General features: G+C 66.2%; 53 protein-coding genes and 4 pseudogenes (2 of these 57 only partly in view). 34 read left to right on the forward strand and 23 right to left on the reverse strand.

The window, feature by feature from the left end; translation table 11 throughout:
* The 7 genes from mctP to ACSQ89_RS37385 form a co-directional block, all read right to left on the reverse strand.
* Positions 1-1,319, reverse strand: partial view of a monocarboxylate uptake permease MctP gene (gene mctP, locus ACSQ89_RS37355; protein ID WP_436297171.1) — the 5' portion only. It extends 214 nt beyond the left edge of the window; only the first 1,319 of its 1,533 coding nucleotides appear in the window; its start codon is at positions 1,317-1,319; the stop codon falls past the left edge of the window.
* Positions 1,319-1,498, reverse strand: coding sequence for a DUF3311 domain-containing protein (locus ACSQ89_RS37360; protein WP_436297172.1), 180 nt, complete (start codon positions 1,496-1,498; stop codon positions 1,319-1,321). Before ACSQ89_RS37360 ends, mctP begins: the two co-directional genes overlap by 1 nt.
* 108 nt (positions 1,499-1,606) lie before the next feature.
* Positions 1,607-1,978, reverse strand: coding sequence for an alpha/beta hydrolase (locus ACSQ89_RS37365; RefSeq protein ID WP_436297173.1), 372 nt, complete (start codon positions 1,976-1,978; stop codon positions 1,607-1,609).
* A gap of 160 nt (positions 1,979-2,138) precedes the next feature.
* Positions 2,139-2,708: an NADPH-dependent FMN reductase gene (locus ACSQ89_RS37370; protein ID WP_436297174.1), complete on the reverse strand. Its 570-nt coding sequence runs from the start codon at positions 2,706-2,708 to the stop codon at positions 2,139-2,141.
* 40 nt (positions 2,709-2,748) lie between these two features.
* Positions 2,749-2,961, reverse strand: a complete 213-nt coding sequence (locus tag ACSQ89_RS37375; RefSeq protein ID WP_436297175.1) for a hypothetical protein — start codon at positions 2,959-2,961, stop codon at positions 2,749-2,751.
* Positions 2,958-3,866: an NAD(P)-dependent oxidoreductase gene (locus ACSQ89_RS37380; protein ID WP_436297176.1), complete on the reverse strand. Its 909-nt coding sequence runs from the start codon at positions 3,864-3,866 to the stop codon at positions 2,958-2,960. Before ACSQ89_RS37380 ends, ACSQ89_RS37375 begins: the two co-directional genes overlap by 4 nt.
* Before the next feature lie 4 nt (positions 3,867-3,870).
* Positions 3,871-4,857, reverse strand: coding sequence for an aldo/keto reductase (locus ACSQ89_RS37385; RefSeq protein WP_436297177.1), 987 nt, complete (start codon positions 4,855-4,857; stop codon positions 3,871-3,873).
* 87 nt (positions 4,858-4,944) lie between these two features.
* Between ACSQ89_RS37385 and ACSQ89_RS37390 the strand changes: the two genes are divergently transcribed.
* The 4 genes and pseudogenes from ACSQ89_RS37390 (at position 4,945) to ACSQ89_RS37405 (ending at position 9,802) form a co-directional block, all read left to right on the forward strand.
* Positions 4,945-5,850, forward strand: coding sequence for a LysR family transcriptional regulator (locus tag ACSQ89_RS37390; RefSeq protein ID WP_436297178.1), 906 nt, complete (start codon positions 4,945-4,947; stop codon positions 5,848-5,850).
* Positions 5,851-6,059: 209 nt separating this feature from the next.
* Positions 6,060-6,662 (forward strand): annotated as a pseudogene (locus ACSQ89_RS37395) (2Fe-2S iron-sulfur cluster-binding protein).
* Entirely contained in the window at positions 6,659-7,600 is a 942-nt protein-coding gene (locus ACSQ89_RS37400; RefSeq protein ID WP_436297179.1) for an FAD binding domain-containing protein, read from the forward strand. Before ACSQ89_RS37395 ends, ACSQ89_RS37400 begins: the two are co-directional and overlap by 4 nt.
* Positions 7,597-9,802 (forward strand): annotated as a pseudogene (locus ACSQ89_RS37405) (molybdopterin cofactor-binding domain-containing protein). The gene ACSQ89_RS37400 and the pseudogene ACSQ89_RS37405 overlap by 4 nt, the downstream one beginning before the upstream one ends.
* Before the next feature lie 26 nt (positions 9,803-9,828).
* Here the strand turns inward: ACSQ89_RS37405 and ACSQ89_RS37410 are convergent.
* Complete coding sequence (locus tag ACSQ89_RS37410) at positions 9,829-10,788, reverse strand: LysR substrate-binding domain-containing protein (RefSeq protein ID WP_436297180.1); 960 nt, start codon at positions 10,786-10,788, stop codon at positions 9,829-9,831.
* Positions 10,789-10,928: 140 nt separating this feature from the next.
* Between ACSQ89_RS37410 and ACSQ89_RS37415 the strand changes: the two genes are divergently transcribed.
* The 18 genes and pseudogenes from ACSQ89_RS37415 (at position 10,929) to ACSQ89_RS37500 (ending at position 31,309) form a co-directional block, all read left to right on the forward strand.
* Positions 10,929-11,912 carry a Bug family tripartite tricarboxylate transporter substrate binding protein gene (locus ACSQ89_RS37415; protein WP_436297181.1) on the forward strand — a complete coding sequence of 328 codons (984 nt, stop codon included), beginning with the start codon at positions 10,929-10,931 and terminating at the stop codon, positions 11,910-11,912.
* Positions 11,905-12,894, forward strand: coding sequence for a glutamate cyclase domain-containing protein (locus ACSQ89_RS37420; protein WP_436297182.1), 990 nt, complete (start codon positions 11,905-11,907; stop codon positions 12,892-12,894). Before ACSQ89_RS37415 ends, ACSQ89_RS37420 begins: the two co-directional genes overlap by 8 nt.
* A 52-nt stretch (positions 12,895-12,946) precedes the next feature.
* A complete protein-coding gene (locus ACSQ89_RS37425; RefSeq protein WP_436297183.1) occupies positions 12,947-14,083 on the forward strand; it encodes a M24 family metallopeptidase in 1,137 nt (378 codons plus the stop codon).
* 14 nt (positions 14,084-14,097) lie between these two features.
* Complete coding sequence (locus ACSQ89_RS37430; protein ID WP_436297184.1) at positions 14,098-14,367, forward strand: hypothetical protein; 270 nt, start codon at positions 14,098-14,100, stop codon at positions 14,365-14,367.
* Positions 14,368-14,495: 128 nt separating this feature from the next.
* A complete protein-coding gene (locus ACSQ89_RS37435) occupies positions 14,496-15,668 on the forward strand; it encodes an IS4 family transposase (protein ID WP_436297185.1) in 1,173 nt (390 codons plus the stop codon).
* A gap of 18 nt (positions 15,669-15,686) precedes the next feature.
* Entirely contained in the window at positions 15,687-16,229 is a 543-nt protein-coding gene (locus ACSQ89_RS37440; RefSeq protein WP_436297290.1) for an aspartate dehydrogenase, read from the forward strand.
* Positions 16,229-17,368, forward strand: coding sequence for a sensor histidine kinase (locus tag ACSQ89_RS37445; RefSeq protein WP_436297186.1), 1,140 nt, complete (start codon positions 16,229-16,231; stop codon positions 17,366-17,368). Before ACSQ89_RS37440 ends, ACSQ89_RS37445 begins: the two co-directional genes overlap by 1 nt.
* A complete protein-coding gene (locus ACSQ89_RS37450) occupies positions 17,365-17,715 on the forward strand; it encodes a sensor histidine kinase (protein WP_436297187.1) in 351 nt (116 codons plus the stop codon). The genes ACSQ89_RS37445 and ACSQ89_RS37450 overlap by 4 nt, the downstream gene beginning before the upstream one ends.
* Positions 17,716-18,298: 583 nt before the next feature.
* Positions 18,299-18,520 carry a hypothetical protein gene (locus ACSQ89_RS37455; protein WP_436297188.1) on the forward strand — a complete coding sequence of 74 codons (222 nt, stop codon included), beginning with the start codon at positions 18,299-18,301 and terminating at the stop codon, positions 18,518-18,520.
* A 377-nt stretch (positions 18,521-18,897) separates the two neighbouring features.
* Positions 18,898-21,042: a hydantoinase/oxoprolinase family protein gene (locus ACSQ89_RS37460; protein ID WP_436297189.1), complete on the forward strand. Its 2,145-nt coding sequence runs from the start codon at positions 18,898-18,900 to the stop codon at positions 21,040-21,042.
* A 12-nt stretch (positions 21,043-21,054) separates the two neighbouring features.
* Positions 21,055-23,379, forward strand: a complete 2,325-nt coding sequence (locus tag ACSQ89_RS37465) for a hydantoinase B/oxoprolinase family protein (RefSeq protein ID WP_436297190.1) — start codon at positions 21,055-21,057, stop codon at positions 23,377-23,379.
* Positions 23,380-23,412: 33 nt separating this feature from the next.
* Positions 23,413-23,919 (forward strand): acetone carboxylase subunit gamma, encoded by a 507-nt coding sequence (locus ACSQ89_RS37470; protein ID WP_436297191.1) that lies wholly within the window; start codon positions 23,413-23,415, stop codon positions 23,917-23,919.
* A 208-nt stretch (positions 23,920-24,127) separates the two neighbouring features.
* Positions 24,128-26,167, forward strand: coding sequence for a sigma-54-dependent Fis family transcriptional regulator (locus ACSQ89_RS37475; RefSeq protein ID WP_436297192.1), 2,040 nt, complete (start codon positions 24,128-24,130; stop codon positions 26,165-26,167).
* Between the two features lie 109 nt (positions 26,168-26,276).
* Positions 26,277-26,927: pseudogene (tnpA, locus tag ACSQ89_RS37480) on the forward strand (IS66-like element accessory protein TnpA); the annotation flags it as partial.
* Between the two features lie 216 nt (positions 26,928-27,143).
* The gene (locus tag ACSQ89_RS37485) at positions 27,144-27,437 is read left to right on the forward strand and encodes a hypothetical protein (RefSeq protein WP_436297193.1); all 294 of its coding nucleotides are present in this window, start codon (positions 27,144-27,146) and stop codon (positions 27,435-27,437) included.
* Positions 27,438-28,000: 563 nt separating this feature from the next.
* Positions 28,001-28,945 carry a LysR substrate-binding domain-containing protein gene (locus ACSQ89_RS37490; protein WP_436297194.1) on the forward strand — a complete coding sequence of 315 codons (945 nt, stop codon included), beginning with the start codon at positions 28,001-28,003 and terminating at the stop codon, positions 28,943-28,945.
* A 75-nt stretch (positions 28,946-29,020) separates the two neighbouring features.
* The gene (locus ACSQ89_RS37495; protein ID WP_436297195.1) at positions 29,021-29,992 is read left to right on the forward strand and encodes a tripartite tricarboxylate transporter substrate binding protein; all 972 of its coding nucleotides are present in this window, start codon (positions 29,021-29,023) and stop codon (positions 29,990-29,992) included.
* Between the two features lie 30 nt (positions 29,993-30,022).
* The gene (locus tag ACSQ89_RS37500; RefSeq protein WP_436297196.1) at positions 30,023-31,309 is read left to right on the forward strand and encodes a M28 family peptidase; all 1,287 of its coding nucleotides are present in this window, start codon (positions 30,023-30,025) and stop codon (positions 31,307-31,309) included.
* 846 nt (positions 31,310-32,155) lie between these two features.
* On the opposite strand, the gene ACSQ89_RS37505 is transcribed toward ACSQ89_RS37500, so the two are convergent.
* Positions 32,156-32,416, reverse strand: a complete 261-nt coding sequence (locus ACSQ89_RS37505; RefSeq protein WP_436297197.1) for a hypothetical protein — start codon at positions 32,414-32,416, stop codon at positions 32,156-32,158.
* Positions 32,417-32,501: 85 nt separating this feature from the next.
* On the opposite strand from ACSQ89_RS37505, the gene tnpA (ACSQ89_RS37510) reads away from it, so the two are divergent.
* Together tnpA (ACSQ89_RS37510) and ACSQ89_RS37515 are read left to right on the forward strand one after the other, a co-directional pair.
* Positions 32,502-32,885 carry an IS66-like element accessory protein TnpA gene (tnpA, locus tag ACSQ89_RS37510; RefSeq protein WP_436297198.1) on the forward strand — a complete coding sequence of 128 codons (384 nt, stop codon included), beginning with the start codon at positions 32,502-32,504 and terminating at the stop codon, positions 32,883-32,885.
* Positions 32,886-32,927: 42 nt separating this feature from the next.
* Complete coding sequence (locus ACSQ89_RS37515) at positions 32,928-33,068, forward strand: hypothetical protein (protein ID WP_436297199.1); 141 nt, start codon at positions 32,928-32,930, stop codon at positions 33,066-33,068.
* Here ACSQ89_RS37515 and ACSQ89_RS37520 read toward each other — a convergent pair.
* Entirely contained in the window at positions 33,055-33,996 is a 942-nt protein-coding gene (locus tag ACSQ89_RS37520) for a LysR substrate-binding domain-containing protein (RefSeq protein WP_436297200.1), read from the reverse strand. The two genes, ACSQ89_RS37515 and ACSQ89_RS37520, sit on opposite strands and share 14 nt — an antisense overlap.
* An 84-nt stretch (positions 33,997-34,080) precedes the next feature.
* Here ACSQ89_RS37520 and ACSQ89_RS37525 point away from each other — a divergent pair, with 84 nt between their 5' ends.
* The 6 genes from ACSQ89_RS37525 to ACSQ89_RS37550 are packed head-to-tail and all read left to right on the forward strand — an operon-like array spanning position 34,081 to position 39,738.
* Entirely contained in the window at positions 34,081-34,527 is a 447-nt protein-coding gene (locus ACSQ89_RS37525) for a nuclear transport factor 2 family protein (RefSeq protein WP_436297201.1), read from the forward strand.
* Positions 34,524-35,687, forward strand: coding sequence for an iron-containing alcohol dehydrogenase family protein (locus ACSQ89_RS37530; RefSeq protein WP_436297202.1), 1,164 nt, complete (start codon positions 34,524-34,526; stop codon positions 35,685-35,687). Before ACSQ89_RS37525 ends, ACSQ89_RS37530 begins: the two co-directional genes overlap by 4 nt.
* A gap of 48 nt (positions 35,688-35,735) precedes the next feature.
* Complete coding sequence (locus ACSQ89_RS37535; protein WP_436297203.1) at positions 35,736-36,656, forward strand: TauD/TfdA dioxygenase family protein; 921 nt, start codon at positions 35,736-35,738, stop codon at positions 36,654-36,656.
* Positions 36,653-37,900: an alpha-hydroxy acid oxidase gene (locus ACSQ89_RS37540; RefSeq protein ID WP_436297204.1), complete on the forward strand. Its 1,248-nt coding sequence runs from the start codon at positions 36,653-36,655 to the stop codon at positions 37,898-37,900. The genes ACSQ89_RS37535 and ACSQ89_RS37540 overlap by 4 nt, the downstream gene beginning before the upstream one ends.
* A gap of 27 nt (positions 37,901-37,927) precedes the next feature.
* Entirely contained in the window at positions 37,928-38,923 is a 996-nt protein-coding gene (locus tag ACSQ89_RS37545; RefSeq protein WP_436297205.1) for a Bug family tripartite tricarboxylate transporter substrate binding protein, read from the forward strand.
* Positions 38,924-38,937: 14 nt separating this feature from the next.
* The gene (locus ACSQ89_RS37550; protein ID WP_436297206.1) at positions 38,938-39,738 is read left to right on the forward strand and encodes a fumarylacetoacetate hydrolase family protein; all 801 of its coding nucleotides are present in this window, start codon (positions 38,938-38,940) and stop codon (positions 39,736-39,738) included.
* Positions 39,739-40,245: 507 nt separating this feature from the next.
* Here ACSQ89_RS37550 and ACSQ89_RS37555 read toward each other — a convergent pair.
* The 12 genes and pseudogenes from ACSQ89_RS37555 to ACSQ89_RS37610 form a co-directional block, all read right to left on the reverse strand.
* Positions 40,246-40,986: an aspartate/glutamate racemase family protein gene (locus ACSQ89_RS37555; RefSeq protein WP_436297291.1), complete on the reverse strand. Its 741-nt coding sequence runs from the start codon at positions 40,984-40,986 to the stop codon at positions 40,246-40,248.
* Positions 40,987-40,991: 5 nt separating this feature from the next.
* Positions 40,992-42,410: a dihydropyrimidinase gene (gene hydA, locus ACSQ89_RS37560; protein WP_436297207.1), complete on the reverse strand. Its 1,419-nt coding sequence runs from the start codon at positions 42,408-42,410 to the stop codon at positions 40,992-40,994.
* A gap of 48 nt (positions 42,411-42,458) precedes the next feature.
* Positions 42,459-43,241, reverse strand: coding sequence for an SDR family NAD(P)-dependent oxidoreductase (locus ACSQ89_RS37565; protein ID WP_436297208.1), 783 nt, complete (start codon positions 43,239-43,241; stop codon positions 42,459-42,461).
* Complete coding sequence (locus tag ACSQ89_RS37570) at positions 43,234-44,208, reverse strand: NAD-dependent epimerase/dehydratase family protein (protein WP_436297209.1); 975 nt, start codon at positions 44,206-44,208, stop codon at positions 43,234-43,236. Before ACSQ89_RS37570 ends, ACSQ89_RS37565 begins: the two co-directional genes overlap by 8 nt.
* Position 44,209: 1 nt before the next feature.
* Positions 44,210-44,980 carry an ABC transporter ATP-binding protein gene (locus ACSQ89_RS37575; protein WP_436297210.1) on the reverse strand — a complete coding sequence of 257 codons (771 nt, stop codon included), beginning with the start codon at positions 44,978-44,980 and terminating at the stop codon, positions 44,210-44,212.
* 4 nt (positions 44,981-44,984) lie between these two features.
* Positions 44,985-45,809 (reverse strand): ABC transporter permease, encoded by an 825-nt coding sequence (locus ACSQ89_RS37580; protein ID WP_436297211.1) that lies wholly within the window; start codon positions 45,807-45,809, stop codon positions 44,985-44,987.
* A gap of 13 nt (positions 45,810-45,822) precedes the next feature.
* The gene (locus ACSQ89_RS37585) at positions 45,823-46,824 is read right to left on the reverse strand and encodes an ABC transporter substrate-binding protein (protein WP_436297212.1); all 1,002 of its coding nucleotides are present in this window, start codon (positions 46,822-46,824) and stop codon (positions 45,823-45,825) included.
* Between the two features lie 49 nt (positions 46,825-46,873).
* The gene (locus tag ACSQ89_RS37590; protein ID WP_436297213.1) at positions 46,874-47,092 is read right to left on the reverse strand and encodes a hypothetical protein; all 219 of its coding nucleotides are present in this window, start codon (positions 47,090-47,092) and stop codon (positions 46,874-46,876) included.
* A gap of 68 nt (positions 47,093-47,160) precedes the next feature.
* Positions 47,161-48,498, reverse strand: a complete 1,338-nt coding sequence (locus ACSQ89_RS37595; RefSeq protein WP_436297214.1) for an amidohydrolase family protein — start codon at positions 48,496-48,498, stop codon at positions 47,161-47,163.
* Positions 48,499-48,639: 141 nt separating this feature from the next.
* The gene (locus tag ACSQ89_RS37600) at positions 48,640-49,365 is read right to left on the reverse strand and encodes a GntR family transcriptional regulator (protein ID WP_436297215.1); all 726 of its coding nucleotides are present in this window, start codon (positions 49,363-49,365) and stop codon (positions 48,640-48,642) included.
* 21 nt (positions 49,366-49,386) lie between these two features.
* A pseudogene (locus ACSQ89_RS37605) lies at positions 49,387-50,111 on the reverse strand (maleate cis-trans isomerase family protein).
* 3 nt (positions 50,112-50,114) lie between these two features.
* Positions 50,115-51,170 carry an ABC transporter substrate-binding protein gene (locus tag ACSQ89_RS37610; protein WP_436297216.1) on the reverse strand — a complete coding sequence of 352 codons (1,056 nt, stop codon included), beginning with the start codon at positions 51,168-51,170 and terminating at the stop codon, positions 50,115-50,117.
* 314 nt (positions 51,171-51,484) lie between these two features.
* Between ACSQ89_RS37610 and ACSQ89_RS37615 the strand changes: the two genes are divergently transcribed.
* The 3 genes from ACSQ89_RS37615 to ACSQ89_RS37625 are packed head-to-tail and all read left to right on the forward strand — an operon-like array spanning position 51,485 to position 54,304.
* Positions 51,485-52,576, forward strand: coding sequence for an ABC transporter ATP-binding protein (locus ACSQ89_RS37615; protein ID WP_436297217.1), 1,092 nt, complete (start codon positions 51,485-51,487; stop codon positions 52,574-52,576).
* Positions 52,577-52,581: 5 nt separating this feature from the next.
* Complete coding sequence (locus ACSQ89_RS37620; protein WP_436297218.1) at positions 52,582-53,436, forward strand: ABC transporter permease; 855 nt, start codon at positions 52,582-52,584, stop codon at positions 53,434-53,436.
* Positions 53,429-54,304, forward strand: a complete 876-nt coding sequence (locus tag ACSQ89_RS37625) for an ABC transporter permease (protein ID WP_436297219.1) — start codon at positions 53,429-53,431, stop codon at positions 54,302-54,304. Before ACSQ89_RS37620 ends, ACSQ89_RS37625 begins: the two co-directional genes overlap by 8 nt.
* Here the strand turns inward: ACSQ89_RS37625 and ACSQ89_RS37630 are convergent.
* On the reverse strand, positions 54,292-54,774 hold the full coding sequence (locus tag ACSQ89_RS37630; protein WP_436297220.1) for a nucleoside deaminase: 483 nt from the start codon (positions 54,772-54,774) through the stop codon (positions 54,292-54,294). The genes ACSQ89_RS37625 and ACSQ89_RS37630 overlap by 13 nt on opposite strands.
* 35 nt (positions 54,775-54,809) lie before the next feature.
* On the opposite strand from ACSQ89_RS37630, the gene ACSQ89_RS37635 reads away from it, so the two are divergent.
* Positions 54,810-56,284: the 5' portion of an amidohydrolase family protein gene (locus ACSQ89_RS37635; RefSeq protein ID WP_436297221.1), read on the forward strand. Its footprint extends 34 nt past the window's final position; 1,475 of the gene's 1,509 nt are visible here — the first part of the coding sequence; the start codon lies at positions 54,810-54,812; its stop codon lies off the right edge, out of view.

A 56,284-nucleotide genomic window follows, 5' to 3' on the forward strand; every position in this document is an offset into this window, starting at 1 on the left:
CCGGCGATGCCGGTGGCCCAGCCCGCGAGCAGCGCGGGCGCGCGAAACCAGCCGGCGAAGAGGCCGAACACCACCGCTGGAAAGGTTTGCAGGATCCAGACGCCCCCGAGCAGCTGCAGGTCGAGCGCAAACTGCGTCGGCAGGAAGAGGATGAACACCAGCGCGCCGACCTTGACGACGAGCGACACGATCTTCGCGACCTTGGCTTCGCCGGCCGGCGAGATGTCGGGCCGCACATAGGCCTTCCAGAAGTTGCGCGTGAACAGGTTGGCGGCGCCGATCGACATCACCGCGGCCGGCACCAGTGCGCCGATGGCGATGGCGGCGAAGGCGAAGCCGCTGAACCACGGCGGGAACAGCGCGTTGAAGAGCGCGGGCACCACGTCGTTGTTGCTCTTGACCGTGAGATGGGCGGCATGCGCCATATAGCCCAGCAGAGCGATCAGGCCCAGTAGCACCGTGTAGGCCGGCAGGAAGACGGCGTTCTTGCGGATCGTGTTGGCGCTCTTGGCCGCGAAGATGCCCGTCAGCGTGTGCGGGTACATGAAGGCGGCCATGGCCGACCCGAGCGCCAGGCTCGCAAAGGGCAGCATCTGGCCGGGCTTCAGCGTGAGGCCGGTCGCTCCGCCCTTGGCCGTGAAGGCCTCGCCGGCGGCGCGAAACACGCTGCCGTAGCCGCCCAGCTTCATGGGTACCAGCACCACCGCCACCAGCACCACGATGTAGATCATCAGGTCCTTGACGAAGGCAATCAGCGCCGGCGCCCGCAGCCCGGCCGAATAGGTGTAGAGCGCGAGGATGGCGAAGGCGGCCGCCAGCGGCAGCTCGCCCGTCAGCCCCAGCGCCTTGATGACCACTTCCATGCCGACGAGCTGCAGCGCGATGTACGGCATGGTGGCCACGACGCCCGTCACGGCAATCGCGAGTTCGAGGGCGCGTGATCCGTAGCGGCCGTAGACCACGTCGGCCGCCGTCACATGGCCGGCGCGCTGTGCGGCGCGCCAGAGCCTGGGCATGATGATGAAGACGATGGGGTAGACAAGGATCGTGTAGGGCAAAGCGAAGAAGCCATAGGCGCCCACCGCGTAGACCAGCGCCGGAACGGCGATGACGGTGTACGCCGTGTAGAAGTCGCCGCCCACCAGGAACCAGGTGATCCAGGTGCCGAAGTTCCGGCCGCCGAGGCCCCATTCGTCGAGGTGCGCGCCCTTGGCCTCCCCACCGGTCTGCCAGCGCGAGGCGGCGAAACCCATCACCGTGACCAGCAGGAAGAAGAAGACGAAGACGGCCAGCGCGGTCCAATGAATCTGTCCTTCCATCATGCTTCTCCGCTCTCGTACTCGTGCCGATACACGATCCAGATCAGCAGTGCCGTGAGCGGTACCCACAGCAGCTGGTACCAATAGAAGAAAGGAAAGCCGACCAGCGCAGGCAATTCGCTGTTGTAGAACGGCAGCCACAAGAGCCCGATGAAGGGCAGCAAGAGCAGGACTCGCATGCGTGTTGTTCCTCTGTAGTGATTCGTTATGGGTGCGGAAGCGTTTGGGGCGAAGCGCACACCCTCCACGGCCGAAGCCATGGAGGGTGCGCGGCGGCAGTCATGCAGTCATGGGTTACCGATGCCCATCGCCGCCGCGGCACTGCGCGTTTGAGGACGATCGCCCGTGTACTGCGGCGGAATGACGCTGCCTGGGAAGGCTTCGCGGCGCAGGTTCTGATTCGGCGCATGCGCGGCGGCGACGGCTTCGGCCTGCACCTTGGCGCGGTCGGTCGAGGCGGTTACTACCGAGGGCTCGACGGCCGAAGCGCCCTCGGCATACGGGTTCGGGCTGTGTGCGGCGGCGACGGCCTCTGCCTGCACGTCGGCACGGCTGCTGGCCGTGGTCAGCGGATGCACGCCTTCATAGGTCTCGGCGCGGGCGCCGGCGGCAGCGAGAAGGAAAAAGCCGATCGTGGGGATGAGTTTCAAGGTCTTCATTGAACGTCTTTCACAAGTTGTGAGTGAATGCGGAAACGGGGGAGAAGACAGCGATCTCATCCGATGCCTCGTGCGAATGGCTTCGCTTGAGCGGACGATTCCCCGGCGGCCGCGGATGCTTGTTGTCGCACGCGCTGCGAGAGCGCCAGAACCGAGAAAGTCAGACCGCGGCGTCGCGCCGGATCACCCGCAGGAGATCGTCGATGCCGTCCTGGAGAAAGCCCAGCGTGGCCTCGTCGACGAGCCTGCCGTCCACGATCTTCTGGTGGGCCGAGCCGATGACCGTCTGCGGCCGGTGCACCAGCTTCGCCGCGATGGCGGTCAGCACCTCGGTCAACTGGGCCTGCGCGCGGACGCCGCCGGTGAACGCGGTGGACGAGGTCAGCGTCAGCACGGGTTTGCCGCTCAGTGTCGACTGACCGAAGGGGCGCGATGCCCAGTCGAGCGCGTTCTTGAGCACGCCGGAGATGCTGTGGTTGTATTCGGGCGATGCGATCACCAGCCCGTCCGCCGCGCCGATGGCGGCACGCAGGCGGGCTACCGCCTCCGGCGGGGTGGTGGTATCTGCATCCTGGTCGTAGGGCGGCAGGTCGTACAGCGGCAGAATCTGCAGGCTCGCGCGCTCTTCGACGGAGGCCCCGAGGCTCGCGAGGATGGCGGTATTGAAGGAGCCCTTTCGCAGGCTGCCGGAGATGCCGAGAAGGCGGGGCTTGAGAGAGTTGTCGCTCATGAAGCTTTGGCGTTGAGGGATGCGCATGTCGCGCTTTCATTCATTTGCTGCGGGATCGCATCGCTTGCGCGGCTAGCAGGACACCCACCGCGATCCACGGCAGCCCGCCCGCGAGCCATCCATATGAAGCCGGCAGCAGCAGCCCGATCAGGTCATCGATCCAGCAGCCGTAGCTGCACAGCTTCCGGCCGGAGGCAGTGAAGCTCAGGCCCACGAGGAAAGCAGCCGCGGCAACGACGAGTTGAGCCTTCATGGCCGGTTCACTGGCCTGTCCAGCCCCGCCTCGGCGAGTGCGCACAGTGCGATGGCCGACCAGTCGTGGCCATCGCCCGCACCGTGCGAGCGTGCCGCGAGGAAGCGGTCGCGCACCAGGCTCGCCAACGGCATTGGCACCCCGAGCGCTTCGGCGGCGGCCAGCATCAGGCGGTTGTCCTTCTGCCCGAGCGGCAGCGAGAAACCGGCGGGTTCGAAGCGCTGCGACGCGATCAGGGGGCCGTAGATCTTGTAGGGAGCCGCGTTGAAATTCGCGCTGGTCAGCAGATCGACCAGATGCATCGGATCGATGCCCGCCCTGCCCGCCACCGAGCAGGCCTCGCCCAGTGTCTCGATCACGACCGAGAGCATGAAGTTGCCGATCAGCTTCACCAGGTTGGCCTGCGACGGGTCCGCGCCCACGATGCCGACCGACTGGCCGAGCTGTTCCAGCAGGGGCACGGCGACCTTCAGGTCCTCGTCCGAGCCTGCCACCATGATGAAGAGCCTGCGCGCGGCGGCCGCGTCCGGCCTGCCGAACACGGGCGCGGAGACGAAGCCGATGCCTGCATCGCGATGCCTCGACGTGAGTTCTCGCGCGGCCGCCACGCTGATGGTGCTCATCGAAATGTGCAATGAGCCCGGCTTCAGCCCGGCGAGCAGGCCGGCCTCGCCGAAGCTGACCGCGTTCACGGCGGCATCGTCGGCCACCATCGTGAAGACGACGTCGGCCGCATGCGCGGCCTGCGCGGGGCTCACCGCGACGCCGGCGCCCGCGTCGCGCAACGGCTGCGCGGCTGCGGGACTGCGGTTGAAGACATGAAGCGCGTGGCCGGAATCGATCAGGTTGCGCGCGATGGCGGAGCCCATCGATCCGAGGCCGACAAAGCCGATCTGGGTGGCCATGCGATCAGTCCTTCCGCGTCGGCGGCGCCATGAACTCGGGTCCGACAGGGTCGGTGATGTGCCGCGCCAGCAGCGCATCGATGTCGCGCAGGTCGCCGTCGCTCAGCTTCCAGCCGAAGGCTGCATCGACGCCGGCGAGCTGGTCCGGCCGGCGCGCGCCCCAGAGCGCGATCGTCGGACCCTGATCGAGGATCCAGCGTATCGCCAGCGCCAGCACCGACTTGTCGTGGCGCTCGTGCGCGAAGCGCTCCAGCGCATCGACGGCCGCCAGGTACTGGCTGAAGCGCGGCTGCTGGAACTTGGGGTCGGTGCTGCGAAGGTCGTCGCCCGGAAAGACGGTGTCCGCACGCATGCGGCCCGACAGCAGGCCGCGGCACAAGGCGCCGTACGCGAGGACCGTCAGCCCGTGCTGCCTGGCATAAGGCAGCACGTCGTTCTCGATGCTTCGCTCGAACAGGTTGTAGGGCGGCTGTACCGTGGCCAGCAGCGTCTTGCGGCTGAAGCTCTCCATCTGCGACGGCGAATAGTTGCTCACGCCGATGGCGAGGATCTTTCCCTCGCGCCGGAGCCTCTCCAGCTGCGCGGCGGTCTCGTCGTGCGGCACGAGCGGGTCCGGCCAGTGGACCTGGTAGATATCGATGCGGTCCGTGCGCAGCCGGCGCAGCGACTGCTCGACCTCGGTGCGGATGCGTGCCGCCGTCGCGTTGCGCCGCACCGACCCGTTCGGCCAGTCCAGGCCCGCCTTGGTGGTGATCACGGTCTTGTCGCGCAGACCGCCCGCCAAGGCCTCGCCGACGATTTCTTCCGAGTGACCGAAGCCGTAGACCGGCGCGGTGTCGATGAGGTTGATGCCCGAGTCGACGGCAGCGCGGATGGTCGCGATGGACTGCGCGTCGTCCGTGCCGCCCCACATCCAGCCGCCGATCGCCCAGGTGCCGAGGCCCACGCGCGAGACAGGTTTCGCGATGCCTTCGATATGAAGTGTTTCCATGTGATCGTCATGCGTTGAAGGAACGCTTTGAATCTAGTCAAAAGGACGATGAATGGATTTCAACGGTCCATTAAACTGGGCACAACGATGCCCGCCTTTACCCGCTCCGAACTGGCCGATCTGAATGTGTTCATGGCAGTCGCGCGACGGCAAAGCTTTCGCCAGGCTGCCATCGAACTCGGCCTCACCACTTCCGCACTGAGCCACTCGATCAAGAACCTCGAGACGCGGCTGGGCGTGAAGCTGCTCAATCGCACCAGCCGCTCGGTGGTGCCGACGGTGGCCGGTAGCGCGCTCGCCGACAAGCTGGAACGCGGCTTCCAGGCGATCGGCGATGCATTGGCCGAACTGGATGTATATCGCGGCGTGCCCGCGGGGCGGCTTCGCATCAATGTGCCGCGCGACGCCTCCCGACTTCTGCTCGGGCCGATACTGCCCGAATTCTTCGCAGCCTATCCGGACGTCCAGCTCGAGATCACCGTCGAGGACCGCCTGGTCGACATCGTGGGCGACGGCTACGACGCCGGCATCCGCTACGGCGGCACCGTACCGCAGGACATGGTGGCGGTGCCACTGACGCGGCCCTTGCGCTGGGTGGTCGTCGGCTCGCCGGAGTATCTCGCGCGTCACGGCCGCCCTTCGCAGCCCATGGACCTGATGCACCATACATGCGTGCGCATGCGCATCGGCGACAACTCGATCTACAAGTGGGAACTCGGCAGCGGCGACGAAGCTTGCGAGATCGATGTTCCCGGCCCCGTGAGCGCCAACGAGACCGAGACCTCGGTGCAGGCCGCGATCGACGGCGTCGGCCTAGCCTATTGCCTGGAGCGGCGCGTGAGCGAGGAAGTCAAGGCAGGGAAACTGGAGGTCGTGCTGGCGGAGTGGACCGCCATCGGGCCACCGTTCTTCGTCTACTACCCCAGCCGCCGCCAGATGCCGCCGGGGCTGCGCCAGCTGATCGACAGCATCCGCGCAGCGAACCTGCCCTGAGGCTGCGCGAGCGAGGTCGCAGCGCTGTCCACGCGACGCGTTGCGCTCGCTTCGATGAAATTCTCTCAACGCCCCGTTGAATCGCAGCCCTTTGGCTGGAGGAGCGATGGCCGCAGAATTTCCGCTCATTCGAAGCTCGCATCGAAATCCACGGAGCACCATTGAGCGAACACAACGAATCCTTTTTCTCCGTCACCCGACGGGACCTTCTGGTCGCCGGCGCCATCACGGGCAGTGGTCGGTCCATCTTCCTCCGCGCCCCTCAACGAAGCCGCGCTGCCGTCTTCACAGGGCATGCCATCGGCCGTGCCGATCCAACTGGTCGCCAACGGCACGACGCACCAGCTCGAGCTGGACCCGAGGGTGACGCTGCTCGACGCGGTGCGCGAGCATCTGCAACTCACCGGCAGCAAGAAGGGATGCGATCACGGCCAGTGCGGCGCCTGCACCGTGATCGTCAACGGGCGGCGCATCAACAGCTGCCTCAGCCTCGCCGTGATGCACGATGGCGAGACGATCACGACGATCGAGGGCCTGGGCTCGCCCGAGCGTCTGCACCCATGCAGGCGTCCTTCGTCAAGCATGACGGCTTCCAATGCGGCTTCTGCACGCCGGGCCAGATCTGCTAGTCCGTCGCCGTACTGCGCGAAATTCGCGATGACATACCGAGCCATGTGACGCGCGACTTGCTGGAGGTCGGCTACTCCGACGAGGAGGTGCGCGAAAGAATGAGCGGCAACATCTGCCGCTGCTCCGCCTACCCCAACATCGTCGCTGCGATACGGGAAGTTCATGAGGAGGGAGCGCGATGAGACCCTTCACCTACGAACGAGCGGCAACGGCCGCCGAAGCAGCCGCCGCTGCGGCCCGCGCGCCTGGCGCGAAGTTCATCGCCGGCGGCACCAATCTGCTCGACCTCATGAAGCTGCAGATCGAGACGCCGGCGCACCTCATCGACGTGAATCGCCTCGGTCTCAATCGCATCGAGCCGACGTCGGAAGGAGGACTCCGGATCGGCGCTGCCGTTCGCAACACCGACCTCGCCGCCGACCAGCGTGTGCGGCGTGACTACGGCGTGCTTTCGCGCGCCCTGCTCGCAGGCGCAAGCGGGCAGCTCCGGAACAAAGCGACGACCGGCGGCAACCTGCTTCAGCGCACACGCTGCCCGTACTTCTATGACACCACCAAGCCCTGCAACAAGCGCACGCCTGGCGCTGGCTGCGCGGCCATAGGCGGATTCAGCCGCAATCTCGCGATCATGGGCGTGAGCGACGCCTGCATCGCCACCCATCCTTCCGACATGGCGGTTGCCTTGCGTGTCCTCGATGCGGCGGTCGAGACGGTCGACCCCCAAGGCACCACCCGCTTCATTCCGATCGCCGAACTGCACCGGCTGCCGGGCGACACACCGCACGTCGAAGCCAATCTTCGGCCAGCCGAGTTCATCACCTCCGTGGTGCTGCCCAAGCCGCTCGGCGGCACGCATCTGTACCGGAAGGTGCGGGACCGCAGCTCGTATGCCTTCGCGAATGTCTCCGTCGCCGTCGTCGTGGCCGACGGCGTCCAGCGTTTCGCATTCGGGGGCCTGGCCCACCGACCGTGGCGCGTCGAGGCGGCCGAGCGCGAGACCAGCCCGGAGGCCATTGCCGAGGCGGTGCTCGCCGGCGCTCGCCCGAGCTCTCAGAACGCCTACAAGCTGAAGCTGACCCAGCGCACGCTCGCTGCGGTGCTGCAGGAGGCGCGCTCATGACCGACTACCACTTCGACCGGCCTGCCGGCCTCAACCCGATCGATCAACAAACCGTCGTCGGAAAGCCGCTCGACAGAATCGACGGGCCACGCAAGGTCTCTGGCCAGGCGCCCTATGCGCAGGACTACCGCGAGGGCATGGCGAACACGGCCTACGGCTTCGTCGTCGGCGCCGGCATCGCGGCCGGCCGCATCGCGCGCATCGACACCCGCGATGCCGAGGCGGCCTCGGGCGTGCTGCATGTCATGACGCATCGCAATGCACCCAGGCAGGGCCCGCGCAAGGATGAGCTGGCCCCGCAGCTCGTCGGGCCGCAGGTGCACCATTACGACGAAGCCGTGGCGCTGGTCGTCGCGGCGACCTTCGAGCAGGCGCGTCATGCCGCCAAGCTGGTTCGCGTCTCGTACGTGTCCAGGAAAGGGCGCTTCGACCTCGCGCGGGAAAAGCCCCATGCGGTCAAGCCGCCGGTCACACAGGAGCCCGACAGCGCCGCGGGCGATTTTGCGCGGGGCTTCGCGGCCGCTCCCGCGCAGCTGGACGTGAGCTACACCACGCCCGACCAGAGCCACATGATGATGGAGCCCCATGCCACCATCGCCCGCTGGGAGGGGAATCGCCTGACCGTGTGGACCTCGAACCAGATGGTCCATTGGGCGATTCGTGACCTTGCAGGAACCCTGATGATCCCGAAGGACAACGTGCGCGTGGTCTCTGCCTTTGTCGGCGACGGCTTCGGGGGCAAGCTGTGGATCCAGTCGGACGCGGTGCTCGCGGCGCTGGGCGCGCGAGCCGTCGGACGGCCGGTCAAGCTGGGGCTCGCGCGGCCGCAGATCATGAACAACACCGCTCATCGGCCGGCGACGATCCAGCGTCTGCGGATCGGCACCGATCCCCAGGGGCGCATCCTGGCCATCGGTCACGAGGTCTGGTCCGGCAACCAGGCCGGCCGGAATATCAAGAACGCGGCCCAGCAGACACGGCTGCTCTATGCCGGCAAGGACCGCATGACCTCGCATCGGCTCGCCGAGATGGACTTGCCGGTGGGCCACGCGATGCGCGCGCCCGGCGAGGCGGTGGGGCTGCTCGCGCTCGAAGCCGCGATGGACGAGCTCGCCGAGAAGCTGAACAAGGATCCGGTTGAACTGCGCATCATCAATGACGTGCAGTTCGATCCCGAGAAGGGACCGAACCGGCCCTTTTCGACGCGCAAGCTCGTCGAGTGCCTGCGTCGTGGAGCGGAAGAATTCGGCTGGTCGAAGCGCAATCCCAAGCCCGGCCAGGTCCGCGAGGGCAATTGGCTGATCGGCATGGGGGTCGCCTCTGCCATCCGCAACAACCTGGTGCAGGATTCGGGCGCACGCGTAACACTGCGCCCCGATGGCAGCGTCCTGGTCGAGACGCAGATGACCGACATCGGCACCGGCAGCTACACCATCATCGCCCAGACCGCGGCCGAGATGCTCGGCCTCTCGATCGACAAGGTCGAGGTCCGCCTGGGAGACAGCCGCTTCCCTGCCTCGGCCGGTTCGGGCGGCTCCTGGGGAGCCAACAGCGCCACGGCCGGTGTCTTCGCCGCATGCGAGCAACTTCGCCGGCAGATCGCGCAGAGGGCGGGATTGACCGGCGCCGACCTTAAGCTATCGCGATGGGCAGGTTCATGCCGGCGGCCGGTCGATGTCGCTCGCGCAGGTGGCGGGTCCGGTCGGGATCAGCGCCGACGGCACGATCGTCTTCGGCGATCTGGAAAAGCGATACGCGCAGGCGGGCTTCGGTGCGCATTTCTGCGAGGTGGCCGTCGACCGGTTCACCGGCGAGACGCGGATCCGCCGGCTGCTGAGCGTCGCCGCCGCGGGCCGCATTCTCAATCCCAAGTTGGCGCGCAATCAATGCCTCGGCGGGATGACCATGGGCATCGGCGCGGCGCTGATAGAAGAGTGCGTGGTCGACACCCGCTACGGCTACTTCGTCAATCACGATCTCGCCGAATACCACGTCCCGGTCCACGCCGACATTCCCGACATGGATGTGATCTTCCTCGAGGAACTGGATGACAAGTCGTCGCCGATGAAGGCTAAGGGAGTGGGCGAACTCGGCATCTGCGGCGTTGGCGCAGCGGTTGCGAATGCGGTCTACAACGCGACCGGCGTGCGGGTCCGCAACTATCCTCTCACCATGGACAAACCGCTGGACGGATTGGCCTAGGGGTTGAAGCAGCAGCCCTATCGACCCTACTTCTTGCGCGCGCGCCCCGCGCTCGCGAGCACGAGTGCGTCGCGAAAGCGCGTCACCAGCGCATCGCTTTCGCCTGTACGGCGCCAGATGACCGAGATCGACATGCCGGTGAGGTCTACCGAGACCGGCAGCTTGTGCAGGTGACCCGAAGCCACGTGCCGCCGTACCACCGCCAGCGGCGCCACGGCGAGCAGGTCGGTGGTGGCCACCATGTCCATGTTGGAGTGAACGGACACGGATTCGACGGTAGGCAGAGGAGGCGTCAGCCCGCGCATGAGAAACAGTTCGTCGAACAGCAGGCGCGACGACGACGGCAGCGGCGGCAGGATCCATTGCTGTTCGCCAAGCGTGCGCAGACCCACCGAGCGCTGCACGGCGAGAGGATGGCCGACGCGACACACCAGGCACCTGGGCTCGTCGAACAGCTTGGTCTGCGCGAGCTGCGATCTTCCCGCCGATCGGGCCCACGCCGAGCCGATCCGGCCGACGACGCAATCGAGTTCACCGCGCATCAGCTGGTCCGTCAGCCCGTCGACAGTTCCCTCGGAGATTTCGACGCGCACATGGCCAGCCGACGCGAGGAAGCTGCGCATCGCGCTGGGAATGAGCTCGACCATCGCGATCGTCAGCGCGCCGACGCGCAGGCGCTGCCGCGCGTGCTGCTCCGCGAACAGTGCCTCGTCGCGTGCCGAGTCGACCTCGGCCAGCGCAATGGAAAAGCGGCGCAGGGCCGCTCGGGCGCCCGGCGTCAGGCTCACGCCGCGCGGGCTGCGCTGGACCATCTGGAGATCGAAGATGGACTCGAGTTCTCTCAGCATCGCGCTCACGGCGGGCTGCGTCAGGTTCAGGGCTTCGGCGGCACGCGTGATGGACCCTTCGGTCTCCAGCAAGCCCAGCAGGTGCAGATGCCTGAGCTTGAGATGCCCGTAGGCGAACTGTCGCGTTTCCTGCGTCATGACAAGCCATCAGCTTTTTCTATTGCCTCATAGGAATTATGCGCTTTGACGCGCGCATGAGTTCCCAGAGACTGGGATCCATTCAGGATGGAAGCGCTCTTCTTTTTTCCTGGCCCCTACAGATGCATTTGGGATGAACCATGAGAAAACTTATTGCCGCAGTTTCTGCCCTCGGGCTCGCCGGCCCCCTGGCCCTGGCGCTCGCGCCTGCGCAGGCGGCTGACTACCCCGACAAGCCGATCCGGCTGATCACGCCCTTCCCGCCGGGAGGCGGAACGGACGCGGTGGCGCGCATCGTCGGCGACAAGCTCGCGGAGCTGCTCGGGCAAGCCGTCGTGGTCGACAACAAGGGCGGCGCCGGCGGAAGCCTGGGCACCGAACAGGCGGCGCGCGCGGCACCCGACGGCTACACGCTGGTGCTGGGCAGCAGTGCCACCCACGCGGTCAACCCCAGCCTCTACAGCAAGCTGGGCTACGACCCCATCGCCGACTTCGCGCCCGTGTCGCCGGTGGCGTCGACCCCGCTGCTCCTGATGGTCAGCCCCTCGATGCAGGTGAAGAACGTGGCCGAGCTCATCGCGCTGGCAAAGACGAAGCCGGCCGGCGCAGGCCTGAGCTATGCGTCTGCCGGACCGGGTTCGGCCCAGCATCTGGGCGGCGAGTTGTTCAAGACGATGTCGGGCGCGAACCTGCTCCACGTTCCGTACAAGGGCGCCGGTCCGGCCATGGCCGACGTGCTGGCCGGCCATGTGGACATGATGTTCGACACCATGCCTTCCGCGTTGCCGCAACTGCGCTCGGGAAAGCTGCGGGTCCTGGGGATCAGCAGCGCGGCGCGCAATGCCGGCCTGCCCGATGTTCCGGCCATCGCCGAGGCCGTGCCCGGCTACGAACTCGTGACGTGGTACGGCCTCTTCGCGCCCAAGGGCACGCCGCCCGCCATCGTGGAGCGCCTCAATCGCGAGGTCCAACGCGTCCTTGCGTCCAAGGAGGTGCAGGAGAAGTTCAAGACCGCCGGCATCGACGTCAACTGGTCCTCCTCGGCCGACTTCTCGGCGCTCGTGAAGCGCGAAGTTCCCAAGTGGCGCAAGGTGATCCAGCAGTCCGGAGCGAAAGTTGACTGAAGCGGAGATGCACGGGGCGTCGACGGTGGACGCCATTGCCTGCGAGAACATCGACCGCCTGATGAATGTGGAGATGCGCAGCCGAGGCCTGCCGCGCGGTGCCAAGTGGGCGATGTACCTGATGGCCCGCGAGGCCGCGGGCATGCCACTGGTGCATGCGGCGGCGCGCGAGTTCGATCGACCGCCCGCTCGGGTGCTGCTGGTGAGCGGCGCGGCGGTGCCCGGCCACATGCCGGTGGGCGAGAACGACGGCCCGATCGGCACGGTGGTGCTGGCCCGCGCGCTCGTTGCCCTGGGGCATTCGGTGCGCGTGCTGACCGACCCGGTGGCGGCCGAGCCGTTTCGCGGACTGCTGAGGGCCACCCGACTCGATGTCGAGGTGCTGGAGATCGGATTGGAGAGTCTCGCGATGCAGGAACGGCTGGCCGCGGAGAGCGACATCCTGTGCGCCATCGAGCGGCTCGGCGGCAACGTCAACGGCATCATCTACGGCGCGACCGGCGTCTCGCGCGCGGCTTTTCGCGCCAACCTGGATCGCCTGTTCCACACGGCGCGCGCCATGGGCAAGCGCACCCTCGGCATCGGAGACGGCGGCAACGAGATCGGCTTCGGCAACATTCATGCGCGGCTCTCGGAAGCCTCGCCGCAATTCGCCTTCAAGGACGTCACGCCGTGCGGCGGCGGCGTGTACTCGGCCGTCAAGACCGACGTGCTGCTCGTGGCCAACAGTTCCAACATGGGCGCCAACGCCGTGACAGCCGGCCTGGCGCTGCTGCGCCGGGACCTCTCGCTGTGTCACACGGCCGAAGAAGAGTTCGCGTTGGCGCATGTGGGTGTCGGCTTGGGTTTGATCGACGGCGGCAGCGGCCAGCTGCGGCCCTGGTGCGACGGCATTCCGCCGGCGGCCAATGCGGCCGTCGTCGAAGTGATGCGCACCATCGTCGCCCAGTCGCTGGCGCCGGAAGAAATCCGAAAGTTTTGACGCGGGCAGCCCGCCGCGTCGAGTTCCCGCAACAAGACAGGAGAGATTTTTCATGATTCCCCGCCGCAAGAGCATCGCCAACGTCGACCGGCTGCACACGCTGATGGATGAAGCCGGGCTCGACGCCGTGGTTCTGCGCTCCGGTCAGAACTTCACCTACTTGTCGGGCGTCGTCTACCCCGGCACCCTGGCGCGCCACCAGGATCTCGCGGACTCCGCACGCGCGGTGATGCTGCTTTGGCCCCGTCATGGCGAGCCGGTCATCATCGCGAACAAAACCGCAGCCGGCCTGGCTCAGCGCGATGCGTGGGTCGAGCGTATCGCGCTGTACGAGGGCTATGTCGAATCGCCTTATGCCAAGCTCGCCGACGTGATGCACAAGGTTGGCCTGGCGCACGCACGCGTCGGCTTCGAGAAAGACTATGTGAGTGCCCGCGATTGGGAGTACGTGCAGCACCGGCTGCAGGACCTCGACATGGTGGACTGCACCGAGTTGATGAACCGCGTGCGATGGATCAAGACGCCCGCCGAGGTGCAGATGATCCAGCAAGCCGCGGACCTGCTCGACGAGGTCTATCTGGAGGTTTTCAGCCGGATCCGCCCCGGCGACACGGAACGCAAGATCCATGCGGACATGATCGCCACCTCCCTGGCAAAAGGCTTCGAATGGGCGCATGGCATTCTGAACTCCGACAAGAACACCATCGCCTACGCCGGCGAAAGCGACCGGGTCATTGCACTCGGCGACGTGATCCGCACCGACTACGTGGCCTATCTCGGCGGCTATCCGGGCCACCAGTCGCGCAACGTGGTCATGGGCCCGCCCAGCGCCCTGCAGCGTGAGGAATACCGCATCAACCTGGAGATCTACCGCGCCACCATCGACCGTTGCCGCGCCGGCACGAGAGTGGGCGATCTGCACCAGTTCGTGATGGATGCGTTCGACAGGCGCCAGTGGGCCTACAAGTCGCTGCTGGTAGGCCATGGCGTGGGCGCCTGGTGGCACCAGCAGGAGCCGATCCTGCGGCGCGGCTCCGACATCGTTCTGGAAGCAGGCATGGTGCTCGCACTGGAGCCGCACAAGGACCACTGGCATGTCCAGGACATGATCCTGGTGCAGGAGCATGGCGCACCCCTTCTGCTCTCGTCCAGATTCGCGACGGACGAGCCCTTCATCGTGGGCGCGTGACTGGAAGGCCGCCGATGCGATTGAGCTTGATCGGGACAGGAGCCATTGCGACGCAAGTCCTCGGCCAGTTGGCTTCCCATACGGATGTCCGGATCGAGTCGGTGGTGCGCTCGACACGCGCTCATCAAGCAGGCGAGAAAGCCGAAACCTGGAACGGCGTGCCCGTGTTCAGGGCCGTGCCCTACGAAGCTACCGATCTGGTGGTCGAGATGGCGAGCGACACGGCCGTGACGCAGCACGTCGTGCCGGCGCTGAGGCACGGCATTCCACTACTGTCCGGTTAAATGACCCGCGCCGAACCTGAGATCAAGCACTGGCGCGGGCCGCAGGCCGATTTTGTTTGGTGCCGACTTGAACGTCGATCGCGAGGAACCGCGTACTTTCCGGGGTCTGACAGCCCTGGGGAGCACGCGTGTACGTCGGCAAGACCTTGTTCGCTCAACTCATGGAGTTCGTTCCATGGACCAGCTTCGCCCGAATCGTGAATCGCTATGGTGGCAACTCGGGCGTTCGCACACTGACCTGTGGCGAGCAGTTCCGCGCCATGGCGTTCGCCCAGTTGACGTGGCGAGAGAGCCTGCGCGATATCGAGGTCAGCCTGTCCGCCAATGCCAGCAAGCTCTATGCGATGGGTTTTCGCGCGGCGGTCAAGCGATCGACCCTGGCCGATGCGAACGAGTCGCGCGATTGGCGCATCTGGTCCGACCTGGCGGCGGTGCTGATCCGTCGCGCGCGCAAGCTCTACGTGGGCGATGCGGTGCTCGGCGTGGAATTGGACAACACGGTCTACGCCCTGGACTCCAGCACCATCGACCTGTGCTTGAGCCTGTTCTCCTGGGCGCCGTTTCGCTCCACCAAAGCGGCGATCAAGCTGCACACCCTGCTGGACCTGCGCGGGGCCATCCCCGCGTTCATCCACATCAGCGACGGCAAGTTGCACGACGTGAACGTGCTGGACATGCTGGTCATCGAGGCCGGCGCGTTCTATGTGATGGATCGCGGCTACGTCGACTTCGCGAGGCTGCATGCACTGCAGCAGGCCGGCGCCTTCTTCGTCACGCGCGCCAAGTCGCCGATGGACGCCCGGCGCGTCTACTCGGCTGCCACCGATCGCAGCACCGGCATCATCAGCGATCAGCAAGTGATGCTCAATGGGCACTACTCGGCGAAGAAGTATCCGCAGCACCTGCGACGCATCCGGTTCAAGGACCCGGAGTCGGGCAAGACTCTCGTCTTCCTGACCAATCACATGGCTTTGCCGGCGCTGACGATCGCTGCGCTCTACAAGAGCCGCTGGCAGGTCGAGTTGTTCTTCAAGTGGATCAAGCAGCACCTGCGCATCAAACACTTCATGGGCAACAGCGAGAACGCGGTAAAGACGCAGGTCTGGTGCGCCGTCGCCACTTACGTGCTCATCGCCATTGTCAGGAAGGAGCTTCAACTCGATGCCTCTCTCTACACTTGTCTACAGATCTTGTCGGTCTCGGTATTCGAGAAAACCCAGCTTTCATGCGCCTTGCAGGCCGATCTGTCCCATTCGGAACCGCCTGACCTCGCTAACCAGTTGAATCTGTTCAACTTTTAACCGGACAGCAGTGACGGCATTCCATGCTTCATTTGCTCGGTCGGCGCTCTTGCCGCGCCTCAGGTGCTGGCCGAGATCCTGGCTGCAGCGAAGGCCGGCAGGACCTTCGCGCAGTTGATCACCGGTGCGGTCGGCGCCATAGATGCGTTGGCGGCCGCGGCGATCGGTGGCTTGGACAGCGTCCGCTACACCGGCCGCAAGCCGCCCTCAGCCTGGCTCGGCACACCGGCGGCTTCGGTCGGGCCTCTCGCAGACCTCAGCGCTGCAACGGTGGTATTCCAGGGCAGCGCGAGAGAGGCGTCGCTCGGCTTCCCCAAGAATGCCAACGTCGCATCGACGATCGCGCTGGCCGGCATTGGCCTCGATCGAACCGAAGTGACCCTCATCGCCGACCCAGCCGTGGACTGCAACGTTCACCACCTCGTCGCCCACGGTGCCTTCGGCAAGCTTGAGTTCACCTCGCACAACCTGCCGTCGCCCGACAACCCGAGGACCTCCGGCCTGGTGGCCCACAGCGTGGCGCGCGCGATTCTCAACCAGGTCAGCCCACTCAGATTCTGATGGGCCGACCCGCGGCGCCCGACAGCGGACCTTTGAAAACGCCCACGCCGACCCAGCATGACACCGGATGGTGGGAGGCTGTCGCGCCTCGCGCGCGGGACGCGGACGAAGAGGCCTTGTCCGCCGAGCGCGAGGCCTACGTGAAGCTTCAGCTCATGAAGAGTTTCATGGCGGAACACCGGGAGCGTCAGTTGGTTGCGGCGGGATCGACGCTCCTCCTCGCGGCAATCTCGTGGCGTTACAGTCGGCTCGCTCCCTTGCTCGCCTGGCTCGCAGCCGCCGCACTGGTTGCGCCCATGCACTTGATCGCTGCGACAAGCAATTCCAAACGCTTTTCAACCGCGCACAGGCAGGCGGCGCAAAGCGCCTTCAGCCGGCGTATTGGCCCGCTTTGGGTTGCGACCGCGGTGGTATGGGGAACATCGGTGCTGCTGTTCTTCGACCGAATGCCGATCGGCCAGGAATTCGTCTGCTGGATGATCCTTGCGGGCACGGTGACCTTTCCCATCTACCGCCTGGCGCTGCACCCGCCAGTCCTTCGGCAGTACGTGAACACGCTGTTTGTGGTGATGCTCGGCTGCGTGGCCTACCGGCTCGGCACATCCTCTGCGGACCATCGCTACTACGAACCCTGGTTCCTGACGCTGCCCATCATCCACTGGCTCCTCCTGTTCCGCATTTCCGGGCGCATTCATGCGAATGCCAGGAGGGGATTCGAGCTGGAGTTCCACAAGTATGAGCTGATCAAGACGCTTGGCGACAAGAGGCATGAGGCGGAAGCGGCGGTTGCCGTCAAGAACCGATTCATTGCCACTGCAGCGCACGACCTGCGCCAGCCGGTGCTTGCGATCTCCCTCTATGCCGATCACTTGGTGGAAATGCCCGAGGAGTACCGCACCATCGTGCCCAAGATCGCCAAGGCGGCCGCGGCCATCAACCGGCTGTTCGATTCGCTCTTCGACATGGCGAGAATGGAGAATGGCCAGACGAAGCTGCGCATCTCGACGATCGACATCTCCGAGATCCTTCATGACCTCCTAGTCCAGACGAGCCCATGGCGGCGGCAAAGTCTATCGAGCTGCGGATGCGTGCGGCGCACTTCGAGCTGCGGACCGACCCGGTGCGCATGCGACGCATGATCGGCAATCTCGTTTCCAACGCAATCAAGTACACCCCGCCCGGACGAAAGGTGCTCATGTCCGCTCGCGTCCGCTCTGCAGGCCTCGTGGTGGACATCTGCGATCAGGGCGTCGGGATTCCCGGGGAAGAGCTGGACAACGTCTTTCTCGAGTTCTACAAGGTGGAGAACGCATCGGTCAGCGCCGAAGGCTTCGGGTTGGGGCTGTCGATCGTTTCGCGACTCGCGCGTGCGCTCAACACCCGAGTGAGCCTGCGTTCGGAACTCGGCCGCGGCACCGTCTTTCGCCTTGTCATCGGACATGTGGACGATGACACCGGCAACAACAGCTCGCACTCGTTCGACTGAGGCTTGCTGCGGTTGATCCGCGGCCTCGCGCCTCAGTCCAAGCGACGTAGTGCAGTTTCTTCACCACGCGCCGTTCCCATTCGAGGCCGAGAAGATCGGCGATCGTCAGTCCGCCCAACCGGACCTGAACGGCCGCTGCTCGGAGCATTGTTCGACGCACCTGGTTGCGCCAGATCAGCGTTGGGATGCGACGATCAGCTTGCGCTGCGCCGGATCCTCGAGTGCTTCCTGAATGCAAGCGAGCTGTCCTGCATAGCAACTCCAGGAATCTGGATTCGAAAATATGGCTTCCCAGCTGCCCGGCTTGTGACAGATGTAGTTCTGGTGCGATTCTTCTGCGATGAGAATGCGGCCCGTCCGGAAACCGGACGTCCCCAGTGCCTGGAGCACTGCCAGTTACAACGGCGCATATCCATCAATAGGCAATGAAATCAATGACTTGAAGGGCCTCCCCCGGCCGGCAAAGCTTTGGCATGGTCGTTGCGCCTAGAGAGGCGAGCGACGCGAATCGCATGTCCATTGCAAAGCAAAGGTGCTTTGCTCGAACCGCGTCACTCCTCAGGACCTAAGAGAGGAGCACACCATGAATGCGTCACAACTGGCTTCACGCCCGGGCACCCACTACGAACTGCACTTCCGCCCGCTCTTTCGTGAGCGGCGCGGCTATGCGTTCCCATGCGACCCCGAGGGGCACGTCGACATGGACGCACTCAGCGACAGGGCCCGCAACAACTACCTGTATGCGCGGATGGGCGTTGGACGCGAGTTCTCGGTGCCCGCCGTGCAGCTTGCTGTCGTGGAGTGATCGCCCCAGCGCCTGCTGAATCACAAGTCCGATTTCCGTCGATGAAGCGCTGCGGGCCGAGGCCCGACAGCGCTTCATTCTTTTCGGGTCCTCCGATGCGACAGGCATCGCGCATGGCGGCCTTGAGCATGACCGCACACCGACCGATTTCCGGTCGTTCCGTCCGGCAGTCGAACGTTCCCCACATTGCAAGTTCGATCGCCGTCAGCTCCGCGTAAACCCGAACGCGCTCAACGGAATCAACGACTTAGGGCGACTCGGCCGGTATCCGCACGGTCGTGGCACGGCCGCTGCAAAGGAATGGGCGGGCGAATCGATCGCTCGGGCGGGTTGCCAACCCCAGCAACCCGAATCAATAGTCACCAGGAGACTTACACATGGAAGTGCAATCACAGGTACAGGTGATGGGCATCGATGCCGGGGGCACGATGACCGACACCTTCTTCGTGCGCGAGGACGGGCGCTTTGTCGTCGGCAAGGCACAGAGCAACCCGCAAGACGAGTCGCTCGCGATCTTCAATTCTTCGCAGGATGCGCTGGCGCACTGGAAACGCGAAGTCGATGAGGTCTACCCCGAACTGCTGACCTGCGTGTACTCGGGAACGGCGATGCTCAACCGCGTCGTGCAGCGCAAAGGACTCGACGTCGGCCTGATGGTCAACAAGGGTTTCGAGCATGTGCATTCGATGGGACGCGCGATCCAGAGCTATCTGGGCTACGCGCTGGAGGAGCGCATCCATCTCAACACCCATCGCTACGACGAACCGCTGGTACCGCTGCGGCGCACGCGCGGCGTGACCGAGCGCACCGACGTGCAGGGCGAGGTGGTGATCCCGCTGCGCGAGCACGAGGTACGCCAGGCGACGCGCGAGCTGGTCGCCGCCGGCTCGAAGGCCATCGTGATCTGCCTCCTGCAGTCGCACAAGAACGGTCGCAGCGAGCAGCGCGCCCGCGACGTCTGCCTCGATGAGCTGAAGAAGATCGGCGCGGACATTCCGGTGTTCGCATCGGTCGACTACTACCCGCAGCGCAAGGAGAGCCACCGCATGAACACCACGGTGCTCGAAGCCTACGCGGCCGAGCCCTCGCGCCAGACGCTCCAGAAGGTCAGCGACCGATTCAAGAAGCACGGCGCGAAGTTCGACTTGCGCGTGATGGCCACCCACGGCGGGACGATCAGCTGGAAGGCCAAGGAGCTGGCGCGCACGATCGTCTCGGGGCCGATCGGCGGCGTGATCGGCTCCAAGCTTCTGGGCGAGGCGCTCGGCTACGACAACGTCGCTTGTTCGGACATCGGTGGCACTTCCTTCGACATGGCGCTGATCACGAAAGGCAACTTCGCGATCGTGGCGGACCCCGACATGGCGAGGCTGGTGCTGTCGCTGCCGCTGGTGGCGATGGACTCGGTGGGCGCGGGTGCCGGCAGCTTCGTGCGGCTGGACCCGTACAGCGGTGCCATCAAGCTGGGCCCCGACAGCGCGGGTTATCGGGTGGGCACCTGCTGGCCTGAAAGCGGGCTCGACACGGTGTCGGTCTCGGACTGTCACGTCGTTCTCGGCTACCTCAACCCCGACAACTTCCTCGGTGGCGCGATCAAGCTTGACGTGGAGCGCGCGCGCCAGCACGTCAAGGCGCAGATCGCAGACCCGCTCGGCCTTTCGGTGGAGGATGCTGCGGCCGGCGTGATCGAGTTGCTGGACGTGCAGCTGCGCGAGTACCTGCGCTCCAATGTCAGCGCCAAGGGCTACAACCCGATCGACTTCGTGTGCTTCTCCTACGGCGGCGCCGGGCCGGTGCACACCTACGGCTACACCGAAGGGCTCGGTTTCAAGGATGTCGTCGTGCCGGCCTGGGCAGCGGGCTTTTCGGCCTTCGGCTGCGCCTGCGCCGACTTCGAGTACCGCTACGACAAGAGCGTTGATCTCGCGCTCCCGCAGCACGCGGCCGACGGGGAGAAGGCGCGAGCCGCGACGACCATCCAGGCGGCCTGGTCCGACCTGGCCGCCAAGGTGATCGAGGAATTCCGGATCAATGGCTTCAAGCCCGAAGAGGTGATTCTTCGTCCAGGTTACCGCATGCAGTACATGGGTCAGCTCAACGACCTGGAGATCAGCTCGCCGGTCACCAGCGCGGCGACCGCACAGGACTGGGATCGCATCGTCGACGCTTTCGAGGAGACCTACAGCCGCGTCTACGCCAGCTCGGCACGCTCGCCCGAACTCGGCTTCTCGGTCACCGGCGCGATCATGCGCGGCATGGTCATCACCCAGAAGCCGGTGCTGCCCGAGGATCCGAAAGGCGGCCCGACGCCGCCTTCGGCCGCGCGCATCGGTACCCGGTCGCTGTACCGCCACAAGGTCTGGCACGACGCGGTGCTGTGGAAGATGGAAGCGCTCAAGCCGGGCAACACCATCACCGGCCCCGCGATCGTCGAATCGGATGCCACGACCTTCGTCGTGCCGAAGGGCTTTTCGACCACGCTCGACAAGCACCGCCTGTTCCACCTCAAGGAAATGAAGTAAGGAGAGATCACCATGAACATGATGTCCAGCAAAGAACTCGGCTTCGCCGACCTGCTCAAGACCGGCCAGACCTTGAAGGAATTCCGCGACGGCATTCTCGAGCGCACCACCAAGACCGGCCACTACAACGGCCTGCAGCGCCTCGAATTGCGCGAGAAGGACCCGATCCGCTACGAGAAGATGTTCTCCAAGCTGCGTGGCGGCCTGGTGCATGCGCGCGAGACTGCCAAGAAGATCGCCGCCAGCCCGATCGTCGAGCAGGAAGGCGAGCTGTGCTTCACGCTCTACAACGCGGCCGGCGACTGTGTGCTCACCTCGACGGGGATCATCATCCACGTCGGAACGATGGGCGCGGCGATCAAGTACATGATTGAGAACGACTGGGAGGGCAATCCCGGCATCCATCCCGGGGACATGTTCACCAACAACGACTGCGCGATCGGCAACGTTCACCCCTGCGACATCGCCACCATCGTGCCGATCTTCGCGCACGGCAAGCTGATTGGCTGGGTCGGGGGCGTGACCCACGTGATCGACACCGGCGCGGTGACGCCGGGCTCGATGTCCACCGGCCAGACCCAGCGCTTCGGCGACGGCTACATGATCACCTGCCGCAAGACCGGCGTGAACGACACGCCGCTGCGCGACTGGCTGCACGAGAGCCAGCGCTCGGTGCGCACGCCGAAGTACTGGATCCTCGACGAGCGCACCCGCATCGCCGGTTGCCACATGATCCGCGACCTGATCGAGGAAGTGATCGAGGACGAAGGGCTGGAGGCCTACGAGAAGTTCGCCTACGAGGTGATCGAGGAAGGCCGGCGCGGCTTGCTGACCCGCATCAAGGCGATGACGCTGCCGGGCAAATACCGCAAGGTTGCGTTCGTCGACGTGCCCTACAAGCACGAGGACGTGCAGACCTCCAATGCCTTCGCCAAGCTCGACTCCATCATGCATGCGCCGGTGGAGATGGAGATTCGAGCCGACGGTTCGTGGCGGCTCGATTTCGAAGGCGCGAGCCGCTGGGGCTGGCACTCGTACAACGCGCATCACGTGGCGTTCACCAGTGGCATCTGGGTGATGATGACGCAGACCCTCGTGCCCACGCAGCGCATCAACGACGGCGCGTACTACGGCACCGAGTTCCATATGCCGAAGGGCACGTGGATGAACCCGGACGACCGCCGTACCGGGCACGCCTATGCCTGGCACTTCCTGGTCTCCGCATGGACAACGATGTGGCGCGGCCTGGGCCAGGCCTACTTCAGCCGCGGCTATCTGGAGGAGGTCAACGCCGGCAACGCCAACACCTCCAACTGGCTGCAGGGCGGCGGCATCAACCAGGATGGCGAGATCCACGCGGTCAACAGCTTCGAGGCCTCGTCCTGCGGGACCGGTGCCGGCGCCATCAAGGACGGCCTGAACCACGCGGCCGCGATCTGGAACCCGGAAGGCGACATGGGCGACATGGAGATCTGGGAGATGGCCGAGCCGCTGCTGTACCTGGGCCGCAACGCCAAGGCCAACTCCGGTGGCTATGGGAAGTACCGTGGCGGCTGCGGCTTCGAGACCTTGCGCATGGTGTGGAAGGCCCAGGACTGGACGATGTTCTTCATGGGCAACGGCTACATGAACAGCGACTGGGGCCTGATGGGCGGCTATCCGGCGGCCACCGGCTATCGCTTCGAAGCGCACAAGACCGGTCTGAAGGAACGCATCGCGATCGGCGACAGCCTGCCGCTGGGCGGCGACGCCAACCCGGATCTGCCGGACTACGAGAACCATCTGAATGCCGGTGCGGTGGTCAAGCGCGACCAGCAATGCATGACCACCGAGGACTGCTACGAGAACTACGACCTTTACCTGAACTACCTCCGTGGCGGCCCCGGGTTCGGCGACCCGCTGGACCGCGAGACCGACGCGATCGCCAGCGACCTGAACAACAGCCTGCTGCTGCCGGAATATGCGCAGAAGGTTTACGGTGCCGTGGCGACCCGGGACGCCCAGGGCGTGTGGACCGTTGACGCCAGACAGACCGCGCTGCAGCGCATCGAGATCCGCAGGCAACGCCTGGCCCGTTCGATCCCGACGCAGGAATGGATGAAGCTCGAGCGCGAACACGTCCTGACCAAGAACGCCTCGCCGCAGGTACAGCACATGTTCGCAACCAGCTTCGGTCTGTCCAAGAAGTTCGAGCAGCAGTTCCGCGACTTCTGGAACCTGCCGGAGTCCTGGGTGCTGACCGAGGACGAACTCGACGTGCCCACCTACGGCTCCAAGTTCCGCATGGACTTGTCCAAGATGCCCGACGTGAAGACCGTCGTGCTGGTCGAAGAATGAACGCGGTCGATGAGACCCTAAAGGAGATTTGAAATGACTACTTACACCCGCGAACAAGTCAAGGGCCTGGTCGACGGCAAGCTCGACTGGGACACCACGCTGCGCATGCTCTCGATGCCCAAGGATCCGGACCGCTTCGAAAAGTACGTCGAAGCGCTGCAGAAGAAGCTGGATTGGGATGACCGCATTGTCTTGCCGCTCGGCCCGCACCTGCACATCGTCCAGTCGGCCAAGACCAAGAAATGGGTCACCAAGTGCGATTGCGGCCACGAGTTCTGCGGCTGGCGCGAAAACTGGAAGCTGCATGCCAACCTCTACGTACGTCAGACCGAGGAGGAGATGACCGAGGTCTATCCCAAGCTGATGGCGCCGGACACCAACTGGCAGGTCTATCGCGAGTACTACTGCCCTCAGTGCGGGACGATGCACGACATCGAAGCACCCACGCCGTGGTATCCCGTGATCCACGACTTCGAGCCCGACATCGATGCCTTCTACAAGGAGTGGGTGAAGCTGCCGCTGCCGGAACGCGCGAACTGAAAAGCAATTGACCGATGCCCCGCTCGCTCACTGCGATGCGGGGCGTCTTCATTGACAACATCCATCTCGCCCACCGTGGCGGAAAGGAGATCCCATGGGGCGTTGCCCCACCATGGCCATTGTCTCTATCATTCAGAGAGCAGCGCCTGCACCCACGGACGCGCCCACAGACATGCAGGCCGCATTGCACGGCCCGGCGGAGACAAGCATGGAACCACGGGACAAACAGATGTTCTCGACCCCTGGCGACGAGCCGGCCATCATGGCGGCGTGGGAATCCTTCGTCGGTGGAGACGTGCGGCCGACAGAGGCGCTGCGCTCGCTGGTGGACATTTCCTGGCAACGCTGCCAGGAGGCGCAGGTCGATCCGAACCGTCGTGTTGGGCCGCAGCCGTTGTCCGAGCAGGATCTCTTCCTGCTGCGCGAACGCCAGCGCGAGCTTCTGGAAGCCAGCGCCCCGGCCATGGCCTGCGCGCACGACTTCCTCTCGCAAACCGGCACCATGATGGCGTTGGCCGACACCCGCGGCACGATTCTCATGACGGAGGGTGACACGCCGGCGATGGGATTGGCCGAAACCATCCACCTGATGCCAGGCGCAACCTGGAACGAGGCGCTGTGCGGCACCAATGCGATCGGAACGGCCCTCGCCATGGGCCAGCCGGTTCAGATCCACTCTGCCGAGCATTTCTGTGCCGGCATCAAGCGATGGACCTGTTCGGCCGCCGTGGTGCGGCATCCGACGGACGGCGAGATCATCGGCGTGCTGGACGTCTCGGGCCTGTCGCAGACGTACAGCCGGCAGAGCCTGGCGCTGGTGGTCACGACCGCGAACCGCATCGAAAGCCGGCTTGCCATGGTGGAGATGGAGCGCCGCTACCATTTGTTGGAGCACGGCATGGGCCGCTGGAATTCGGGTCGGCAGGAGGGTCTGGTGTTGTTCGATCGGCGAGGCAGTCCGATCAAGGCCAACGAGCATGCGCACATCGCGATCGCGGCCGCTGGCGGTGAGATCGACCTGTCCGGCGCGCACCGGCTGCCCGAACTCGCTGCAGGTCGGCTGGGGCGCGGCGGCCACCGGCGTCAGCTGCCCCTGTGGATCAAGCCCGAGTGGCTCGAGCCGCTGATCGTCAAGGGGGAGCATCTGGGTACGCTTTTGGTGGTGCCGGTGCGCGGCCGCGCGACGCTGCACCCCTCGATGGCGACGCAAGAGGCAAGCCATGGCCAACGAGACAGTGCGGCAGCCGGCGACGCCTTTGCCACCGTCATTACAGCAGACCCGACCATGCTGCAGGTCATCGGCAAGGCGCGGCAATTGGCGCGGTCCCGGACGCCGGTGCTGTTGCAAGGCGAGACCGGCGTGGGCAAGGAAGAGTTCGCGCGAGGCGTTCACGGCTCCTGCGCGGGCCCGTACATAGCGCTCAACTGCGGCGGGTTGTCGCGCGAACTGCTGGCGAGCGAACTGTTCGGGTATGCCGACGGTGCCTTCACCGGCGCACGCAAGGGCGGCATGGCCGGCAAGATCGAGGCCGCCGACGGCGGCACGCTGTTCCTCGACGAGATCGGCGAGATGCCGATGGACATGCAGCCGCATCTGCTGCGGGTGCTGGAGCAGGGAGAGATCTACCGCCTTGGAGAGAACACGCCGCGCCGGGTGAACTTCAGGCTGATCGCCGCCACGCACAGGGACCTGCGCGAGGAGATCGCGGCGGGCCGGTTCCGCATGGATCTGTTCTATCGCATCGCTGTCACCAGCCTGCGCATTCCGCCGTTGCGCGAGCGCCAGGGTGACGTCGCGCTTCTTGCGCAGCATTTCCTGGAACTTTTTCGGAGCGAGCAGGGGACGGAGCCCGAGGTTCTGGATGTGGCGGTGCTCGCGCGATTGGCGTCGTACCGCTGGCCTGGCAACGTACGCGAGTTGCGCAACGTGATTCAGGGAGCCGTGATGATGAGCGAGGCGGAACCACTGACTTGCGAGGCACTGCCCCCCGAACTGTCGGGCCTTGAAACTTCGGGCGCAGCGCACCCCGAAGCGCTGGGCGCCGAGGTGCGCAGCATCGCCGAGGGCGAGGAAGCGTTGATCCGACGCGCAATCATCGCCAGTGAAGGCAACCTCACGCTCGCGGCGCGCCAACTGCACATCGCCAAGAGCACGCTCTACGTCAAGATGCAGCGCTACGGCCTGTCGCGCGAGGTGATGCGCATCGGCGAACCGGCCCACAAGCAGTCTGGCTCTGGCTCCTCATAGCCGTCCCGCGAATGGCCAAGGCTCCCGTCAAGGCCTCCGTCGGAATCGCGCCGGCGTGAGCAGGATCGCTCACACTTGGATGTGTGCATCTAACTGGTCAAGTGCACACATGGACAAGCGAGTCACCTCGAGCAAGGACATCCGGCGCCGGCACAGCGAGTCGCTCAAGCGAGAGCTGGTCGATCTGGGCCTGGAGCCTGGCGCATCCGTCGCGGCCATTGCGCAGAAGCACGGCATCAACGCGAACCTCCGGTTCAACTGGCGCCGGTTACGCCTGCGTTCGGAGAAGTCGAGCAACGAGGCCGAACCAAGCTCGATCCTGTTGCCGGTGACCGTGCAGGCGACTTCGACGCCGGCCGTTTCAAAGTCGTTGCCCACGGACCGGGCCTCGCAAAGCGTGATCGAAATTGACATCGGTCCTGCGCGCGTTCGACTGCGAGGTGCCGTGGACGAGGCCAGCGTACGCCGCGACCTCCGCGCCATCGGCTCGACGCCGACCGCGCTCTTCGCCGAGCGCCTGGAAGGCGTCACCGAAGTGCGCGCCGGCGTGTTCGTGTTCTTCGATCTCGTGATGGCCGGCCTGAACGTCTGCCGCGTGGACGACATCGCCCTGTCGGTGCTGGCCACGGTGATCGGCCACCAGCGTGAAAAAGGCTGGACGATTCTCGACGCCGAATGGATGGCGATGTCGCACGACCGCGGCACAGCCGCGCAGCCGGTGGACCAGGGCTGCGGGCTGGTCTGCGACCTGGACGGGCGGCCGCTGGACGCCAGGCCTGAAGTTCGGTGACTGGTAGAAGATTCATCGAGATTTCGCTCCGGCCTTACCTGTCCTTCACATTTCGCCCTCAGTATCGGAGCTCCTGAATACAACTCCTCGAAGGAGCTGCAATGAAGAAGATGTTTTTCGCATTCGGCGCTGCAGCCGTAGTCGCATTGGCCGCATTGAGCGCTCCTTCTCAAGCACAGCCCCACCATGGAGACCGCGGCCATCGCCCTCGCGTGGTCGTTGTTCCGCCACCCCCGCCGCACGACGTCACACGGCATGGCTATGTACGCCATCACGACTACCGTGCCGACTATCGTCACGACCGCCGTGCCCACTACCGCCACGCACGCCGGGACAGCGACCGCGATGGCGTGCCTGATCGTTACGACCGACGCCCGCACAATCCGTATCGACGCTGAGCGCGGCAGCGCCACCTGGCACAGGCTTTCGATGCCGCATCCCTCGTCAAGGAGTACGAAATGTCCATTCGAGCCGCTGTAGCATTCATGCTGTTTTCCGCCATCGCCTCCCCGTGCGCTCTCGCAGATGACGATGACTCAAAGAAGCGCTGGCGGCGCAACGACTGGCGTAGCGACTGGCGGGAGGACCGCTGGCCTAGGCCTTTGCGAAGTCAAGCAGGAATCGAAGCGAGGGGAGTTCAAGCGAGAGGTCAAGTGCAAGGATGGCATCGGAGCAACGTGGCGCGGGGAATGGAAGGATGAGTTCCGGGGATGGGCCATGCAAGGTCAAGCTCGAGGCCAGCCGCGAGGTGTTCAAGGAAGAGGTCAAGTGCGAGGGTCGCTAACGGCGGAAGACTTCGGGGTGGGACTTCGGAGAGACGATTCGCTCGTAAGCTCGATGCCCGCTGGCGGGCCACAGGCGGACGGCGGACCCGTTTTTCTTCAGTGTTTGTCGATTCCATCACGCCTGGGGAACACTTTCCATCTTTGGCTGTCGGATGAAGGGGGTGCGGAGTTCTTGCCCAGCCAAACCTTGGACAACGCGAACTGCTTGAGCGACCTCGCTCGTGCTGACCGCTACTTTCGCTCTAGCCTCGGCAACCGATGAAGGGCTCTCGCAACTCTTTGACGTCGCTGAGAGTCTTTCTCGTCGCTGCGCGCCAGCTGAACTTCAGCCGCGCCGCAGAGGACCTTCATCTCACTCAAAGCGCTGTCAGCAAACACATTCAGTCGCTCGAAGAACGGCTCGGGTCAGCGCTGTTCAAGCGAACTCCGACCGGGTTGCGAATCACACACGCCGGCGCGGTCTATCTTGAGAAGATATCCGCGGCTTTACGGCTTATCGACGAGGCCGAGGCATTGGTGGCCCGTCCGGAAACCCGCGTCAATCTGAACATCGCGGTATCGCCCTCGTTCGCGCAGTTCTGTCTCATCCCGCGCATGAGGGAATTTTTCGACCTACACCCGGACGTTAGGTTGAACATTCGACCGCGGCTCATGACTCCGCGCGACAGGCAGGAGGGCTTCGACGCTGAAATACAGCTGCACACCGGCCACGTCAGCGGCATGACAAGTTCCTACCTCTGCGGTCGCGAGATGGGATTGGTCATCGCGCCTTCGCTGGCAAAGGCTCATCGGCTCCGGGCCCCCGAGGATCTCTCCTCAGTCACGCTGCTCAAGCGCGCCCAGCGGGGCTATGGATGGGATGAATGGCGAGCAGAGATGGCACCGGGCTGGGACGGCCCAGGCGTCCACGCTCCCGAGTACGAGGGGTTCTCCGTGCTGCTGCCGGCAGTCCTGAATGGACTGGGGGCCGCAATCGTTCCGCTCTGCCTGGTCCGCGAGCATCTCGAGACCGGGGCGCTCGTGCGTCCGTTCGATGAAACGGTATCTGGGCGGTATGGCTACTACCTCATGCTCCCAAGGCCGAACCAGAGTGGACCGTATCTGGACAGCTTCTGCGAATGGGTTGACAGCATGGCCAAGAACTTGTTGCCACCAGGCCAGGGCAAATCAACGAAGGCGAGACGGCATTCCAGAATGGAATAGCGTATGCCCATTCATCGCTTGGCGCAGTGGGCTTGGGCCAACCAGAATCGTGGAGTTCACCATTCTTGGACGACCATGCGACGCTCACTCATTTCCCTGGTGCCGGCTTTGGCACTTGCCCTCGCGGGCCTCGGCGCCGCTGCGCAGTATCCGGAGCAGCCGGTCAAAATTGTCGTGCCCTACTCTCCTGGCGGCAGCTCCGACGTGCTGGCGCGGGCCGTCAGCGACGAACTGGGCAAGGCCTTGGGTCAGGCGGTCATCATCGAGAATCGACCGGGTGCGGGCTCTCTACTCGCCACCCAGTTTGTCGCCGGCGAGCGTGCTGACGGCTACACGCTCTTGCTCGTCGATGTGCCCTTCACCATCGTGCCCGCTCTGTACCGGGACCGCGCCAAATACAACATCGAGAAGGACTTCGCTCCCATCTCGCTGATGGGTGTCGCTCCGACCTACCTGTTCGTGAACGAGACTTTTTCTGCGCGGTCTCCTGCCGACTTGGTCAGGTCGGCGAAAGCGAAGCCCTCGGCCATATCCATCGGGTCTGGAGGCAACGGCTCGCTGACCCACCTGATGGCGGAACTGTTCATGATTAACACGGGCGTCAAGATGGTCCACGTCCCGTACAAAGGCGCATCGGCAGCCGTGAACGACCTTGCCGCGGGCCAGATTGAGACGAGTTTCACCACGATGGCCAGTGCGAGCGGCCTTTATCGCGCAGGTCGCTTGCGCGCCATTGCGGTTACCAGCGCACAGCGGCAGAAAGCAACGCCCGACGTTCCCACGTTCCAGGAAAGTGGCATTCCGAACATGACCGTGGAGAGTTGGTGGGGGCTGGTTGCTCCTGCAGGCGTCAGCCAGGCGGTCCAGACTCGCCTGGGCGACGCGATGCGGCAGGTGATGAAGTTGCCGAGCGTGCGCATGCGCATGGAGTCGGCAGGCGTCGAAGTGCCAGCCGATACGAGCGCAGGAGTGTTGCGCAAGTTCATCCGCGATGACGCGGTGAGATGGCGAGATGTCGTCCAGCGGGCACAACTCAAGGTTGAGTGAGCAGCCGACAAACAGCAATTGCGCTCTACCATGAACATCTCTCTGAATCGGTGGCTGGATGAGGCCGCTATGGACCCGATGCTGATGCCTGACTTCGAACGCATCTGTAGTTTCGGCGGACGGCTCGCGGGAAGCGGACAGGATTCCGACGCATTGGATTGGACGATTGGCAGGCTGAATGAGGTACGCCGCGGTGCGCGCCGCGTCGAGGTTTCCTACGACGGCTGGGTGTGCGAGAAAGCCGAACTCTTGCTTTTGGGCCGCTCGGAGACCTTGTCTTCCCGGCCGCTCCTGCGTTCAATGGCAACGCCCCCCGAAGGACTCGAAGCGGCCGTCATTGACCTGGGGAAAGGGCGCCAGAGCGATTTCGATGCAGCCGGCGAACAGATTCGCGGACGCATCGTCCTCGTTCGCCACGAGTATCCGTTTTCGCCGACCCACCTGCACCGTCGCAAGAAGTACGACATGGCAGTCTCCCGCGGGGCTGCGGGATTCCTGATTGCGAACAATCTGCCCGAGCAGGGACTTCTATCTGGTTCTTCAGGAAGGGGCCGTGGCAAGCCGGGCATTCCGGCCGCCTACATCGACCGGGAGTCGGCGGACCGCATCGCATCAGCTGGCCCAAACGCACCAATCCGATTGACGATTGCCGGAAAGGAGTTGGAAGGCTCGACCGCGGGCGTCGGCGTACTAGACATCCCTGGGGAGTTCGAGGAACGTGTTGTCATCAGCGCCCACATCGATGGCCACGACCTCGGCGAGAGCGCGCTGGACAATGCCACGGGGGTGGCCACAGCCTTGGCCGCCGCCAGGGCGCTGGCCATGCGGGTCGGGAGAGGAACGAACAGCCTGCGCATCTGCTTCTTCTCCGCGGAAGAATGGGCCTTGTCGGGCTCTGCGGGATACCTGAAGAGTCTTGAAGCCAGTGAGCTCGCGACCTTGAAGCTGAACATCAATCTGGATACGGTCGCTGGCGATGAAAACCTGACTGCGCTGACCAGCGACTTCCCGGGACTTGAGCCCTTCGTGGAGCGGGCCAGTTCTGCTGCGGACCTGCACATCGGTTCTTATTTGCCCCTGATGGCCAATTCAGACCACGCGAACTTTGCAGCGCTGGGCGTGCCAGCAATGCGCTTGCTCGCCGGATTCGACCGGCCATCCTCCAGAGTTAACAACATTCTTTCAGCTGGAGACCGTATGCCGGCAGTGCGCGAGAGCGAACTGCGGCGGGCTCTCCGAGCCACCTCCGCGTTGGCATGGCTCGGCTTGACGGCTTCCAGTAGCGAGTTGACATCCCTTGCGGCACGGAGCTCCTGAACGGAGCACCAGGCGCCAGTCGCTGCGAAAAGACGCGGTCGTCGTCGCTCGATTCCTCAACGGTCGCGCTCGATGGAAGTCTGCAACGCGTTCGTTGTGACGACCGTGCCGCCTCCTATAACCGCCGGCCAGGTGATCATGTTTTTGTACGTTTCTATCGTCACTACCCATGAGTGAAGCTGCAGGCCCCTGTGGGCCAAATCGTTCCTCATCGGGAGCACCACCAGCGCACCATCGCAACGTCGCGCTGCCAAGAGGCATCGACCAGTCACCCTATCGACAGCGAATCCGACACGCTGACGAGCATGTTGCAGTCAGGGAACGCGGGAAGCTCGCATGGGACCTGGCCCTGCAAGTTCGTGCGCGCACGGCCGCACTTGGCTTCACCCGCGTTGGCCTCATTCGGAAGTCCCTCGGAGCTTCTGAGGAGGAAGTGCTTGATGCGCGCGCTGAGTACCGACTGGGGAGGGTACTGAAGGGGCTCGCGCTGCCCGACGAGGTTGAGCTGAAGTCAATTGCAGAAGCACTCGACACGACAGTTGGCGCCTTGCTGGGCGGGGTTTGCCCTTCCCGGTTGGAGTTGCTGCGCCTCGTGGGGCCATCAAGGCGCAAAGACTCATCGCCTGCCAGGGTACGACTAACAGCCAGCCGCCAGCCGCCAGCCGCCAGCCGCCAGTAGTCATAAAGTCATCTGGTGACGGCGCGGCCACACGACGCAGCGACCATACAAGCGCTGCGAAATGACCGGGAGCATTGGTTTCCAATGACTGCGCCCTTCCAATGAATCGCAGGCAGGGGTGCTGACCTGTCCAATCGAGCTGTCTTCGCCCCTGAGGAGCCCGGCGCTCAGCCAGGCTTGCGCGCAACGGGCATTGGGCAGAACGCGTTTTTTGGTTCCTCGCCACGCAGGTAGCCCGTTTCCTCTTCGTCCGTGGCAGGGCGCACCTCCACGAGCGTTGCCCGCTCCCCGTACAGGTCGCGCAGCTCCGCCACCATCGCCTCGTGCACGTTGACGTTAGGGCGGAACGCCCGAAACCAACGTCGCGGACGACCGTCGTAGTGGAAGTCAATCACCCACGTCACGGAAGTTCGGAGGAACTCAGCCATGGAAAATTGTAGTTCTCCGCCCGCGTGATTCGCAGTAATAGTCCGGCCAGGACCGTTGTTGTCGAAGCTGGCCTGACCTCGGAGCATGCTGACTGAAGAGTGCGTGCCCAGAGATGGTGTGCATCATCAGGAGATCGTGCACACCATGAAGAGTCAAGCAGAGGGCGGTGAACCGTCACGTCGCCATCACGACCGTGCATTCAAGGCGCGACTGATCGAGCTGAGCATGCAACCCGGCGCGTCAGTGGCGGCCATTGCAATGGCCCACGCCATCAATGCCAACTTGTTGTTCAAGTGGCGGCGCGACCGCCAACGCGAATTGACGTCGCTTCATCCGACGCCTGCCGTGCTGCTGCCCGTGCGCCTGGCATCGGCCGGCGAAGATTCGGGTGTCAATGCAAATTCGCCGCTTGCCGCCGACGCTCCGGCTTCGGCTTCGGCCACCGCACTCGTCTGGGCAGAGTTTTGAACACCATCCTTAGACCTCCCGCTCCGATGCCGGTGCGGTCACATGCGCGGCCTCGCGAGCAACGTCTCCCCGTCCAGCGGCTTCCGCTTCGGCTCCAGCGCGCAGGAGCTCGACGGTCTCGTTCGCTCCGAAATGAACCAGTGGGGTCCGCTGATCCGGCAGCTCGGGCTCAAGGCGGAGTGACTCGGGCGCGCCAGGTAGTCGCCCTGGGCAAGGCCCAGTCGGGCGGATGGCGCGACCACTCCTTGAGGAATTCCAGCAGGTGCCGCACGCGCGTCGGCATGTTGCGCCGCGTCGAGAACACGACGTTGATGTCGAGCTCTTCAGGCACGCAGTTGGGTAACAGGGCTTCGAGCGTCCCGGCCTGCAGTTCCTCCGACACCATGTAATAGGGATGCAGCGAGATGCCGGCGCCGAGCAAGGCGCCCTGCTTGATCGCGTCACCCAGGTTGGAACGCACCGTGCCGCGCACGCGCACTTCCTGCGGCGGGTTGCCGGCAAACTTCCACACGCCGGCGCCCGACTTGATGATGTGCACCAGGCAGTTGTGGCGCGCGAGATCCGCTGCGGTGGCGGGCCGGCCGTGCGCCTTCAGGTAGGCGGGCGACGCCACCACCACTTGCGGCGCCTTCAAGAGCGACTGGGCGACATAGCTCGCATCCTCGAGCGAAGGTGCGATACGGATCGAGAGATCGAGCGCCTCGGCGACCAGGTCGGAACGGCCATCGTCATGAACCACCGTCACTTCGATGTCCGGATAGCGATGGGTGAACTGCGCGATCAGCCGCATGAGGTGATAGGCGCCGAACGAGGGCGGCGTGCCGACGCGGATCGCGCCGCGCGGCAGGTGGACGACGTCGCGCACCTCGCCTTCGATCGCTTCGTAGCGCTCGAGCAGGTCGCGCGCTGCTTCTAGGACGCGCGCGCCGGCTTCGGTGAGGGCGACCTGCTTCGAGGTGCGCTTGAGCAATTGCGCGCCCATCGAGACCTCGAGCCAGGCGACGTGCTTGGTGATCGTCGCCCGGGAGAGTGAGAGCTGCATGGCAGCGCGCACGAAGCTGCCGCAGCGTGCGACTTCGGTGAATATCTGGAGGCAGCGAAGACGATCCACGATGGCAAGGTTTCCAAATCGCAAACCTTGGATTGTCAAACAGGGTGCGCCAGTGGGCAAGGCAGTTTTTAAACTGCAGATCACATGACCGCTCATCCATCTTCAATCGTCGCACCGCTGCTCGCCGGGCTGACACAGCAGCTGCACGCGTTCTTCCACGCACTCGACATGCGGCGCTACGACCGGATGCTCGAGCTGTTCACCGACGATTGCCGCTGGCTGCGCCAGGGCCAATGGCTGGAAGGCAAGAATGCCGTGCGCGCGGCGCTCAAAGCCCGCGCGGCCGATGTCGACACCCGCCACGTGCTGACCAACGCCTACGTGAGCGCATGCGAAGGCGAGTCGGCCGAGGTCGAGGCGTACATGACGGCCTATCGCTATCCGGCGGCGGCGCAGCCCGGCAGGGCACTCCCGCCCATCGCCGGCCCGCTGCGCTTCAACCTCACGACCACCGTGTTCCGGCGCGATCCTGGCCACGACTGGCGCATCGCCGAACAACGCATGGTGGCGGCCTTCGCCTTCGTCGAATGAGCACGCTCCCATCCTCCTTCACGCATCGCGGCGCGGCCATGCGGCTGGTGCTGCGCGAAGGCGCCATCGACGACCTTCGCGCCGAACTCGACGCGCTCGGCATCGCGCGGCCGCTGGTGCTGGGCGGCGCCCGCACGCAGCGCTCGGCGCTGTTCGCGCGCGGCGTCGCGGCGATGAATGGCCTGCCGCATGTGCTGGCCGAGCCAGTGCCCGCGCATTCCAGCGTCGAGCTCGTGGAGCGGCTGGCGGCGCGCGCGATCGCCGATGGCGTCGACGGCTTCATCGCCATCGGCGGCGGCAGCGCCTCCGACACCGCCAAGGCGATTGCACTCCTGATGGCCGAGGGCGGCCGCCTTGCCGACCATGCGGTGCGCTTCACGCCGCCGGCTTCGCTGGTCGCGCCGCGTCTCGCTGCGCCCAAGCTGCCGATCGTCGCCATTCCGCAAACCGCCTCCGGCGCCGAAGTCACCGTCTCGCTGGGCGTGCGCGACAGCGACGGCGCCAAGCTGCTGTTCACCGACATCCAGCTCGCGGCCCGCCTGGTGTTGATCGACCCGCTCGCCAATCTCGAGGTCCCGGCCGCGTTGATGTGCGCCACCGGCATGAACGGCCTGGCGCATTGCATCGAAGGCCTGTACGCGCTGGAGCGCTCGCCGTTGGCCGAAACCCTCGCGCTGGACGCGATGGCGCGCTTCGCGGAGGCCTTGCCCGCCGTGCATCGTGAGCCGCAGGATGCGTCGGCGCGCGCGGCACTGTTGTACGCCGCACACTTGTCGGGGCTGGTGTTGGTGAATGCCCGCACCTGCCTGCATCACGCGATCTGCCATGCGATCGGATCGGTAACCGGCGTCGGCCACGGCGATGCCAATGCCGTGATGCTGCCGCACGCCGTCGCCTTCAACGCTCAGGCCGCGGCCGGACCGCTGGCCCGCGCTGCCGCGGTGCTGGGCGCTGTTGAAGGCGCCGCCGGCCTCGTGCGTGCCGTGCGCGAACTGCAGGCCGCCATCGGCGTGCCGACCCGTCTGCGCGACATCGGCGTGCCGCGCGAGTCGTTCGACCGCATCGCCGCCAAGACGATACGCGAACGCGGTCTCTACTACAACCCCCGCCCCGTCGCCGGCGAGAGCGAGCTTCGCGCGCTGCTCGATGCCGCGTACTGACGGCGGCCAGGCTCTCGACGAACTTCACCCACACAAGGAGTCCCACCCATGACCATGCGCATCGTTCCCGGCGGCGCCACGCTCGGCGCCCGCGTTGAAGGCCTCGACCTGTCGCGGCCGGTGTCGGCCGAAGTCTTCGAGCAGTTGCTGCAGGTGCTCGGCCGCTATGGCGTGCTCAGCTATCCGAAGCAGGATCTGAGCGCGGCCCAGCTGCTCGACTTCTCGGCCAATTTCGGCCGACTCGAAGTCAACGTGGCGGGCGCCTACCAGGAGCCGGGCCTGCCCGAAGTCATGGTGCTTTCCAACATCGTCGAAAACGGCAAGCCGATCGGCCTTTCCGATGCCGGGCAGGACTGGCACACCGACATGTCCTACAACAGGATGATCGCGTTCACCAACGTGCTCTACGGTATCCAGATCCCGCATCGCGACGGCCAGCCGCTCGGCAACACCGAGTTCTGCAACATGCATGCCGCTTACGAAGGGCTGCCCGAGGCGTGGAAGACGCGGCTCGACGGCATGACAGTGCTGCACGACTTCGACAAGTTCTGGGAAATGATGCGCCGCGAGCGGGGCAGTACCCGCCCGCCGCTCACGCCGGCGCAGCGCGCCGCCCGGCCGCCCGTGTCGCACCCGCTCTTTCTGCGCCATCCCCTCACGGGCAAGCGCGTGCTGTATGCCAACCCGGGCTATGCGATCCGCATCAACGAAATGGACGAGAAGGAGAGCGACGAGGCGCTCAACTTCCTCTTCGCGCACCAGACCCGGCCCGAATTCCGCTACGCGCATCGGTGGGAGGTCGGCGACGTGCTCATGTGGGACAACATGGGCACGATCCACAACGCGATCCCCGACTACCGGCCCGACGAGCCGCGCCTCATCAAGCGCTGCCAGGTGATGGCCACGCGCTTCTTCCACGACGACGGCACGCCGCGCACGGTGGCCCACACGGAGCTCGAAGCCGCATGACGCGTGGCGTCGCCGCCTGCTACTCGATCGCCGACCTGCGCGCGCTGGCCAGGCGACGGCTGCCGCGCGCCGTGTTCGACTTCTATGACGGCGGCGCCGAGGACGAGCGCACCCTTGCGGGCAACCGCCTCGCCTTCGAGCGCTGGCACCTGGCGCCGCGCGTGCTGGTCGATGTCGCCGGCGCCTCGTCGGCCTGCACCCTGCTGGGCGCGCCCGCCGGCATGCCGGCCGCCATCGCGCCCACCGGCGCGGCCGGCTTCGGCTACCGCGGCGCCGATCTCGCGCTCGCGCGCGCAGCCGCGAAGATGAGCCTGCCATACACCCTGTCGAGCAGCGCCACCACAGCCATTGAAACCATCGCCGACAAGGCGCCCGGCCGCCTGTGGTTCCAGGCCTATGTGCTGCGCAACCGGGACTTCTTCTGGCAACTGATCGAACGCGCCCGCCGAGCCGAGTACGAAGCGCTGGTCATCACGGTCGACCTGCCGGTTGGCGGCAAGCGCGAGCGCGATTTCCGCAACCACTTCTCGATCCCGTTTCGCTTCACGCCGCGCAACATGCTCGACTTCGCCTCGCGGCCACGCTGGGCGCTCGACATGCTGTTGCGCGGCATGCCGGTGATGGAAAACCTGCGCGGCCTTGAAGCCGCTGCCACGAATGCGACCGCCATCGCGTCCTCGGTCGGCCGCAGCTACGACCCGGCCTTCGACTGGCAGCGGCTGGCCGAGGTGCGCGAGCGCTGGCCGCGCAAGCTGATCGTCAAGGGAGTGAGCCGCGGCGACGATGCGCGGCGCCTGGCCGCAATGGGCGTGGACGCCATCATCGTGTCCAACCACGGCGGCCGGCAACTTGACGGCGCCGTGCCCAGCCTGCTGGCGCTGCCCGAGGTGCTGCAAGGCGCGGCCGGCCGCTTGCCGGTGCTCGTCGACGGCGGCATTCGCCGAGGCAGCGACATCGCCAAGGCGCTGGCCCTGGGCGCGCACGGCGTGCTGCTCGGCCGCGCGACGCTGTTCGGCGCGGTGGCTGCCGGCGACGCCGGTGCACAGCGCGCGCTCGACATCCTGCACGATGAGCTGCTGCGGACGATGCGCCTGTGCGGCGCCCCGACCGTGGCGCAACTCTCGGCCGACTTGCTGCGGCCCGCCGAGCCGAACGCGTCGTGGCCCGCCTCCGCGGCCTCGCCGCCGGCCGCCCGCAACGCCGCGCCTCGCGCCAATCGAACGCCCGATCTCGTGAACCCGTGAACCCTTGAACCGTCAAAGGAAAAGACTATGAAGAGACACCACACCCTCCGCCGCCACATGCTGATCGCGACCGCCCTGTGGGGCGCTGCCGGCCTCCATATGCAGGCCCAGGCGCAGAACGACTATCCCAGCAAGCCGATCAAGCTCGTGGTCGGCTACAGCGCCGGCGGACCGACCGACGTGCTGGCGCGCGTGCTGGGGCAGGACATCGGCGCCACGCTCGGCCAGCCGCTCGTGGTCGAGAACAAGCCTGGCGTCAACGGCAACATCGCCACGGAGTTCGTGAAGCAAGCCGCGCCCGACGGCTACACCTTGATCGTCAACACCATCTCGCACAACGTCAATCCGCTGCTGCAACCCGACCGCATCAAGTACGACCCTGTGAAGGACTTCACGCCGATCAGCATGGTCGCGGTGCTGCCGCAGCTCATCGTCGTGGCGGGCGATTCGCCCTACAAGACGCTTGGCGACCTCATCAAGAAGGCACAGACCGGGCCGAGCGTCGTCAGCTATGGGACGGCCGGCGTGGGCGGCTCTGCGCATCTGGCGGCCGCCCTGCTGGAGCAGCGCAGCAAGACACAGATGAACCACATCCCCTTCAAGGGCAACGCGCCGGCCTTGACCGAGGTGATGGCCGGCCGGGTGGACTTCATGTTTTTCCCGATGATCGGCGTGTCTGAGTTCGTCACCAGCGGAAAGATCCGGATCTTGGCCGCGACCACGGCCAAGCGGCACCCCGACTATCCGCAAGTGCCCACCACCGCCGAGCTCGGCTTCCCGGGCTTCGAGGACTATGCGCAACCGATCGGCTTCGTCGGCCCCGCGGGCCTGCCTGCGCCCATCGCCGCCAAGCTCGACGCCGCCATCGTCGCGGCCCTGAACAAGCCCGCCATGCAGGCGAGACTCAAGTCGCTGGGCGCCGAGGTCAAGCATCTCGGGCCGGACCAATACCGCGAGTGGCTCGGCCAAGACCGCACGCGCTGGTCGCAGCTGATCCGCAGCGCCAACATCAAGGCCGAATAAGCCCGGAGCAGCGCATGAAGTGGATCCATTTTTCAGCCCACGGCGCGGCCAGCGCCTACGGAATTCTCGGGCCCGACGACCGCATCCGCGAAGTGCGCGGAACGCCCTTCGGCCCGCATCAACCGACAGGCGCAGTGCACCAGCTGGCCGACGTCAAGATCGAAGTGCCGCTGGTACCGCGCACCTTCTATGCGGCCGGGCTCAACTACGTCAAGCACATCCGCGAATACGCCGAGCTGACCGGCAATCCCGTCGCAGAACCCAAGCAGGCCGACATTGGCTACCGCGCGGTAAATGCGCTGGTCGCGCATGAGGAGGCGGTCGTCATTCCGTCGGACGCGAAGCAGGTCGAGTACGAGGGCGAGGTCGTCGTCGTGATCGGCAAGAAGGGCAAGCACCTGAGCGAAGCCGAAGCGCTCTCGTGCGTGCTGGGCTACACCATCGGCAACGACGTGAGCGAGCGTCTCTGGCAGGCATCGGACCGCACCTTCTGGCGCTCCAAGAACACGGACACCTTCAAGCCGATGGGGCCGTGGATCGAGACCGAGTTCGACCTCGACGCGGCCGAGACCACCGTGCGGCTCAACGGCGAGGTGTGCACTCATTTCCGGACCGCCGACATGCTGTTCGACATCCGCACCTTCATCAGCCGCATGACGCGCTACCTCACCCTCTATCCAGGCGACGTGATCTGGATGGGCACGGACGGCAAGTCGCCGCAGCTGAAGGCCGGCGACGTGGTCGAGGTCGAGATCAGCGGCCTGGGCCGCCTGCGCAACCGCTTCGTGGCGGAGGCGGACGTCCGGGCCGGGTAACCCGCGTCATTGGCGCTCGATGCCCAACGCGCGAATCAGCTCGGTCACCGCGGGCTTTGGTGCGGCGCAGCGCTCGACCGTAGGGGTAACGACAACATTCCCTTATCGATGAAAAATATTCCACGAGGGTAAGACGGTGAAACCGGAAAAGTACGAGGGTCCAAAATGGACGAGTTCCGAGAGATCCGAGCCTCCAAGAATGTCGCGTTTTGGCAAGGGTAGCAATGTCGCAAAGACTTGCGAGGCGGAATGGAGTCAGGCCCGCTCATGAACTCAGTCAAGACGGATCGCAACTCGGCGATCAGTTCGTCCGCCATCCTGTGGCCGGTGATCGTAGAGAAGCCGATGCGTTCGCACGCCTACGCAACGGCATCTGCGATGGCTTGCCTGTCGTCCAGTTATCCAATCGGAAGATATCAATGACGGGGTATCACCCTGAACTCGTGAACAAAAAAGGACGCAACATTCGCACCGCCCATGCACCAAGCAGACCGGGCCGATGGCACGTCATCGATTAAGCAGGCGGGCGATGGGTGTGGGAAGATTGCGGTACGGCTTTTTCGGCGGCGGGGCAAAACTGCCGCGCACCGCCTTGCCGGGCCGCAGCCCGACGAGCGTCTCGGCATGCCGCACCGCGCTCGAGACGCCGTCCACCACCGGCGCGGGCAACTGTCCGTGCAGCGTGCGCGCCAGACCGGCCAGCGGTGCGCCGGCGAGCACCAGCACATCGGCGCCGTCCTCGTCGACCGCCCGGTCGCACAGCGTGCGCAGCGCCTGCGCATGGTCGGCCTGCACGCTGCCGATGTCGGCAAGCGGACGCTCGAGCGCACGGATGCTTGCCAGCCTGCCGATGAGTCCGTTGGCCTCGACCATCTCCCGGTACCAGGCCTGGATGCGCTGCGAGATCGCGATGATCGAGAAGCGATGTCCCAGCAGGCAGGCGCTCGCGAGCGCCGATTCGCTGAGGCCCAGCACCGGCACGGGCAGCGCCTCGCGCAGGCCGGCGAGTCCCGGATCGCCGAAGGCGGCGACGACGACCGCGTCATGCCCCGCATGGTGCTCGGCCGCGATCTGCGCCGTCGCATAGGCGCCGATCAGGGCCTCGAATCGCGTCTCGATGTAGGCCACGCCGAAAGCCGCGGTCTTCATCGTGAGCTCGGTGCCCGGCGACGCGCTGCGCCTGGCCTCGGCCTCGATCAGCGCCGTCACGCTCTCGGAGATGTTGGGGTTGATGACGAGCAGGCGCACGGCTCTCAACCCCGCTTCTTCGGCAGCAGCGTGGGCGCGGCGCGGGCGAGGAAGCGTCCTGCCCCGGCTCGGCCCGTGAAGCGCGAGCCGTCCCACACCACCTCGCCGCGCGTCAGCGTCATGCCGGGCCAGGCCGACAGGTGCATGCCTTCGTAGGGCGTGTAGTCGACCGCATGGTGCAGCTGCGCGTTGGTGAGCACGAAGTCGCGCTCATCCCAGATCACCAGATCCGCATCGGCGCCGACGGCGATCGTTCCCTTGCGTGGATGCAGGCCGTAGGCCTTGGCCGGGTTCGCGGCCGTGAGCTCGACGAACTTCTGCGGCGTAATGCGCCCGGCCAGCACGCCTTCTGACCACAGCAATGCCATGCGCGTCTCGATGCCGGGAATGCCGTTTGGAATATGGCGGAAGTCGACCTCCTCACCCCCCGGCTTCTTGCCCTCGGTCCCCTCGAACTTGAAGGGTGCATGGTCCGACGAGAACACGGTAAAGAGGCCGTCGGAAAGTCCATCCCATATCACTTCCTGGTTCGCCTTGTCGCGCGGCGGCGGGCTGCAGACGCAGCGCGCGCCGCCGTAGCTGTCGTCGATGCCGAGATCCTCGGCCGTGAGGAACAGGTACTGGGGGCAGGTCTCGGCAAACACCTTGAGCCCATGCGCGCGCGCCCAACGGATCTGCTCGACCGCTTCCCGGCCCGAGACGTGAACGATGAGGATCGGCACGTCCACCAGCTCCGACAGCGCGATGGCGCGGTGCGTGGCCTCGCGCTCGACCAGCATGGGCCGCGAATGGGCGTGGAAGCGCGGCGCGGTGCGGCCGGCGGCCTCGAGCTTCTTCGTCAGCCATTCGATGCAGTCCGCGTTCTCGGCATGGATCATCGCCATGGCGCCGTGCTCGCGTGCGACCGACAGCACGTCGAGAATCTGCCCATCGTCGAGCTTGAGGTCGTCGTAGGTCATGTAGATCTTGAACGAGGCGTAGCCCTCGCGGATCAGCTCCGGCAACTCCTCCTTCAAGACGGCCGGGGTCGGATCGCTGACGATCAGGTGGAAGGCATAGTCGACGTGGGCCCGACCTTCGGCGCGCCGGTGGTAGTCCTCCACCGCAGCGCGCAGCGACTGGCCCTTCTGCTGCGCCGCGAAGGGAATCACGGTCGTGGTGCCGCCGCAGGCTGCGGATCGGGTGCCGCTGTCGAAGTCGTCGGCCATGCGCACCGGCGGCGCCTGCGGCTGGTCGAGATGGCAATGCGCGTCGACGCCACCCGGCGTGACTGAGCGGCCGGCGGCATCGATCTCGCGCGCGCCGGCCGCCAGCCCCAGGCCGAGCTGCACGATGCGGCCATCGCTGATGCCGATGTCGCAGTGAAAGACGTCGCTGGCCGTGGTGGCCTGCGCATTGCGGATGACAAGGTCGAAATCTGCCATGGGTTTGTCTGCTGTTGTCTGGTGATTCTGTGAATGTGGGAGGGCGGTTCAGGCGGCCATCCAGCCGCCGTCCACCATGAGCTGCGCGCCTGTCACGAAGCTGGCGTCGCTGCTCGCGAAAAAGAGCACCGCGCGCGCCACGTCCTCCGGCCGGCCGAGCCGGGGCCAGGGCGTGCGGCGCACGGCGCGGTCCATGACGGCGGGGTCGAGCGCGCGGCCGCCCTGTCCCGTCTGGATCTTTCCGGGCGCGACCGCGTTGCAGATGATTTGCTGCGCGGCATAGTCCACGGCCACTTGGCGCGTGAGGTAGGCGATGCCCGCCTTGCTCACGCCGTAGGCCAGGTCTTCCGGCGCGGCGATCATCCCGTGCTGGGACGAGAGGTTGACGATGCGGCCGCGCACCTCGTCCACCGGCGCCTGCGCCACCATCTGGCGCACGGCGGCGCGGCAGCAGCGATAGACGCCGGAGAGATTGACGTCGAGCACGCGCTGCCAGTCGGCCTCCTCGAGCTCCAGCAAGGACCGCGCGTGGCGGATGCAGGCGTTGTTGACCAGCACGTCAAGGCGGCCGTAGCGCGACACGGTTTCCGCCACCAGGGCATCGACCTGCGCGCTGCTGGACACGTCGGTGGCGATGAAGGCGGCCTCGTGCCGGTCGGCGGCGATCAGCTCGGCGGTGGGAATGCCGCCCTCGATGACTTCGGTCGTCAGGTCGGCGATCACGACGATGGCGCCGTGCGCCGCCAGCAGGCGCGCGATGGCGCGGCCGATGCCGGAGGCGGCCCCAGTCACGATGCAGGCCTTGCCGGCCATGCGTTGTGCTTCAGGCATGTTGTTCCCGCCAGATGAGATAGTCCTGCGCGGCGGCGGGCAGGTCGAAGCGCGGTACGAAGCCGGTGTCCGCCTTCAGCCGCGTGATGTCCATGGGCGCCCGGTCATAGGGCGCGTAGTAGTCGATGGTGACCGGCTCGCCATCGGCGGCCATGCGCCACGCAAAGCCCGGCTTGCGCGCGGCCACCGCATCGCACCAGCTGGCCAGGGGCCAGCTGAAGCCGGCAGCGACGTTGTAGACGGCATGCGGCAGGCGGGGCCGCTCGAGCAGCAGCGCCAGCGCGGCGGCGGCGTCGCGCGCATAGAGCCAGTCCCGCAGGCCGGGCCTGGGCAGCACGGCCGGCATCCGGTCGTCGGCGCAGCGAAGCACCTGCAGCGGCGCGCTCAGCGTATCGCGCACGCCGGTCTCGGCCTCCCATGGACCGAAGCAGGTGGCAAGCCGGCCCACGACGAGATCCAGCCCGTGCAAGGCGGCCATGCGACGCGCCGCCGCTTCCGCGGCCTGCTTGGAGATACCGTACAGGCCTTCGGGCCGCAGCGGCGTCGCGTCTTCGCCCAGGGCATCGGCGCCCTTGCCGCTGGCCCCGTAGACGGAACCGGAACTCAGGTACAGCACGCGCTCCACGCCGCAGTCGACGGCAGCCGACAGCGCGTTGACCATGCCGCCGACGTTCACCTCGAAGATGGAGCCCGGTGCCGCACGTTCGCGCCGCGCATCCGCCGTCACGGCCGCCAGCATCGCCAGGCGCTTCGGTTGGTACCGCCGCATGGCGGCCCGCAACGCATCCGCATCGCGCACGTCGCCGCTCACCGCCGAGAAGCGGCCCGGCAAGGCACTGAACGCCTGCAGTGCCGATGCCCGGGGCGGCGCCATGTCGAAGCCGACCACCTCCCCGCCTTGCGCCAGCAGATGCTCCGCCAGCCCCAGCCCGACGAAGCCGCTCGCACCCGTGATGAATGTGGGCACCTCAGGCTTCCTGGGGCACCGGCTCGGCGCGCAGCAGCGACAGGATGTGCCGCTTGTAGTCGTTGAAGCGTGGGCTGGTCGGGTCGCGCGGGCGCGGCAGGTCGATCTCGATCATCTCGCGTATGCACCCCGGCCGCGCCGACATCACGGCCACGTGCGTGCCCAGCGCCAGCGACTCGTCGATGCCGTGCGTGACGAATACGATGGTGCTGCGGCTCTCGCGCCAGATGCGCACCAGCTCGGCGTGCATGTCCATCTTGGTCTGCTCGTCGAGCGCGCCGAAGGGCTCGTCCATCAGGATCACTTCCGGGTTCATCAGCAAGGCGCGGGCGATGCCCACGCGCTGGTTCATGCCGCCGGAGAGCTCGCTCGGGAAGTGGTTCTCGAAGCCGCGCAGGTTGACCATGTCGATGAAGTGCTGCGCCCTCTTGCGCCGCTCGGCCTTGGGCATGCCGCGCATCGTGAGGTGGAAGGCCACGTTCTCCCAGACGCTGAGCCAGGGCATCAGCGTGGGCTGTTGGAAGACCACGCCGCGGTCCGCGCCCGGCTCGCTCACGACATGGCCGCCGACCGAGACCGTGCCGCTGCTGGGCTTGTCGAAACCGGCGATCAGGTTGAGCAGCGTCGACTTGCCGCAGCCGCTCGGGCCCAGCAGGCACAGGAACTCGTTGCGTCCGACGCTCACGCTCACGTCGTCGAGCGCCTTCACGGCGGTGTTGCGCTTCGGATCGTCGAAGAGGCGCGTGACGTTCTGGATGGTGATGAGGCTCACGGTTTCAGCCCTCCTTGGCTTGCAGGGTCGAGCCGCGCTGCCAGCGCAGAACGTGCGCAGCAATGCGCTTGATGGCGAAATCGCTGAGGAAACCCAGAAGCCCGATGCTGACCATGGCCGCGATCACGATGTCGTAGCGCAGGAAGTAGTAGGAGTCCCACAGCACGTAGCCCACGCCGCTCTTCACGGCCACCATCTCGGCCGTCACCGTGAGCATCCACGCCGAGCCGATGGCGATGCGCAGGCCCGAGAAGATGCTCGGCAGCGCGGCCGGGAACACGATGTGCCGCAGCAGCTTGCCCGGCGTGCCGCCCGTCATCGCGCCGGCGCGCAGCAGGTTGCGGTCGCAGGTCTTCACGCCGTGGATGGTGCTCAGCAGCACCGGGAAGAAGGAACCCAGGAAAACCAGGAAGATGGCCGGCTTGTTCGCGATGCCGAACCAGATGATGGCCAGCGGAATCCACGACACCGGCGGCACCGGCCGCAGGATCTGCAGCACCGGCTCGATCAGCTTTTCGGTGGTGCGCGACCAGCCGATGGCCATGCCGATGCCCACGCCCAGCAAGGTCGCGAGGCCGAAGCCCGCGAAGACCCGGCTCGCGCTCGCCAGCGTGTCAAAGATCCAGTGGCCGCTGTAGGTCTGCGTGTTGCCGTCGGTCGCGAACACCCAGTCCGCCCAGGCCACCAGCACCTGAGATGGCGCGGGCAGCAAGGCGGGCGGCAGGATGCCGGAGCGCGAGAAGATCTCCCAGCCCGCCAGCAGCAGCACGGGTACGATCGCGCGCTCGATGCGGCTGTAGACGCGCGCCGGGAAGGAGCGGGATGCCATGGCCTGCGCCATTTCAGTAGCCCAGCGCGGACTTGGGCTTGCCCGTGACGGCTTCGAGGAAGCTGTAGTCCATGTTCTTGCTGATGCCCGCCGTCACGTCGGTGTTGATGTACTTCAGGTCGCGCATCATCGCGGCGATGGCCACGGCCGATGCGCGGTGCATCTCGTAGTCGGGGTACAGGTTGGCGACCGCGCCGGTGGCGACGGCCTTGTCCAGCCCGGTGACCTTCTGGATGGTGTCGACGAAGAGGCCCTTGTCGGCGGCCATCAGGCCGTTGACCTTGACAATGGAGCGCACGGTTTCTTCCACGCCTTTGCGCTTCGAAGCGATCACGTCGGAACGGGTGACGATCAGGTTGGTGAGCTTGCCGGCCGCCTGGTCATAGGGAAAGGCGAAGAACTTGGCCGCCTTGACCTCGCGGATCTGCGTGGCGAAGGGGTCGACCGAGCAGATCAGCTCCACCTCGCCGCGGCGCAGTGCCTGCACGTGGTCCGAGGGGTTGGGGATGTTGATGAACTGCACGTCCTTGTTGATGTCGATGCCCTGCTTGGCGAAGGCGCCGCGCATGTGGATGTCCTGCGCGTTGCCGCGCGAGGCCGCGACGCGGAAGGGCTTGCCCTGCGCCTTGTAGTCGGCGATGAGCTTCTTGAGGCCGGCCCAGTCGTTCTCGGCCAGCGGCAGGTGGTTGCCCACCAGGATCTGCGAGCCGCCGTTGATCTGGCCCGAGATGGCGACCACGTCGAAGCCCTTGTCCAGCGCGGTGGCGTAGTGCAGGTAGGTGACCTGCGCGACGTCGATGCTCTTGGAGAGCAGCGCCGTCAGCACGTCGTTGCCGGTGTTGAAGCCGATGGCCTCCAGCTTGACGCCGGTGGCGTTCTCCGGCGTCATGGCCAGCGGGGTGCAGTGGGCGCACTTGGCATAGCCGAGCTTGATGGACGGCACGTCCTGCGCCTGGCCCGCCAGCGGCAGCACGGCCGCCACGGCGAGGACGAGCTTCGCGATCATCTTGAACATGGAACTTCCTTTGGATTGAAAAAATGGATTCAGAGGGTGCGGGCCGTGCCTAGTAGCCCAGCGCGCCTTTCTTCTTGCCGAGCGCGACCTCGATGAAGGAGTAGTCCATGCGCTTCTCGAACTCGGCGGCGTTGTTGCCGCTCGTGTACTTCAGGTCCTTCATCATGGTGCCGATGGCCAGCGTGCTCTTGCGGTAGAGGGCGGTGTCGGGGAAGACGTTCTTCAGCGCCTCGCCGGCCACGCCGCGCTCGAGGCCGGTGGACTTCACGATCGCGTCCAGCCAGGTCCACCACGGGAATCTTGCTCATCGATCGTTCCTTGCGTGAAAAAGGTGGTTCAGTAGTGCTTGCCTTCGGCTCCCCACAGCGCGCGGCTCGCGGCCTCGGCTTCGGCGCAGACGGCTTCCATGTCGACGCGGGTGGGCAGGCCGTCCTCGACCAGCACCTCACCCTCGACCAAGACCATGCGCACGTCCCTGCCCTGCCCCGTGTGCACCAGGTTGCCGAGTGGGTTGACGTGCGGGCGCAGGTGCGGCCGGTTGGCGTTGAAGACGACCAGGTCGGCCGCCTTGCCGGGTTCGAGGCTGCCGATCTCGGCTTCCATGCCCAGCGCCCTGGCGCCGCCCATCGTGGCCATGCGGAAGACGTCGTGCGGCTGCCATTCGTCGTCGACGCGGCCTTCCTGCACGCGCGCGGTGACCAGCGCCCAGCGCATCAGCTCGACCATGTCGCCGTGCTGCGTGTCGGTGGCCAGTGCCATGTTGACGCCCGCGCGCTTGAGCATCGGGGTCGGCGCGAGGCGGCCGGAGGTGGCGTTGCACTTGGGGATGTGCACCGCGTGCGCGCCGGCCGCGGCCATGCGGCGTGCATCCTCTTCGCTCACGTAGATGCAATGGCCGCCCATCAGGCGTTCGTTGAGCAGGCCGGTCTCTTCAAGCACCTCGGTGGAGGTCTTGCCCGTGCGCTCCCGCACGCGCTGCACCTCGACCTCGCTCTGGCCCAGGTGCGTGCTGACGCGCAGGTCGTGCGCTTGCGAGGCCGCCGCAACCTCCTTCAGGAAGCCGTTGGAGCAGGTGTCGACGGCATGCGCCGCGAGGTTGACCCGCACGCGCGGATGCCCGGCCCAGCGCGCATGCAGCGCAAGCCCGGCCTCCAGCGTCTTGCGGCCGATGGCCGGGTCGTGGTGCCAGTGGCCGTCGGCCACGCGCGCGAAATCCACGTCATGGATGCGCCAGCTGGGTGCAAGGCGCGCTCCGAGCTCGGCCATCGCCTCCGTTGCGACGTCGGCATGCACGAAATTGTCGCCAATCACGGTCGAGCCGAACATCAGCGCCTCGAGCGCGCCGAGCCGCGCCAGTGCGCGCGCCTGCGCCGGATTCACTTTCGTGCCCTTGGGAATGCCGGACGTGTACGAAGGCGCGAAGCCCAGGTCCGCCGCCACGCCGCGCACCATGGTGAGGATGCCGTGCGTATGCACGTTCACGAAGCCCGGCGTCACGAAGTGGCCCGGCAGCCGCAGCGTGCGCTTTGCTTCCCAGCGCGTGGGCGGCGCGCCCAGCCAGGTGATGCGGCCGTCGCGGATGCCGATCGCGCAGTCGCGGATCTCGGGCTGCGCGGGATCGGCGGTCAGCGCGACGACGTCGAGCAGCAGCAGGTCGAAGAGGGGGTCCGGCATGTCCATGGCCACGGGACATGCAAGCGCCATGCCATTTTGTATCCAATCCCGAGACAAATCGTGTCCAGCATTTCTTCATGCGGAGCGCGGGCAAGAAAACGGCCGCGCGGTCACCCGGCGGCCGTGCAGGAGCGAAGCGTTTTAGCCGAGCAGCGCTTCGGCCAGCCCGATCTCGGCTTCTTCCTCCGCGTGGAGGTTGAGGGATTTCTCGATGTGGTGCAGGTGGTCGGTCATGAGCGCGGTGGCCGTCTTCTTCTGCCCCGCCTCGATCGCGTCGATCAGGCTGGAGTGCTCGTCGTTGGGGCAGGCGGCGCCCGTGGGTGCCTCGAAGGTGAGGATGGCCAGGCAGGTGAGCGGCGTCAGCTCGCGCATCATGCGCACCATGATGCTGCTGCCCGAGAGCTGGGCCAACTGCACGTGGAATTCGCCGGACAGGCGCACCGCCGCGCGGCGGTCGCCATTGGCATGCGCCTGCTGCTCGCGCTTGACCAGCGCGCGCAGCTGCTTGATGGCGCCCGGCGCCTTGCCCTCGGCGATGCGGTCGATGAGCCGCAGCACGATCGCCGGCTCCAGCGTGCGCCGCACCTCGAGCACGTCGTGCGCCTCGTCCGCGCTGGGCGTGGTGACGAAGGCGCCGCGGTTGGGAATGAGCGTGACCAGCTGCTCCACCGCCAGGCGCTGCAGCACGCCGCGCACCTGGGTGCGGCTGACCGAAAACAGCTCCGCCACCCGCTCCTCGGTCAGCTTGGTGCCCGGCAGCAGGCGGTGCTCGACCACGGCTTCGTAGATGCGCTCGTAGATGTCTGTCTTCGATGCGGCGGTCTTCGACGAGGGTCGAAGCGCGCGGCGGGGGGTGGTGATGGCCATGTCTGTGCAGGATGGTACCCGTCAATGCACCTCGGCGAAGAGGCGGCCCCAGCCTTCCACGCGGCGGGTGTCCACGCCGCAGAGGCGCAGCGCCTTCCACACGGCGGTGCTGACGGTGTCGTAGACGGGAACGCCCAACTCGGCCTCCAGCGCGGGCACGAGGTTCGCCGCGCGCAGGTTGGTGCAGAAGGTCGTGATGCATTGCGGGCCGGCGGCGGCGACCTCGCGCACCATCTGCCCGATCTGCTCGGGCGTGACTTCGGAGAACTCGAAGTTCACGTGGCGTCCGAGGTGACGCTCGGCGACGCATTCGAAACCATTGGCACCATAGTTCTGGACGATGCGCGCCTGCACATCCTCCAGGTAAGGCGAGGCCAGTCCGAAGCGCGTGCGCCCCGTCATCTGCATGACCTCGTTGAAGGCCAGCACCGAGGTGCAGGCCGGGATGCCGGTCTCCTGCGTGATGCGCTCACACAAGGCCGGTCGGTCTCGAAGCCGAGCCAGCCGGAGGAGGTGCCGTTCCATGCGATCACATCGACGCGGGCATCCGCCAGCAGGCGTGCCGCCCCGAGGATAGGCGCCATGTCGAACTGGCCGAGCGCCTGCGAGCGAAGCGAGATCTCCGTCACGCGGAAGCGCGCGAAGTGCGCGGAGACCTCGGGGAGGCCGGCCAGCATCGCCGAAGTCAATGGCTCCAGCGCGTTGTTCGACGACGGGGTCAGCATCCCCAGCAGCACGCGCTTCATGGGCTAGACCTTCACCTCGCGGTTGAAACGGTCGATGTACTCGGCGCGGCGCGGGTTGAGCTTGGCCCAGTCCACGCCGTTCATCGCCTCGATGTCCGCCGTGTTCTTTGCGTAAGCCTGCAGGCCCGGGCTGAACACGGCCTTGGAACTCACCGGCGCCACGAAGTACGGCGCGGCGGCCATCTGCGTCTGCACCTCCGGGCTCAGCGCCGCGTTGATGTAGGCTGCGGCCAGGTCCGGGTTCTTCGTGTTCTTCACGATGTGCATCACGCTCTTGATGTGGATCCAGCCTGTGTCCGGCTTCACCAGCGCCACCGGCACGCCCTTGCCCTGCAGGTCGCCGACGTTGTTGTTGTAGTGCACGGAGATGTCGATCTGCCCCTGCTGGAACAGCGTGGCGAGCGAGCCCGGGTTGCTGGCCACGGCGCTGACGTTGGGCAGCAGCTTCTTCACGAACTGGAAGGCGGGCTCGAGGTTTTCCTCGCTGCCGCCGTTCAGGCGCGCGATCTCCACCATCCAGGCCGACATCAGCGTCGAGCCCATGCCGGCCAGGCCGATGCGGCCCTTGTACTCGGGCTTGAGCAGGTCATTCCAGGACTTCGGCGGGTTCTTGATCTTCTCGGTGTTGTAGGCGATGCCGATGATCTGGCCCGAGACAAAAACGCCGAGGCCGCGCGGGTCGACCAGCTTGGAGGGCACGTCCTTCAGGTAGGGCATCTTGTCGACCGGGATTTTCTCGAAGATGTCCTGCGACAGCGCGGCCAGGTAGGGGCCCTCGTCCAGGATGATCACGTCGAAGGGCGGGTTGGCCTTGGAGGCCACGACCTTGGAGACCGTGTCCACCGCGAGCGAGGACACGAGGGTGGTCGAGGCGCCCGTCGCCTTGGCGAAGGCGGGCAGCAGGATGCTGCGGTGCGCGGATTCCCACGCGCCCGGGTAGGTGGTGGCGGAGATCGACTTGCCTTGCGCCTGCGCGAGGCCGGCCTGCGCGGCCCAGTGGGCGGCACCGAGGCTGGCGGCACCCTGCAACAGCCTGCGGCGGGACAGAGACATGCTCATGGAATTCCTTTCTTGGGACGGCGCCTGAGGTCCAGGCGGAGCTTGGGAGCGCAATCTCTGTGCCACCGGGCCTGCCCTCGTACGCACCCCACCGAGCTCCACACGCCCACCACGACGGTGCGCCGCCGCGCGCCAACATGGTCCGCTGCGCACCTTTTTGTGCACAACATGATTTGTGATTGTGTCCAATCTTTCTCCCGTTTGTGTCCATCAACGAGGCGGATCGAGCACGGTTCTCCGCGCGTGGCACGTTTCTTGAGTCGCTGCAGGCATCGCGGCGCATCCCGGCGCCTGCCAACAAGGGGCAACAACGCATGCAAGCTACCGACCGGGCACCCGGCGTCGACGTCGTTCTCGACCAGATCCATCACCGCTATGCCGGATCGACGGCGGTCGAGTCGGTGTCGCTGCAGATCCGCGCCGGTGAACTGGTCGCCCTGCTGGGCCCGAGCGGCTGCGGCAAGACCACGCTGCTGCGCATCGTCTCCGGCCTGCTGCGCCAGACGGGCGGTGCGGTGCGCATCAGCGGCGACGTGGTGGATGCCCTGCCGACCAACGAGCGCGGCGCCGGCATCGTCTTCCAGAACTACGCCCTCTTCCCGCACATGACGGTGGCGGCCAACGTGGCCTATGGCCTGCGGGCGCGCGGCGTGCCGGCCCACCGGGCCAACGTCACCGCCATCGAGATGCTGGCCATGGTGCGCATGAGCGACTACGGCAAGCGCTACCCGCGCGAGCTCTCCGGCGGCCAGCAGCAGCGCGTGGCCCTGGCGCGCACGCTGGCCGTGAAGCCGCGCGTGCTGCTGCTGGACGAACCCTTCGCCGCGCTGGACAAGAACCTGCGGCTGGACATGCAGATCGAGATCAAGCGCATCCAGCGCGAGCTGGGCATTACCACCGTGCTGGTCACGCACGACCAGGAAGAGGCGATGTCCATGGCCGACCGCATCGCGGTGATGAACGCGGGCCGGGTCGAGCAGTTCGACACGCCCGAGGCCATCTACGACCGGCCGGCCACGCTCTTCGTCGCCACCTTCATCGGCACCGCGAACCTGCTGGGCGGCCGGCTCGGGCCGCGCGCGAACGAAGGCTGGCCCGTCGCCTGCGAAGGCGGCGGCGCCCTGCTGCTGGACCGCGCCTCGCCCTGCTCGCGCGCCGGCGCCGTGGTGGTCGCCGCGCGGCCGGAGCACCTGAGCCTGGCCGCGCCATCCGAGGCCGCGCTGCCCGCCACGGTGGAAATGGTGCTGCCGCTCGGCCCCTCGCTGGTCTACGAACTGCTGCTGGCCAACGGCAAGACGGTGAAGGTCACGCAGCCGCGCAATGCCGAACTGCCGCGCTACGCGGCCGGCGACCGCGTGGGCCTGAGCCTCCGGGCGGGCTCGCCAGCTGGTGTCTTCGCGGGTTGACGACGATGGCCGCTTCCGCCCCTTCGTCCTCGCCATCCCTCCCGCTGAGCCTGCCGCTCGGCATCTTCTTCGCCGTCTTCGTGCTGGCGCCGATGCTGCTGCTCGCCTACGTGAGCCTGCACAACGATACCGCGATGACGCAGGCTGGGATCGGCCAATACGCCAAGTTCCTCACCGACGGCTTCAACCTCGGTGTGCTCGGCAGCACGCTGTGGCTGGGGCTCGAGGTGACGGCGCTGAGCCTCTTGATCGGCTTTCCGCTCGCCTACCTCTATACCCAGGTGCCGGGCCGCTGGCAGGGGCCGCTGATGCTGCTGATCATCCTGCCGCTGCTCACCAGCTCGGTGGTGCGCACCTTCGCCTGGGTCGTGATCCTCGGGCGGCAGGGCATCGTCAACACCGCCCTGCTGGACCTCGGCCTGATCGCGGAGCCGGTGAAGCTGCTCTACACGCAGGGCGCGGTGGCGGTGGCACTGGCGCAGATCGAGCTGCCGCTGATGGTGCTGCCGCTCATCACCGCGCTGATGAACATCGACCCGAACCTGCGCCAGGCCTCGCTGGCGCTTGGCGCAGGCCACTGGCGCACCTTCGTGCAGGTGACGCTGCCGCTGTCGATGCCGGGGCTCCTCGCCGGATCGCTGCTGGTCTTCGCCTCCAGCGTGAGCGCCTTCGTCACGCAGACGCTGGTGGGCGGCGGGCAGCAGATGTTCATGCCCTACTACATGTACCAGCAGGCCATCCAGGCCAACAACTACCCCTTCGCCGCCGCGGTCGCCATGCTGCTGCTGGTGTTCGTGCTCGCGGTGGTGGTCGCCATCAACGCGCTCGGGCGCCGCAGCCGGGGGTTCGTCCATGCCTGAAGAATTCGTCTCCGGAACGCTGGTGCCGCCCGCGGTGCCTTCACGCGCCGCTCCCGAATCCGCCTCGGGCGCGCTGGACCGGCGCTCCTTCTGGGCCGTGTTCGGCACGCTGGGCGTGCTCGCGGCCGTGCTGCTGCTGGCGCCGACGGTGGTGGTGCTGGTCACTTCCTTCACCAGCGGCTATTCGCTCAAGTTCCCGCCGCCGGGCTATTCCAGCCGCTGGTACATGGCGCTGTGGAACGAATCGCCGGAACTCATCGAGGCCTTCTTGCTGTCGCTGGAGCTGGCCTTCATCGCGACGGCCGTGTCCATCGTGCTCGCGGTCGCCGCGGCGCTGGCGCTGGCGCGGCGGCGCGAGGCCTGGGCGCGCGCCTTCGAATCGGTGCTGCTGTCGCCACTGATGCTGCCATCGCTGGCCATCGGGCTCTCGCTGCTGATGCTCTTCAACCTCGCGGGCTCCGGGCTCTCCTTCTGGACGCTGGTCATCGGCCACATCGCGATCACCACGCCCTACATCCTGCGCACCACCTCGGCCAGCCTGCTGCAGATGGACGGCAGCCTGCTGGAGAGCGCGCATTCGCTGGGCGCCTCGCCCTTCTACGTGTTCCGCACGGTGACGCTGCCGCTCATCGCGCGCGGCATCGCGGCCGGCGCCTTCATCGGCTTCATGTACTCCTTCGACAACGTGGCGGTGTCGCTCTTCCTGTCGGACGCGCGCAGCGAGGTGCTGCCGATCCGCATGTGGCACATCATCGAATCCAACCTCGACGTGCGCGCCGCCGCCGTGTCGGGCGTGCTGATCGCGGCGACGATGGTGCTGATGGTGGTGCTGGAACGCGTGGCCGGCATCTCGCGTCATTTCCGGTGATGCGCGTCACCGCCCCAGCGCAATCGCAGCGCGAGGTAGTCCTCCTCCAGGATGCCGTCGCGCAGTTCCAGCACGTAGCCGGTCATCGCGCAGAAGGCCTCGATGGAGTAGCCGCCGAGGTCGCTGCGCTGCATGCGCGAATGGCGCAGCGCCAGCACCAGGCGGTGCACGCCGGCCAGCTTCAATGCGCCGGCGCACATGGGGCACGGCTCCATGGTGCAGTAGAGCGTCGCGCCCTGCGCCGCCTGCGGGCCGTGCACCGCGAAGGCCGCGCGCAACGCGTCGGGCTCTGCGTGGGCCGTGAGGTCGCCCTGCGTGTTCTGGCGGTTCTGGCCGCGCGCGAGCAGGCGGGCGTCCTTCACCAGCACGGCGCCGGTGGGCCAGTCGCCGCGGGCGTGGGCTTCGCGGGCTTCGGCCAGTGCCATCCGCATCCAGCACAGGTCGGCTTCGTCTTCCGTCATGCCGTTCATGGCGATCTTTCTCCGTGCGATTCAGGAGCTTCCAGATGAGCAAGAAACGAACCCTGCTGCGCAACGCCACCGCGCTGCTGGGCGACACGCTGTCCTTCGACCCGCAGCCGCTCGATGTGCTCGTCGAGGGCGAGCGCATCGCGGCCATCGCGCCCGCCGGCACGCTGGGCGGTGCGGACACCGTCGTCGATCTCTCGCACCGCCTGCTGGTGCCTGGCCTGGTCAACGGCCACCAGCATTCGCACGAGCACTTCCAGCGCGGACGCACCGAGAACCTGCCGCTGGAGCTCTGGATGCACCTCGTGCGCACGCGCATCCCGGTCGCGCTCACGCCGCGCCAGGTGTACCTGCGCACGATGATCGGCGCCATCGAGAGCCTGCGCACCGGTTGCACCACGCTGGTCGACGACATGGCGCTGGGCGCCGCGATCGACCGCGAACGCATCGACGCGGTGCTGCAGGCCTACGAGGACGCGGGCATCCGCGCGCTGCTCGGCTTCGCGATGATGGACAAGCCCATCGTGGACAACTTTCCCTACGTGGAGGCGCACTTCCCGCCCGCGCTCGCAGCCGAGCTTCGCGCCGCGCCGCGCCCGGCGCCGGAGGACTGCCTGGCGCTGGTGCGCAATCTCGCGAAGGACCACCATCCGCAGCAGCAGCGCGTGGGCGTGCTGGTGTCGGCCTCGGCGCCGCAGCGATGCACGGAGGCCTTCCTGATGGCCGTGCGCGGCCTGGCGGACGAGCTCGCGCTGCCTGTCATCACGCACGTGCAGGAGACGCGAATGCAGGTCGTGACCGGGCAGCTCTTCTACGGCTGCCCCATCGTCGAGTACCTGGACCGTATCGGCTTCCTGAAGCCGGCCACCAGCCTGATCCACGCGGTGTGGCTCAATCCGCGCGAGATCGACGCGCTCGCGCGCGGCGGCGCCACTGCGCAGCACAACCCGTGGAGCAACCTGCTGCTGGGCTCGGGCGTGCAGCCGGTGCGCGAGCTGCTGGACGCCGGCGTCAATGTGAGCCTGGGCTCGGACGGCTCGTGCTCGACCGTCACGGTCAACATGCTCAACGTGCTGGGGAGCGCCGCCGCCGTGTCGAAGCTCCGGGGCGACCAGCCCTCGCGCTGGCTCTCGGCGCACGAGGCGCTGCATGCCGGCACGCTGGCGGGCGGCCGGGCGCTCGGCTTCGGCGAGGCGCTGGGCTCGCTGCGTGTGGGCGCCATCGCGGACCTGGTGGCCTACCGCACCGACACCGTCACCTTCACGCCCTTCAATGACCCCGTGCGCCAACTCGTGTATGCGGAGCGCGGCGCGGGCCTGGACTTCTCGATGGTGGCCGGCGAGATCGCCATCGAGCGCGGCGCGCTCGCCCGCATCGACGAAGCCGCACTGCTGCGCGAGATCGAGCACGAGTTCCACACACTCGCCGGCAAGTACACCGAGGCCGAGGCCTCGGTGGCGCCGGTGCTCGCGGCGGTCGAAGGCATCTACCGCCGCTCGCTGGCCACCGCCAT

Origin of the sequence: Variovorax sp. LjRoot175 (assembly GCF_964253805.1) — a bacterium.
Lineage (GTDB): Bacteria > Pseudomonadota > Gammaproteobacteria > Burkholderiales > Burkholderiaceae_C > Variovorax.

Bases quoted from the DNA above. Each gene is read 5' to 3' on its own strand.
- ACSQ89_RS37360 (WP_436297172.1), bottom strand. From the start codon at position 1,498: ATGCGAGTCCTGCTCTTGCTGCCCTTCATCGGGCTCTTGTGGCTGCCG.
- ACSQ89_RS37365 (WP_436297173.1), bottom strand. From the start codon at position 1,978: ATGAAGACCTTGAAACTCATCCCCACGATCGGCTTTTTCCTTCTCGCT.
- ACSQ89_RS37370 (WP_436297174.1), bottom strand. From the start codon at position 2,708: ATGAGCGACAACTCTCTCAAGCCCCGCCTTCTCGGCATCTCCGGCAGC.
- ACSQ89_RS37375 (WP_436297175.1), bottom strand. From the start codon at position 2,961: ATGAAGGCTCAACTCGTCGTTGCCGCGGCTGCTTTCCTCGTGGGCCTG.
- ACSQ89_RS37380 (WP_436297176.1), bottom strand. From the start codon at position 3,866: ATGGCCACCCAGATCGGCTTTGTCGGCCTCGGATCGATGGGCTCCGCC.
- ACSQ89_RS37385 (WP_436297177.1), bottom strand. From the start codon at position 4,857: ATGGAAACACTTCATATCGAAGGCATCGCGAAACCTGTCTCGCGCGTG.
- ACSQ89_RS37390 (WP_436297178.1), top strand. From the start codon at position 4,945: ATGCCCGCCTTTACCCGCTCCGAACTGGCCGATCTGAATGTGTTCATG.
- ACSQ89_RS37400 (WP_436297179.1), top strand. From the start codon at position 6,659: ATGAGACCCTTCACCTACGAACGAGCGGCAACGGCCGCCGAAGCAGCC.
- ACSQ89_RS37410 (WP_436297180.1), bottom strand. From the start codon at position 10,788: ATGACGCAGGAAACGCGACAGTTCGCCTACGGGCATCTCAAGCTCAGG.
- ACSQ89_RS37415 (WP_436297181.1), top strand. From the start codon at position 10,929: ATGAGAAAACTTATTGCCGCAGTTTCTGCCCTCGGGCTCGCCGGCCCC.
- ACSQ89_RS37425 (WP_436297183.1), top strand. From the start codon at position 12,947: ATGATTCCCCGCCGCAAGAGCATCGCCAACGTCGACCGGCTGCACACG.
- ACSQ89_RS37430 (WP_436297184.1), top strand. From the start codon at position 14,098: ATGCGATTGAGCTTGATCGGGACAGGAGCCATTGCGACGCAAGTCCTC.
- ACSQ89_RS37445 (WP_436297186.1), top strand. From the start codon at position 16,229: ATGGGCCGACCCGCGGCGCCCGACAGCGGACCTTTGAAAACGCCCACG.
- ACSQ89_RS37450 (WP_436297187.1), top strand. From the start codon at position 17,365: ATGATCGGCAATCTCGTTTCCAACGCAATCAAGTACACCCCGCCCGGA.
- ACSQ89_RS37455 (WP_436297188.1), top strand. From the start codon at position 18,299: ATGAATGCGTCACAACTGGCTTCACGCCCGGGCACCCACTACGAACTG.
- ACSQ89_RS37460 (WP_436297189.1), top strand. From the start codon at position 18,898: ATGGAAGTGCAATCACAGGTACAGGTGATGGGCATCGATGCCGGGGGC.
- ACSQ89_RS37465 (WP_436297190.1), top strand. From the start codon at position 21,055: ATGAACATGATGTCCAGCAAAGAACTCGGCTTCGCCGACCTGCTCAAG.
- ACSQ89_RS37470 (WP_436297191.1), top strand. From the start codon at position 23,413: ATGACTACTTACACCCGCGAACAAGTCAAGGGCCTGGTCGACGGCAAG.
- ACSQ89_RS37475 (WP_436297192.1), top strand. From the start codon at position 24,128: ATGGAACCACGGGACAAACAGATGTTCTCGACCCCTGGCGACGAGCCG.
- ACSQ89_RS37485 (WP_436297193.1), top strand. From the start codon at position 27,144: ATGGAGACCGCGGCCATCGCCCTCGCGTGGTCGTTGTTCCGCCACCCC.
- ACSQ89_RS37490 (WP_436297194.1), top strand. From the start codon at position 28,001: ATGAAGGGCTCTCGCAACTCTTTGACGTCGCTGAGAGTCTTTCTCGTC.
- ACSQ89_RS37495 (WP_436297195.1), top strand. From the start codon at position 29,021: ATGCGACGCTCACTCATTTCCCTGGTGCCGGCTTTGGCACTTGCCCTC.
- ACSQ89_RS37500 (WP_436297196.1), top strand. From the start codon at position 30,023: ATGAACATCTCTCTGAATCGGTGGCTGGATGAGGCCGCTATGGACCCG.
- ACSQ89_RS37505 (WP_436297197.1), bottom strand. From the start codon at position 32,416: ATGGCTGAGTTCCTCCGAACTTCCGTGACGTGGGTGATTGACTTCCAC.
- tnpA (WP_436297198.1), top strand. From the start codon at position 32,502: ATGCTGACTGAAGAGTGCGTGCCCAGAGATGGTGTGCATCATCAGGAG.
- ACSQ89_RS37515 (WP_436297199.1), top strand. From the start codon at position 32,928: ATGCGCGGCCTCGCGAGCAACGTCTCCCCGTCCAGCGGCTTCCGCTTC.
- ACSQ89_RS37525 (WP_436297201.1), top strand. From the start codon at position 34,081: ATGACCGCTCATCCATCTTCAATCGTCGCACCGCTGCTCGCCGGGCTG.
- ACSQ89_RS37530 (WP_436297202.1), top strand. From the start codon at position 34,524: ATGAGCACGCTCCCATCCTCCTTCACGCATCGCGGCGCGGCCATGCGG.
- ACSQ89_RS37535 (WP_436297203.1), top strand. From the start codon at position 35,736: ATGACCATGCGCATCGTTCCCGGCGGCGCCACGCTCGGCGCCCGCGTT.
- ACSQ89_RS37540 (WP_436297204.1), top strand. From the start codon at position 36,653: ATGACGCGTGGCGTCGCCGCCTGCTACTCGATCGCCGACCTGCGCGCG.
- ACSQ89_RS37545 (WP_436297205.1), top strand. From the start codon at position 37,928: ATGAAGAGACACCACACCCTCCGCCGCCACATGCTGATCGCGACCGCC.
- ACSQ89_RS37550 (WP_436297206.1), top strand. From the start codon at position 38,938: ATGAAGTGGATCCATTTTTCAGCCCACGGCGCGGCCAGCGCCTACGGA.
- hydA (WP_436297207.1), bottom strand. From the start codon at position 42,410: ATGGCAGATTTCGACCTTGTCATCCGCAATGCGCAGGCCACCACGGCC.
- ACSQ89_RS37565 (WP_436297208.1), bottom strand. From the start codon at position 43,241: ATGCCTGAAGCACAACGCATGGCCGGCAAGGCCTGCATCGTGACTGGG.
- ACSQ89_RS37580 (WP_436297211.1), bottom strand. From the start codon at position 45,809: ATGGCATCCCGCTCCTTCCCGGCGCGCGTCTACAGCCGCATCGAGCGC.
- ACSQ89_RS37585 (WP_436297212.1), bottom strand. From the start codon at position 46,824: ATGTTCAAGATGATCGCGAAGCTCGTCCTCGCCGTGGCGGCCGTGCTG.
- ACSQ89_RS37595 (WP_436297214.1), bottom strand. From the start codon at position 48,498: ATGCCGGACCCCCTCTTCGACCTGCTGCTGCTCGACGTCGTCGCGCTG.
- ACSQ89_RS37600 (WP_436297215.1), bottom strand. From the start codon at position 49,365: ATGGCCATCACCACCCCCCGCCGCGCGCTTCGACCCTCGTCGAAGACC.
- ACSQ89_RS37610 (WP_436297216.1), bottom strand. From the start codon at position 51,170: ATGAGCATGTCTCTGTCCCGCCGCAGGCTGTTGCAGGGTGCCGCCAGC.
- ACSQ89_RS37615 (WP_436297217.1), top strand. From the start codon at position 51,485: ATGCAAGCTACCGACCGGGCACCCGGCGTCGACGTCGTTCTCGACCAG.
- ACSQ89_RS37620 (WP_436297218.1), top strand. From the start codon at position 52,582: ATGGCCGCTTCCGCCCCTTCGTCCTCGCCATCCCTCCCGCTGAGCCTG.
- ACSQ89_RS37625 (WP_436297219.1), top strand. From the start codon at position 53,429: ATGCCTGAAGAATTCGTCTCCGGAACGCTGGTGCCGCCCGCGGTGCCT.
- ACSQ89_RS37630 (WP_436297220.1), bottom strand. From the start codon at position 54,774: ATGAACGGCATGACGGAAGACGAAGCCGACCTGTGCTGGATGCGGATG.